This window comes from Salibaculum griseiflavum (assembly GCF_003129565.1).
GTDB lineage: Bacteria > Pseudomonadota > Alphaproteobacteria > Rhodobacterales > Rhodobacteraceae > Salibaculum > Salibaculum griseiflavum.
The window spans coordinates 167,969-222,987 of record NZ_QETF01000004.1 but is presented as its reverse complement, the minus strand read 5'-3'; the positions used below and the strand labels follow the sequence as shown (position 1 = coordinate 222,987).

Sequence of the window (55,019 nt, the reverse complement as noted above, 5' to 3'; positions counted from 1 at the left end):
AACATGCTGACCGTGGCCCTGACCTCCATACCGCCCCGTTTCGCGGGGCTTGGGCCGACGCTGGAAAGCCTGCTGGCGCAATCCGGCGTGGGCCGTGTGGTGCTGACCCTGCCGCGCGTATACGATCGGTTCCCCGGCCCGGTGACGCCCCCGCCCCTGCCATCCGGGGTCGATCTGCACTGGAGCGATACCGACCTCGGACCGGCCACCAAGGTTCTGCCGCTGGCCGCGACTCTGCCCGCTCACGCCCCGTTCCTGTTCTGCGACGATGACTGGGCATATGGCCCCGGCTGGGCGGCTGGCTTCGCGGCGGCCCATGCGGGCGACCCCGCCACGGCCCTCGCGGCACAACCCTTTGACGCTACCCGCATAGGCCGTTCGCATGGGACCATCGTGCAGGGATACGCGGGCGTGCTGGTGACGCCGGCGATGCTGGCGCCGCTCACACCCCCGCCTTCGCGATTTCGGCCGGTCGATGATATCTGGCTGTCGGCCCTGATCGCGGCCAATGGGGTGCCGGTTCGACCCCTGCCGGACCTGCGGGCGCTGGCGCGCCCCACGGGAAACGAGGCCGCCCCACTTCAGGAAAATGGAAGCCGCGCAACCCTCAACCGGGACTGCGCGGCTTATTGTGCCAAGCGCTTCGGAATCTGGCGCTAGGATCGGGTTTCAAAAACCGATGCGTCTAGTGCACCGTCACGGGTGTCATGTTGTGCTGGCGCGCCAACACGAAGGCCAGCGACCGGTTCGCCACCAGCGCCAATTGCTGGCCATCGCTGTCATGGACCGCATAGACCTGTTCGATCCCGCCCGATTGCTCGCGCACCTCTTCGGGAAGGTCCGCGACGGCCACCGGTTTGACATAGACGATCCGCTCGCCCGTGCCCTCGAAATCATACTTGGTGTTCATGGCTCAACTCCTCCGAATATTGATCGTTTGAACGACGCTTTCGGGCACGGACCGGGTCAGGTCCACGTGCAGCAGTCCGTTTTCCATCACGGCCTCGCCCACATCGACACCGTCCGCCAGCACGAACGACCGCTGAAACTGCCGCGCCGCGATGCCTCGATGCAGGAAGATGCGGCCCTCACCGTCATCCGATTGCTTGCCCCGGATCACCAGCTGGTTGTCCTCCAGCGTGATCGACAGGTCTTCCTCGGAGAACCCGGCCACGGCCAGAGTGATCCGATACGAAGTCTCGGAGGTCTGTTCGATATTATACGGGGGGTAGCCGTCATTGCCGGATTTGGCGGTGCGCTCCACCAGCCGTTCCAGCTGTTCAAATCCCAGAAGGAACGGATGCGTTCCCAAAGCCAGTTTCGTCATGCGTCATGCCCTTTTGCTAAGCGACATATTGTTGTGTGGACCCCGATAGCGGCGGTCCCTCGGGAAAAATATGGGGGGACGGCCCCGCCCATGCAAGGCCCTTGGCAACGGGTTTTGCTTTGAAAACGGGGGCTCAACGCGTATCTTGAGGCCAGTGAGTCACTCCAAGCATCGGAATCGCCCATGAACAGCTCTGCCCGCATGGAACAACGGGAAGTCCTGCGTGTCGAACTGGAAGTCCTGCGCCGCGAACACCGCGACCTGGACGAGGCGATTCATGCGCTTCAGGACAACGGCAAGGGTGACATGTTCACCATCAAGCGTCTGAAAAAGCAGAAACTTGTCCTCAAGGACAAGATCGCCCAGATCGAAGATCGGCTGTTTCCCGACATCATCGCCTGACCACCCGACCCGGCGATTGCACCACCAGCAGACATGGCTATAGTGCCGCTTTCCTTGGCAAGAGGGGCCAGAACATGACCCAAGCACGCGTCGGCATCATCATGGGCAGCCAGTCCGACTGGCCCACCATGCGCGAGGCTGCCGAAGTCCTGGACGAACTGGGCGTCGATTTCGAGAAAAAGATCGTCTCGGCCCATCGCACGCCCGACCGACTTTGGGATTACGGCAAGACGGCGGTTGATCGCGGCCTTCAGGTGATCATCGCGGGCGCCGGGGGTGCCGCGCACCTGCCGGGCATGATGGCCTCCAAGACCCGAGTGCCGGTGATCGGCGTTCCGGTCCAGACCAAGGCGCTGTCCGGTGTCGACAGCCTCTATTCCATCCTGCAGATGCCACGCGGTTTTCCCGTGGCGACCATGGCGATCGGCGCGGCGGGGGCGAAGAATGCCGGGCTTATGGCCGCGGGAATCCTCGCCCTGCAAGACCCGTCCCTCGCCACGCGGCTCGATGCCTGGCGCACCGCCCTGTCCAACTCCATTCCCGACGAGCCCAGCGATGACTGACCCCCTGCAAACCGGCGCGACCATCGGCATTCTCGGCGGCGGCCAACTGGGCCGCATGCTGTCGGTTGCGGCGTCACGTCTTGGTCTGAAGACCCACATTTACGAGCCCGGCGCCAACCCGCCCGCGGCCGATGTCGCCCATGCCTGCACCACCGCCAGCTACGACGACGAGGCCGCCTTGCGCGCCTTTGCCGAGGCGGTCGACGTGATCACCTATGAATTCGAGAACATCCCCACCTCGGCCCTGGACCTTCTGGAACCCCTGAAACCGATCCGCCCGGGCCGCCGGGCACTGGCCGTGTCCCAGGATCGGCTGGTGGAAAAGGCCTTCCTGAGCGAACAGGGCCTGGGCACAGCCCCCTTCGCCGCAGTCGACGACGAGGTCGACCTGGCCGAGGCCATCGAAGAGATCGGCACACCCGCGATCCTGAAGACCCGGCGTTTGGGCTATGATGGCAAGGGGCAAGCGCGCATCATGGCCCCCGAGGATGCCGAGGCCGCGCTGGCTGACATGGCCGGGGCACCTGCGATCCTCGAAGGATTCATCGAATTCACCCGCGAGGTTTCCGTGATCGGGGCCCGGGGCCTTGACGGGTCGGTCGCCTGTTTCGATCCGGGCGAGAACATCCATCGCGACGGCATCCTGCACAGCACGACGGTTCCGGCCACCCTGTCGCCCGCCCAGCGCAGCGACGCGGTGCTGATCGCCGCCAAGATTCTCAACGCCCTGGATTATGTCGGCGTCATGGGTGTTGAACTGTTCGTCACGCCCAAGGGCCTTCTGGTGAACGAGATCGCCCCGCGTGTGCATAATTCCGGCCATTGGACGCAGAATGGCTGTCTGATCGACCAGTTCGAACAGCATATCCGCGCCGTGGCGGGCTGGCCGCTGGGCGACGGATCACGCCATGCCAATGTGATGACGGAAAACCTGATCGGCGCAGACGTGGCCCGCGTGGGCGAACTGGCCGGGACCAACACGGCGATCCACCTCTATGGCAAGGCCGAGGTCAAGCCGGGTCGCAAGATGGGCCACATCAACCGCATCACGGGTCCCGCCAGCTGACGGCATTTTCTGGGTTTTCGTCTTCTCTGGGCGTTGCCGAATTCAGTCCCAGCCGAACAGCACCGACCGCAGCGTCAACTCGCGGTCGAACCGACCGGTTTCCAGAAAGGCCTGCACCTGGGCCATGACCAACGGATTGTTCATCATGAAGGTATGGGTGACAGGCAGCACGATATGATCGTCCATCCCCTCGATCCGGGTGGACGCGACAGAAACCTTGCCGTCATCGACCCCCTCGATCACGTTGGAATAGATCGGGTTCAGCGTGCGGCTGCCGGCGATGATCCCCAGCTCGAAATCCGGCAGCGGCAGCGCCTCGGGGACCCCGTCGGTCGCCAGTTCCAGCCCCGCCGGACCGTTGACCCAACGAAACGGCTCGAAATCGCCGAATACGTCCACCAGTTCGGAGCCATGGTTCGGCGGCCCCAGCATGACCACACGGCCAAGGTTCCCCGGCCTGTGGTCGGCCAGCCAGGCCCGCACCAGGATCCCCCCCATGGAATGGGTGACGAAATGCACCGTCTTTTCGCCGCATTGCGCAACCTGTTGCGGCAGGGTGGCCGAGACCAATTCACCGATGCTGGCCTTGGTCGAGGGGTATCCCTCGTTGATGACCTGATAGCCCTCGTCTTCAAGGATTTCCTGCAAGGCGAGAAATGAGGTTTCGGTCCGCGCCAGCCCGTGCAGCAGCACGACGCAATCCGCCGCCCGGGCAGGCAGCGGCGCCAACAGGACAAGGACACTCAGAATCGCGGCGCGCATACCGTTTCATATAGGCATCGTCGCGTTGCGCAACAGGTCGCGCTTGCCTTACCTTGGGTCCCTTGCCAGTCTCGCCGCCATGACACGCCCTGTCCGCCTTGCCGTTCGCGGCATCCTTCTGAAGGATGACAAGCTGCTTCTCGTCAATGCCTATGCCGGGCGAGGCGACCTGTGGTGCGCCCCCGGCGGGGGGGTTGATCCGCACCGGAGCCTGCCCGAGAACCTGGCCCGCGAGATTCACGAGGAGACCGGCCTGACGGTCGAGGTGGGTGCCCCTTGCCTGGTCAATGAGTTCCACGACCCCAACGGCAGCTTTCACCAAGTGGATATCTATTTCCGATGCAGGCTGCTTTCGGGCGAATTGCGCGCGGATTGGCACGACCCGGAAGGGGTGGTCAGCTTGCGCCGTTGGGTGACCCGGTCGGAACTGGCCGGACTGCGCGTCAAGCCCGATAGTCTCGCTGCAGTGGCCTGGGAAGACGCCGACGCCTCCACTTATGATCCGCTGGAGCCGATCCTTCGCTAGGTGGCACGAAGCACGCCCCCCTGCCGGATACGAGAAAAGGGCGCCCGAAAGGCGCCCTTTTCCATAATTCCGAAGTTGAATTCCTTGCGGAATTGACGACTTACATCATGCCGCCCATGCCGCCCATGTCGGGCATGCCACCGCCGGCACCCCCGGCGCCTTCCTTGGCCGGCTTGTCAGCGACCATGGCTTCGGTGGTGATCAGCAGACCGGCAACGGACGAGGCGTCCTGAAGCGCGGTGCGGGCGACCTTGGCAGGGTCGATCACGCCGAACTTGAACATGTCGCCATATTCGTCGGTCTGGGCGTTGTAGCCAAAGGCCTTGTCGTCGGATTCGCGGATCTTGCCAGCCACGACAGAGCCATCGACACCGGCGTTTTCAGCGATCTGGCGCAGCGGTGCCTCGAGCGCCTTGCGCACGATGTTGATGCCGTTGTTCTGATCGCTGTTGGCGCCTTCCAGCCCGTCGAGCGCCTTGGCGCCCTGAACCAGGGACACGCCGCCGCCGACAACGATGCCTTCCTGAACGGCCGCACGGGTCGCGTTCAGCGCGTCATCGACACGGTCCTTGCGCTCTTTCACTTCGACTTCGGTCATGCCACCGACGCGAATGACGGCAACACCGCCGGCCAGTTTGGCCACGCGTTCCTGCAGCTTCTCGCGGTCGTAGTCGCTGGTGGTTTCCTCGATCTGGTTGCGGATCTGGGCCACGCGGGCTTCGATCTCGGCCTTGTCGCCAGCGCCATCGACGATGGTGGTTTCGTCCTTGGAGATGTCGATCTTCTTGGCCGAACCCAGCATGTCCATGGTGACATTTTCCAGCTTCATGCCGAGGTCTTCGGAAATGACCTGGCCGCCCGTCAGGATGGCGATATCCTGCAGCATGGCCTTGCGGCGATCACCGAAGCCCGGAGCCTTGACGGCAGCGATCTTCAGGCCGCCACGCAGCTTGTTGACCACGAGGGTGGCCAGGGCTTCGCCCTCGACATCCTCGGCAATGATCAGCAGCGGCTTCTGCGACTGGATCACCTGCTCAAGCAGCGGAACCATCGGCTGAAGGCTGGACAGCTTCTTCTCGTGCAGCAGCACCAGGCAGTCTTCCAGCTCGGCAACCATCTTGTCGGAATTGGTCACGAAGTAGGGCGACAGGTAGCCACGGTCGAACTGCATGCCCTCGACCACCTCGGTCTCGGTCACGAGGCCCTTGTTTTCCTCGACGGTGATCACGCCGTCATTGCCGACCTTCTGCATCGCGTCCGCGATCATCTGGCCGATCTCGGCTTCGCCGTTGGCGGAAACGGTGCCGACCTGGGCGACTTCGTCTGAGTTCTCGACCTTGCGGGCCGCGGCCTTGATCGCTTCGACGACCTTGGTGGTGGCCAGGTCGATGCCGCGCTTGAGGTCCATCGGGTTCATGCCGGCCGCAACGGCCTTCATGCCTTCCTTGACGATGGCCTGGGCCAGAACGGTGGCGGTGGTGGTGCCGTCGCCGGCCTCGTCATTGGTGCGGCTGGCCACTTCCTTGACCATCTGGGCGCCCATGTTCTCGAACTTGTCTTCCAGTTCGATTTCCTTGGCGACCGAAACACCGTCCTTGGTGATGCGCGGAGCGCCGAAGGACTTTTCCAGAACCACGTTGCGGCCTTTGGGGCCAAGGGTCACTTTAACGGCATCGGCCAGCACGTTCACGCCGCGCAGCATGCCGTTGCGGGCTTCGGTGTCGAATTTGACGTCTTTTGCGGACATTGTCGCGTTCCTCGTCTTTCTTGGTTGTTATCGGGGGAAAGGGTCAGCCTCAGGCGATAACGCCGAGGATGTCGCTTTCCTTCATGATGAGCAGCTCTTCGCCGTCGACGGTGATCTCGGTGCCGGACCACTTGCCGAACAGGATGCGGTCGCCTTCGGCAACGTCCATCGCGATGCGGTCACCATCATCGTCGCGGGCACCCGCGCCAACGGCCACAACCTGGCCCTCGGCCGGCTTTTCCTTGGCGCTGTCGGGGATGATCAGGCCGCCGGCGGTTTTTTCGTCACTTTCCACGCGGCGCACCAGCACCCGGTCATGAAGCGGTTTGAAAGCCATTTCAGTAGCTCCTCAGCTTGACTTGTTCTCGTTCGACCCTGTTGGGGCCGTTAGCACTCACCCTTTGTGAGTGCTAACGGCGGAGAAGTAGGCAAGCGCAGCGGCGCTGTCAACGGGCGGGGCAGACAAAAATGCGCGGCGGCCGTGGCAGCGGGATAAGGCGATCATCCCGGGCGCGCGGGCGGTTCCCAGCCCCGTTTGGCTGCACTAAGGTGACCGGGAACCGCGTATCTATGGAAAGCCCGATGTTGCGTCCAGTCCTTGGTATGATTTTCGCGCTCCTGTCCGGCGCGGCCGCCGCAGAATGCGCCGGCCCCGGCCTTGAATCGCGGCTCGACCCGTCCGAGATCGCTCGAATCGAAACACTCGTCGCCGAGACCCCCTTCGCCGAGGGTTTGGTTTGGCACGCCGAACGGGACGGGGCCGAACTGACCCTCTTGGGCACGATCCACCTGCCCGACCCGCGCCTGGGCCTGGTTCTGCACGAGGTGCGTGGGCGGCTGGACCGCGCAGATCTGCTGCTGGTCGAGGCTACGGCCGAGGACCAGCTTGCGCTTCAGGCCCATATTGCCGGTGATCCGACGCAATTCACGATCACCGAAGGCCCCAACCTTATCGACCGCTTGGACCCTGAAACATGGCAGGCCGTATCCCGCGCCGCCGAGGCCCGTGGCGTGCCGCCCTTCATGGCGGCGCGGATGCAGCCGTGGTTTCTGTCCATGACCCTGGCCATGCCACCCTGCGCCGCCTTCGCGATGGCCGAAGGTCAGGCGGGGCTCGACAACCTGATCCTGTCCGAGCTGGACGACCGCATCGAAATCCGCGCGCTGGAGGATTGGCGCGTGGTGCTGGACCTCCTGCGCCAAGGCAGTTTCGAGGAGCAGCTCGAGGCCCTGCGCGTCGGTCTGATGGATCCCGCGGTGATGGATGCTCTGGTCGTGTCCATGCTGGAGGGCTATTTCGAGCGTCGTCCGGCCTATAGCTGGCACATCAACCGCGCCGCCGGCGGTTTTGCGCCGGGGCTCGGCGCCGAGGCCTTCGAGGCCCAGATGCAAGAGATGGAACAAACCCTGCTGTTCGACCGCAACCGCGACTGGATCCCGGTGATCGAGGCCGCGGCGCGCGAACATGACAAAGTCTTCGTGGCCTTCGGTGCCGCCCACCTGATCGGCGAGAAGGGGGTGCTTGCCCTGTTGCAGGACAACGGGTGGGCCCTGACGCGGCTGGACGACTGACCGGACGGCACCGGCAGGCCCGAACACGAAATCGTGGCTGGACGGTAACGCCTTGACCACGAGGCCTTTCGGGACGCCGCCGAGTCCCCCCGCCTTCAAGAGCCCGGCACAGATGACCACCTTGGTGACAGGAGGAACCAATACCCGGAGGTCGCACCATGCAACCCGTTTCCAGCCGCACAGTCCCGCATAATCCACGTCAGAGCGGCGCCCCGCGCGTTGATATGCTGATCAGCACCCGCGTCCGCAAATCCCCGTTCTGGCACAAATCCGTCGAACACGGTGTGCGTGCCGCGTCGATCTACAACCGCATGTATCATCCGCGCCTCTATTTCTCCCAGGAAGAGGGGGGCGTGCTGGGCGAATACGAGCACCTGACCCGGCATGTGACGCTCTGGAACGTGGCGGTTGAACGTCAGATCCGCATCAAGGGCCCGGACGCGACCGGTTTTGTCGATTACCTTGTGACCCGGTCGATGACCGGCGACAAGGAGCTCGCGCCGGGCAAGGCCCGCTATGTGGTGCTGTGCAACCGGCATGGCGGTATCGTCAACGACCCGGTCCTGCTGCGCCTCGCCGAGGATGAATACTGGATGTCGATCTCGGATTCCGACGTGGCGCTCTGGGCGCAGGGCGTGAATGTCGAGGGTCGCTTCGATGTCGAGGTGGGCGAGCTCGATGTCGCCCCGGTTCAGCTTCAGGGACCCGACAGCGCCGCCGTGCTGAAGGATGCCGGCGTCGAAACCGTGGACGAGATGAAATTCTTCAACCTGCTCGAGACGACGCTGTTCGGATGTGACGTCGTCATCTCGAAAACCGGCTTTTCCGGCGAAGAGGGGTTCGAGATATACCTGCGCAACGCCACCCGCGACGCTGATGCGCTTTGGGACGGGCTTGTCGCCGTGGGCGAGCCCTATTTCCTGCGCGTGATCGCCCCCAACCACATCAGCCGCATCGAGGCCGGCATCCTGTCCTACGGCCAGGACATGGACCTGGAAACCTCGCCGTTCGAGGTGGGGCTGGACTGGCAGGTGGATCTCGACAAGCCCGACTTCATCGGCAAGGCGGCGTTGCAACGGATCGCCACGCGCGGCGTGGAGCGCAAGTTGATCGGTCTGGTTTTCGGCGGGCGCCGGGTTGATTGGTACAACGCGGATTTCTGGCCGGTTCTGGACGCGGACAGCCAGGAACCGATCGGCCATGTCACATCGGCTTTCTACTCGCCCGGCCTGGGGGCGAACATCGCCTTTGCGCGGGTGCCCGCGGACCGTGCCGAACCGGGCCAGCCGCTGCTGGTCAAGGAACCCGCCTCGGTCGAACCGGTTTCAGCCGAGACCCGCGCCACTCCGTTTTCCATGCCCCGTCGGGGGTTGAACCGGCCGGTCGGCATGGGTGGAGTGCCCGGCGCCGAGACATGATCGGATTGGGCGGCGCTACTCAGCCCCCCAATCGGCCAGCCCTGCCCGACCGGCCGTGGTCAGGCCATAGACACCCCGCTCGACCCGCTCGAACCAGCCGTAATGGTTGTCGGCCATGATCCGGGTGGCGCCTGGCACCTCGGTCCATTCCGCGACCACGGCCCCGCGCGACGGGCCATGCACGGCCAGGAACCGGGCGCAGGCCAGGGCATCCTGCCGATAGCCCGTCACGATGCCATGCCGCGTCGCCCCGCCCGCATTGGGATCGCCCCGCAGCCGGTCGAAGTCGCGCAACAGCCGCGCCGCCTTCTTTTTGGATTTGCGCGGGCGGAACGGACCGGGATCGGCCATGACCTCTACAAATCCGTCACGAGGCCGCACGAAGATCACGCCCAGCCCCAGCATCCGCGCCAGTTTCACGTTTTCCTTCGCAGCCCGCTTGGGCTTTGGCACCGCGACATAGACAAGGTCCGATACGGCCTGTCGGGCAATCGCCTGGTGAAACAGCGCCAGAGAAAACCCCGTTTTCAACTCGACGATCACCGGTTCTTCGTCGCCGCGCCGCGCCACCACGTCCGCAGCCCCGACCTCGCCCTTGACCTCGTAGCCCTGCGCCTCGAGATGGGCCTTCACCGGGGGGTAAAGATCGCTCTCACGCATGGCCGGGCGGTCTTGTGCCATCCGCATGCCAGCCCTGACACTGTGTCACGTGACAGTCCAAACCATCCCCCCTATAAGGCCCGCAAATTCACCTGAACCACGGGCTTTCAATAATGACCACACTCGTTTTCGGCCACAAGGCCCCCGATACCGACTCCACAGGCTCGCCGCTGATCTGGGCCTGGTACCTGACGCAGGTCAAAGGCCAGGATGCCAAGGCCGTCCTGCTGGGCCAGCCCAACACCGAGGCCGCCTTTGTTCTGAACCGCTGGGGCTATGAGATGCCCGAGATCATCGAGGACGTGGCCGACGACCAACCCTGCGTCGTCGTCGATACCAACAACCCCGCCGAACTGCCCGCCAATATCAACGGCGCGGACGTGCAGGCGATCATCGACCATCACAAGCTGGTCGGCGGGCTGGAAACCAAAGGGCCGATCAACATCACCATCCGTCCGCTGGCCTGCACCGCCACCATCATGCACAACCTGATGGGGCCGAATGCAGACAAGCTGACCGACCCGGTCAAAGGGCTGATGCTGTCCTGCATCCTCTCCGACACGCTGGAATTCCGCAGCCCGACCACGACCGAGCAGGACAAGGCGCTGGCCGAACAGCTGGCCGCCGATCTGGGTCTGAACCTGACCGATTACGCCGCCGAGATGTTCGCGGCCAAGTCCGACGTTTCGGCCTTTTCCGACGCCGAGCTGATCCGCATGGACTCCAAGGAATACGAAGTCTCCGGCACCAAGTTCCGCGTCTCGGTTCTGGAAACCACTGCGCCCGAGATCCCGCTGGGCCGCAAGGACAGCCTGATGGCCTCCATGAAGGACGTGGCCGCCGAGGATGGCGTGGACGAGGTGCTGCTGTTCGTCGTCGACATCCTGCGCGAAGAGGCAACGCTGCTGGTGCCCAACGACACCGTCAAGACCGTGGCCGAGAAGAGCTTTGGCGCCAATGTCGACGGCGACACCGTCGTGCTGCCCGGCGTCATGTCGCGCAAGAAGCAGATCATCCCGAACCTGGCGCTGTAAACCGCGCCTGCCGGTTCAGCCCCCGTCGCGCCACCGCGCGGCGGGGGTTTTTCTTTTCTGCACGCCCGGGCATTGTCTATGCCTTGGAAAGGGTCCGTCATGCAGCATTCATCCGACTTCAAACCGCACGCCACAGCCATCGCCCAGATGTTCGAAGAAGCCTTCAGCACGTCCGAAGGCCCCGAAGAGGGCGCGCTGATCGGCAAGCTGGCGCGCGACATGCTGTCCGACACGCCGGATACCGATCTGCATGTCTACACCACCTGGGACGGCGCAACCCTGGCCGGCGCGATCATCTTTTCGCGCCTGCATGTGCCCAACGATCACCGGAGCGTTTTCCTGCTGGCCCCGGTGGCCGTGGCCCCGGATCAACAAGGCCAGGGTGTCGGGCAATCCCTGCTGCAATACGGCCTGTCCGAAATGCGGCGCGAGGGTGCAGACGTGGCCGTAACCTATGGCGACCCGGTCTATTACGGCAAGGTCGGCTTCAAGCCCGTCACGACCGAAACCGTTCCGGCCCACGGCCCCTGCAGATGCCCGAAGGTTGGCTGGCGCAATCCCTGAACGACGCGCCGCTGGATCCGATCAAGGGGCCGGCGCATTGCGCGGCGGCGATCGACGACCCCGCCTATTGGTGACGCGGCTCAGACCTCTTGCGCCCATTCGCCCTTGCGGAAGACCGGCACGCGGGTGCCGTCGGGCTTGATCCCGTCGATATCCGTCTCCGGCCCGCCGATCATCCAGTCCACATGGATCAGGCTCGCATTGCCGCCCCCCGCCTTGACCTTGTCGGGGTCGCTGGCGATCTCGTCCACGAAGCAATCGGAATAGCACTGGCCCTGCGCGATATGGCAGGCGGCATTCTCATCGTAGAGCGTGTTGAAGAACAGCAACCCCGATTGCGAAATGGGCGAACTGTGCGGCACCAGCGCCACCTCGCCCAGCCGCGCCGCGCCTTCGTCGGTGTCGATCAGCTTTTTCCAGGTCGCCTCACCCTCGCTGGCGCTTGCCTCGACGATGCGGCCATTTTCGAACCGGACCTCGATATTCTCGATGGGTGTGCCCTGATAGACCAGCGGCTTTGACGCGCGGGCAACGCCATCGACACGGTCCTTGTGCGGGGTCGTGAACACCTCTTCGGTGGGAATGTTCGGATTGCAGGTAATGCCGTTCTTGGCCTCGGACGCACCGCCCTTCCATTCATGGCCCTCGGCCAATCCGACGGTCAGGTCGGTGCCGCCGCCGGTAAAATGCAGCGCGCTGAAGCCTTCTGCGTTCAGCCATTCGGTGCGGGCACGCAGGCGGGCGTTGTGCGCCTGCCATTCCGCCACCGGATCGGCCCGGTCCACACGGGACGCGGCAAAGATCGCCTCGGCCAGCTTGGCCACGGCCTCATCCTCGGGCAGGTCGGGAAAGACCTGTTTCGCCCAGGCCCGCCCGGGGTAGCTGACGATGTTCCAGTTGATGTCGAAATTGGCGATCTTTTCCAGCGCCGGTTTGTAAGCAGTGGAATTGGCCTTTGACGCGCGCGATGTCTTGTCGGGGTCCTGCCCTTTCAGAAGCAGGGGGTTGTCCGCGGAAATCGCCAACCGCGCAGCGTTGTTAGCAAAGGCCTCGCCCATGCCCTTGTAAAGCCAGTCCGGCGCCGAGTCGAAAGCAACATCCGTTCCGTGTTCGAACCGGGCCAGCGTCACCGCCTCGTCCGACAGGATCGGCGTAACGTTCGCCGCCCCCGCGCGATAGGCCGCCGCCGCGATGCGCCGCACCAGCGGCAGCGCCTCGACAGGGGCCGTCAGCACAAGGTTCTGGCCGGGTTCCAGGCCCAGGCCGACCTGCACGGCCACCTCGGCCAGCTTGTCCAGCATCTTGGTATCGAAGGGCAGGTCTGCATCGGTCATTTCTGGGCCTCTTTTCCTTTGTGTTGCGCCATACTTATGAAGCCCACGCGCACAGTCCACCCCTGCCCCATTCACCCGGTGGCGAAAACGCGCTATCTGTCCGCGACCCTTGGCAGGAAAGCACCCCAATGACAGACATCATCCAGAGTTTCGCCGATATTTCCGACCGCTACGACGTGGCCTTCGTCGACCTGTGGGGCTGCATGCATAATGGCGTGCGGGCCTTTCCCGACGCGGTGGCGGCGATGCAAGGATTCCGCGCGCGCGGCGGCAAGGTCGTCCTGGTCACCAACGCCCCGCGCCCACGCGGCTCGGTCGAGGAACAGATCGGCAAGCTGGGCATTCCCGATGATGCCTGGGACAGCATCGCCACCAGCGGCGACAGCGCCCGCGCGGCCATGTTCCGGGGCGCGGTCGGCAACAAGGTGTGGTTCATGGGCGAGGGACGCGACCGGTCCTTCTTCGAGCCGCTGCACATCATCGAGAACCCGGAGGAGATCGAAGAGGTGCCGCTGGACCAGGCCGAGGGGATCGTCTGTTGCGGCCCCTTCGACCCGCATGCCGACCCGGCCGTGAACCGCCCACAATTCCTGTTTGCCAAGCAGAAAGGGCTGAAACTGCTTTGTGCCAATCCTGATATCGTGGTGGACCGGGGCGAAACCCGCGAATGGTGCGCAGGGGCGCTGGCCGCACTTTATACCGAGATGGGCGGCGAAAGCCTCTATTTCGGGAAGCCGCACCCACCGATCTATGACCTTGCCCGCCGGCGCTATGCCGCGCTGGACGGTGCAATCAGCGATCCGCGCATCATCGCCATCGGCGACGGGATTCGCACCGATATCCTCGGCGCCCAGCAAGAGGATATCGACAGCCTGTTCATCACCGGCGGCCTGGCAGCGGAAGAAACGAAAACCACCGTCGCACCGGATTCAGACGCCCTGAAGGCCCTTACGGAAAAGGAAATGGTGCATCCGACCCATGCAATGGGGTTTCTACGCTAGGGCAATTTGGCCCTTGATATTTCTGCGCTTGCGAAGTAACAAAATTTCACACCACGCCAAGTGGGAGATTTTTTGTTGCCCGAGGAACGCCAAATGCTCGACAACCTGCCGAAGGGAACGATCTGCATCGAGGATATCGAGATCGGCATGGTCCGGTCCCTGTCCAAGACGATCACCGACCAGGATATCGAGATGTTCGCCGAAGTCTCGACCGACCGGAACCCGGTGCACCTGGACGATGATTATGCCCGCGACACGATCTTCGAGGGGCGCATCGCCCATGGGATGCTGACGGCCGGGCTGGTGTCGGCTGTGATCGGCGAACAGCTGCCCGGCCACGGCACGGTCTACCTGGGGCAGACGATGAAATTCCTCGGCCCCGTGCGCCCCGGCGACCGCGTGACCGCCGAAGTCGAAGTGACCGAGATCGAACCGGCAAAGCGCCGGGTTACGATGGAAACCCGTTGCCTTGTCGACGGCAAGAAGGTCCTGATCGGCGAGGCCAAGGTGTTGGCCCCGTCCGCCAAGTTCGACTGACATACGGACGGCCCGTGCCGGAGTGCGGCGGGCGCTTGCCTCTGCCGTCACGCCGCGCTAGGCCATCGCCATGCGCATCACCCGTGACATAGATTTCGTGCCGACCGAGGACAAAGGCGCCTCTGTCGCCATCGGCAATTTCGACGGGGTGCACCTTGGCCACCAGGCGGTGATCGACCTGGCCCGTCGGGATGATGCGCCGCTCGGCGTTCTGACATTCGAGCCGCACCCGCGCGAAGTCTTTCACCCGGACGCGCCGCCCTTTCGCCTGATGAGCGCCGAGACCCGCGCGCATCGGCTGGAAAAGATCGGGGTGGAACGGCTGTACGAGCTGCCTTTCACGACCGCGATTTCCGAGCTGACGGATCGCGACTTCGCCGATCACATCCTGCGTGACTGTCTGGGCGTGAAACACGTGGTGGTCGGCAAGGATTTCCGGTTCGGCAAGGGGCGAACCGGCACGGCCGAGACCCTAGCCCAATACGGCAAGGAGATGGGATTCGAGGTGACAATTGCGCCGATGCTGCGCGTCGCCTCCGGCGAGGCCTCCTCGACCGCCATTCGGCAGGCTCTGAGCGAAGGCAACCCCCGCGCCGCAGCCGATATGCTGGGCCATTGGCACCGCATTGACGGCCCGGTGATCCAGGGCGACCAGCGGGGCCGCGACCTGGGCTACCCCACGGCGAACATGTCCATCGACGGGCTGCATCCGCCGAAATTCGGCGTCTACGCGGTGCTTGTCGATGTCCTGAGCGGGCCTCATGCGGGCCAGTACCAAGGCGCCGCCTCGATCGGGGTGCGCCCGACCTTCGGCGTCAATTCAGCCAATTGCGAAACCTATATCTTTGACTTTGCCGGCGATCTTTACGGCGCGCATCTGAGCGTCGCACTGGTGGACTATCTTCGGTCCGAGGAACAGTTCGACGGACTGGAGGCGCTGATCACACAGATGGACGCCGATTGCGCCAAGGCACGGGAAATCCTTGCCGATGTCTGATCCGATCAAGCGTGACGGGCTGCGGCGCGAATTCTGGACTCGCGTGCCGATGGCCAAGATGACCGAGGCCGAGTGGGAGGCGCTCTGCGACGGGTGCGGCAAGTGCTGCCTGAACAAGCTGGAGGACGCCGATACCGGCGAGGTCGCCCTCACCCGCGTTGCCTGCCGCCTGCTGGACGATGCCACCTGCCGCTGCACGCAATACGACATCCGCCATCAATTCGTGCCCGATTGTATCCGTCTGACCCCAGAGACGGTCGCGAAGCACATGTATTGGCTGCCCCGGACCTGCGCCTATCGGCTGGTCTACGAGGGGCGCGACCTGTTCGACTGGCATCCGCTGATCTCGGGCGACAGCCAGACGGTGCAGGAGGCCGGGGTTTCCGTGCAGGACCAGACGGTCAGCGAATTCGAAACCCCCGAGGACGAGTGGGAAGACCACATCATAGAGGAGCCGCTTTAGATGTTCTTTGCTTCCGACAATGGCGGACCGGCCCATCCTTCGGTGATCGAGGCCATCGCCAAGGCCAATGGGGGCTACACCAGCGCCTATGGGGCCGAGGCCGGCATGGACCGCGTCCGCAGCCGCCTGCGCGAGGTATTCGAGGCACCCGAGGCGGCGATTTACCTTGTCGCAACCGGAACGGCGGCCAATTCGATCGCGCTGGCCACCCTGTCGAATCCGTGGGACACCATCTTTTGCACGTCCATGGCCCATATCAACGAGGACGAGTGCAACGCGCCGGAGTTTTATTCCGGCGGGGCCAAGCTGACCCTTGTCGGGGACCAGGATGCCAAGATGTCGCCGGACGCCCTGCGCGCGGCCATCGCGGCCGAGGAAAGCCGTGGCGTGCATGGGGCGCAGCGCGGGCCTGTCTCGATCACCAATGCCACCGAGAAGGGCACGGTTTACAGCCCGTCCGAGATTTCCACGCTGACCGGCATCGCCCAAGACTTCGGGTTGAAGACTCATCTGGACGGCGCGCGCTTCGCCAATGCGCTGGTCAGCCAGGGCTGCACCCCGGCCGAGATGACCTGGAAGGCGGGCATCGACGTGGTCAGCTTCGGTGGCACCAAGAACGGTTTGATGGGCGTCGAGGCGGTGATCCTGTTCGACCCGGACAAGGCCTGGGAGTTCGAACTGCGCCGCAAGCGTGGCGCGCATCTCTTCTCCAAGCACCGCTTCCTGTCCGCCCAGATGGAGGCCTACCTAGCCGATGACCTGTGGCTCGATCTTGCCGCCCGCGCCAATGCCACCTGCGCGCGGCTCGCCGACGGGATGCGCGCGCATGACAGCGTCGAGTTCCTGCACGAACCGGCAGCAAACATCATCTTCGCCCGCTTCCCGCGCAAGCTGCACAAGAAACTGCTGGAGGCCGGGGCGCAGTATTACGTCTGGGATGGCGATGCCCACCAGGGCGACCCCGATGAACCCCTGACCGCGCGGCTGGTCTGCGACTGGTCCATCGGGACCGAAGGCGCAGAGGCCTTCCTGGCCGCGATGCGGGACTAGATCTTGCCGGCGAGATGCAGGTCGAGATCCTCCAGACGGTCCTGGCCCCAGAACAGCTCGTCGCCCACGACATAGGTTGGCGATCCGAAAACGCCGCGCGCCACGGCCTCTTCAAGGTTGGCGCCATAGGCCTCGGCCCCCATCAGGAGGCCACTGTCGGCGAGCCCCGGATCGAAACCGTTCTGTTCGAGTGCAGCACGGATCACCCCGTCGTCGGCCACGTCCTTTTCCTCGGCCCAGCAGGCGCGCAGGATCGCATGAACAAGCCCGCCGAGGTCACCGCCCCCGGCCTTCTGCGCGGCGATGATCGCATAGGATGATGGCGCGGGATTGGCCGGAAAGAACATCGGCTTGAGGTTCACGGGCAGATCCAGCCGCGCCGCGGTCCGCCGGATATCCTGCAGGCGATACGCCTGCCGGTTGGGGTGGCGTTCGCCCGGGGCCGTGCCGCCGGTGCGCGCGAAGAGGCCCATGATATCGAGCGGCTTGTAGGTGATCGTCGCGCCATGTTTTTCGGCGATCTGCTCCAACCGGTTGCCCGCCAGGTAGGTGAACGGCGAAATCGTGGTGAAGTAGTACTCAATCTGCGTCATTTGACCCTCCGGGCGGTCGGACATGTTTGCGGCACGGTAGACCCATGCTAAGCGGTGTCAACGTCACGAATCTGTCACCTCGGGGTCCTGCCACATGCCGAATATCGTCGAGCCGAAGCTCATCTCGGGCAATGCCAACATGCCGCTTGCCCAATCCGTCGCCCGCCGCATGTCCATGCATCGCGGCATCAATGTGGGTCTGGTCGACGCAAGGGTGGAACGGTTCAACGATGGCGAGATCTTCGTCGAGGTCTTCGAGAATGTGCGCGGCGAGGACATGTTCGTGATCCAGCCCACCTCGAACCCGGCCAACGACAACCTGATGGAACTGCTGATCATCTGCGACGCGCTGCGCCGGTCCTCGGCGGCGCGGATCACCGCCGTGATCCCCTATTTCGGCTATGCCCGCCAGGACCGCCGCACCAAGGCCCGCACGCCCATCAGTGCCAAGCTGGTGGCCAACATGCTGGTCGAGGCCGGGGTCGAGCGCATCCTGACGATGGACCTTCACGCCGCCCAGATCCAGGGCTTCTTCGATATCCCCGTCGACAACCTCTATGCCAGTCCGATCTTCGCGCTGGATATCCAGCACCATTTCAAGGGCGCCGATGACCTGATGGTTGTCAGCCCCGATGTCGGCGGCGTGGCGCGCGCCCGTGAACTGGCCCAGCGGGTGAACGCCCCCCTCTCGATCGTGGACAAGCGCCGCGAAAAGCCCGGCGAGGTGGCCGAGATGACCGTCATCGGCAACGTGAAGGGCAAGAAATGCATCATCGTCGATGACATCTGCGACACGGCCGGCACCCTTTGCAAGGCCGCCGAAGTGTTGCTGGAGCACGGGGCGACCGAGGTGCACTCCTATATCACCCACGGCGTGCTCTCGGGTCCGGCGGTCGAGCGGATCACCAATTCGGTGATGAAGTCGCTGGTCATCACAGATAGCATCCAGGCCACCAAAGCGGTGGTGGATTGCCCCAATATCCGCGTGGTGAAAACCGCCCCGATGTTCGCCCAGGCAATCCTGAACATCTGGAACGGCACCAGCGTGTCCTCGCTCTTCGATCACGAGACGCTGACGCCGATCTACGAGGGCATGTATTCCCACAGTTGATGCGTCAAGCCCGCCGCCACGGCGGTGTCAGTCAACGTCCCAGTCATCGGCATAGCGCAACTCTCCGATGGCCATCCAGTTGACGCGCATCCGGGCGATCTTGGTATCCCCCCAGGTGCTGCAGGTGATCATGAAGCCCTCCTCGGTGATCTCCTCGGCCTTTAGGTCGAGCCGCGCAAAGGCCTCGTTCGAGATGTCCCACATCGAGGGCGCCACCTGCACGGCGGGGGGCTGGCGGAAGCTCTCGGTGAAATCCACATGGGCGCGGGTGCGGCGCTCGCCCTCGCCGGCCCACATGACACCGTCGGTCTCGAAATCGGAAAACAGGACGAAATCCCCCTGTTCGACGCCGATCATATGATTGCGAAAGCGCTTCATGCCCTCCCCTTAGCCGCCGAATTTGGCAGGTTTACGCCGCAGTCCTGGCTTTTTCCGCCCGCCCCATGCGCCAAGCCAACGGCAGGATAGCGGCAATGAGCAGGGCCGCAAACAGGAAGGGGGCGCCCGGCAGATAGATGCCGGTCTCGGGCGCCACGAAAATCTGGAACAACAGGGTCATGAGGATCGGCGCGACGACAGCTGCGATCGAGCCGAGCGATGCGATGACCCCCTGGACCAGCCCCTGTCTGTCCTCGGCCACACGATTGGCGGCAATCGCCGTCAGGGTCGGCGGGGCGAGATCCGACAGCGACGCCAGCGCCAGGAAGATGACCAGCCCCAGGACCGATCCGGTAAACCCGAACCCGATGGCCCCCACTAGGGCCACGACCAGCGCCAGCATGATCGTGCCGTGTTCCCCGAAACGCCGGATCGCCTGTGGCATGATCACCCCCTGTACCAAAGCCACCAAAACCCCGTAGAGCGCCAGTGTCAGGCCTCGCAACAGGGCGTCCCACCCGAAGACCTCCTCGGTCCAGAAGGCCCAGAGCGCCGGGTAGACCATGTTGGCGAATTCGAAGACGAAGATGCAGATCAGCGGAATGGCCAGCCCCGGCACGCGGAAGGCGTCGCCGATGGCGCCAAAGGGGTTGATGTCGCGGCGCCCAAAGGGGCGACGGCGCTCCTTGGGCAGGGATTCGGGCAGGACGATCAGGCCGAAAACCACGTTGACGGCCGAGAGGGCCGCCGCCAGCCAGAACGGCGCGGTCACATGCACCGTTGCCGCCAGCCCCCCGATGGCCGGCCCCAGCACGAAGCCGATCCCGAAGGCCGCACCGATCAAGCCGAAACTGGCCGCCCGTTCGGTGGGCTTGGAGATGTCTGCGATATAGGCGGTCGCTGTGATATAAGTGGCCCCGGCCATGCCCGCCATGAGCCGCCCGATCAGCAACCAGGCGAAGGTGCCCGCCAGCGCCATGATCACGTAGTCCAGCGCCAGCAGGGCCATCGCGGCCAGCAGCACCGGCTTGCGCCCGATCGCATCCGACAGGCTGCCCACGGCGGGCGCGAACAGGAACTGCGCCCCGGCATAGGCGGCCATCAGCACCCCGCCCCAGACCGAGCCCTGCCCGGTATCGCCCGCGCCCACACGCATCATCAGGTCCGGCATGATCGGAAAGACCAGCCCGATGCCGATCGCGTCGATCAGCAGGGTCGCAAGGATGAAATAGAGCGCGGGCGTCTTCTGCATGGTTTTCTATCCGCCGGACTGCGCAGCAAGGCAAGTCCCCGCACACCCCTGCCGCACGAAAAAGGGCGCCCGAAGGCGCCCGATTTCTGAACCGTCAAACCCGGATTACAGGTTCGGCTGCTTCGGGCTCAACCCGATATGGCCCCCGATAGCGACCATGTCGGACAGAAGCTTGGCCGCATCGTCAACCGGGCCCGGCTCGTTCTTGAAGGTCTCTTTCGTCTTGTCGTAGGCGCTCTGGGCTTCCTCGACCAGACGCTCATAGACCTCCTGGGTCATCTCACCGCGCGGCAGGGCCTTTTCGGCCAATACCGTCACACCGCCGGGGGTGATCTCGGCGAAGCCGCCCGAGACCACGTAGTCATCCGTGCCGCCACCATGGGTGACGGTCAGGATGCCGGGGCGCAGCGTGGTGATGGTCGGGGCATGATCGGCCATGGCCGTCATGTCCCCGTCCGCACCCGGGATCTGGACCTCGGTTGCCTCAAGCTGCGCAAGGCGCCGCTCGGGGCTGACAAGGTCGAATTGAAGCGCGTTTGCCATGATGGCTGCTCCTTACGCCGCGTCCGCGGCCATTTTTTCGGCTTTGGCGATCACTTCGTCGATGCCGCCGACCATGTAGAAGGCGCCTTCGGGCAGGTGGTCGTATTCGCCGGCCACAACCGCCTTGAACGAGGCAATCGTGTCTTCCAGCGACACCTGGACACCGTCGGAACCGGTGAAGACCTTGGCCACGTCGAAAGGCTGCGAGAGGAAACGCTGGATCTTACGGGCACGGGCCACGGTCAGCTTGTCCTCTTCGCTCAGTTCATCCATGCCCAGAATCGCGATGATGTCCTGAAGCGACTTGTAACGCTGCAGGATACCCTGGACGTCACGGGCAACCTGGTAGTGCTCTTCCCCCACGATCTGCGGGTCCATCAGGCGCGAGTTCGAGTCGAGCGGGTCAACGGCCGGGTAGATGCCCAGCTCCGAGATCGCACGGTTCAGAACGGTGGTTGCGTCGAGGTGCGCAAAGGTCGTCGCCGGGGCCGGGTCGGTAAGGTCGTCCGCAGGCACGTAGACGGCCTGTATCGAGGTGATCGACCCGGACTTGGTGGAGGAAATGCGTTCCTGCATTGCGCCCATGTCGGTGGCCAGCGTCGGCTGGTAGCCCACGGCAGAGGGGATACGGCCGAGAAGCGCGGACACCTCGGAACCAGCCTGCGTGAAGCGGAAGATGTTGTCGACGAAGAACAGAACGTCGGTCCCGGAGGCATCGCGGAACTGTTCGGCCAGGGTCAGGCCGGTCAGCGCAACACGGGCACGGGCCCCCGGAGGCTCGTTCATCTGGCCGTAGACCAGGGCCACCTGCGACTCCTCGAGGTTGTCAGGCTTGATGACGTTGGATTCGATCATCTCGTGGTAGAGGTCGTTCCCCTCACGGGTCCGCTCACCAACACCGGCGAAAACCGAGTAGCCCGAGTGCACCTTGGCGATGTTGTTGATCAGTTCCATGATCAGAACCGTCTTGCCCACGCCGGCGCCGCCGAACAGGCCGATCTTGCCGCCCTTGGCGTAGGGGGCCAGCAGGTCGATGACCTTGATGCCGGTCACGAGGATTTCGGACTCGGTCGACTGTTCCTGGAATTCCGGGGCCGGCTGGTGGATGGCGCGGGTTTCCTTGGCCTTCACCGGACCTTTTTCGTCCACGGGCTCACCCACGACGTTCAGGATGCGGCCCAGGGTGGCGTCGCCCACGGGCACCGAGATCGGCGCGCCGGTGTCGGACACTTCCTGACCACGCACCAGACCTTCGGTCGCGTCCATCGCGATGGTCCGCACGGTGTTCTCACCGAGGTGCTGGGCGACCTCGAGAACCAGCGTCTTTCCGTTGTTGTCGGTGGTCAGCGAGTTCAGGATCGCCGGCAGGTGATCGTCGAACTGCACGTCCACGACGGCGCCAATCACCTGGGTGATCTTGCCTTTTGCATTTGCCATTGTCGTTTCTCCGGTTCTCTTAGAGCGCCTCGGCGCCCGAAATGATTTCAATCAGCTCATTGGTGATGACGGCCTGACGCGAGCGGTTGTACTCGATCGTCAGCTTGTCGATCATCTCGCCCGCGTTGCGGGTCGCGTTGTCCATGGCGCTCATCCGGGCGCCCTGTTCCGAGGCACCGTTTTCCAACAGCGCCGAGAAGATCGCGGTGGCCACACCCCGCGGCAGAAGATCGGCGAGGATCTCCTCTTCGCTGGGTTCGTAGTCGTACAGCGTACCGTCTTCGGCCTCGGTGCCCTCGGGCACCTCGAAGGGGATCACCTGCTGAGCAGTCGGCACCTGGGTGACGACGTTGACGAATTTCGAGAAGAAGATCGTCGCGACGTCGAACTCGCCCTCGTCGAAGCGGCCAAGGATGTCGCGGGCGATGTCCTGGGCGTTCTCATAGGCGACGTTCTTGACCTCGGTCAGGTCCACATGGCCGACGAAGAGATCGCCCAGGTCGCGCTTGAGCGCATCCCGGCCCTTCTTGCCGACGGTGAGGATCTTGACGGTCTTGCCCGCGGCCTTCAGCTCTTCGGCCTTGGACCGGGCCAGCTTGGCGATGTTGGCGTTGAAGCCACCACACAAGCCGCGCTCGGCGGTCATGACCACCAGAAGATGGGTCTGATCGCTGCCGGTGCCGCGCAGAAGGACGGGCGCGCTGTCGCTGTCGCCCACCCCGGCTGCCAGACCCGCCATCACCGAATTGAAACGCTCGGCATAGGGCCGCGACGCCTCGGCCGCATCCTGTGCCCGCCGCAGTTTCGCGGCGGCCACCATCTGCATGGCCTTGGTGATCTTGCGGGTCGACTTGACCGACTCGATCCTTGTTTTCAGGTCCTTGAGACTTGGCATAAGCCTTCGTCCTTTCCCTTTAGGTTCAAGTCAGATCAGGCGAAGTCCTTGGCGAACTCGTCGATCGCCGCCTTGACCTTCTCTTCGGCCTCGCCCTTGATCTTCTGGTCTTCGTTGGTGATGAAATCCAGAATGTCGGACCGCTTGGTGCGCAGGAAGTGCAGCAAGTCCTTTTCGAACCGGCCCACATCGGACACGTCCAGCTTGTCGAGGTAGCCGTTCACGCCGGCATAGATGACGCAGACGATTTCCGCGTTGGTCAGCGGCGAGTATTGCGGCTGCTTCATCAGTTCGGTCAGGCGGGCACCACGGTTCAGCAGCTGCTGGGTCGAGGCATCGAGGTCAGAACCGAACTGGGCGAAGGCCGCCATTTCACGGTACTGGGCCAGCGACAGCTTCACCGGGCCGGCAACCGAGGACATTGCCTTGGTCTGGGCCGAGGAGCCGACGCGCGACACCGAGAGGCCGGTGTTCACGGCGGGGCGGACGCCCTGGTAGAACAGTTCGGTTTCCAGGAAGATCTGGCCGTCGGTGATCGAGATCACGTTGGTCGGAATAAAGGCCGACACGTCGCCACCCTGGGTTTCGATGATCGGCAGCGCAGTGAGCGAGCCGGCGCCATTGTCCTCGTTCAGCTTGGCCGAACGCTCCAGCAGGCGCGAGTGAAGGTAGAACACGTCACCCGGGTAGGCTTCACGCCCCGGCGGGCGGCGCAGCAGCAGCGACATCTGGCGGTAGGCCACGGCCTGCTTGGACAGGTCATCGTAGATGATCAGCGCATGGCGGCCATTGTCGCGGAAATGCTCGGCCATGGCGGTGGCGGCATAGGGGGCCAGGAACTGCATCGGCGCGGGGTCGGAAGCGGTGGCGGCCACGACGATGGAGTATTCCAGCGCGTTGTTCTCTTCCAGCTTCTTCACCAGCTGGGCCACGGTGGACCGCTTCTGGCCGACAGCCACGTAGACGCAGTAGAGCTTCTTGCTCTCGTCGTCGCCGGCGGCGTCGTTATAGGCCTTCTGGTTCAGGATCGCGTCAAGCGCCACGGCGGTCTTGCCGGTCTGGCGGTCGCCGATGATCAGCTCTCGCTGGCCACGACCGATCGGGATCATAGAGTCGACGGCCTTGAGGCCGGTCGCCATCGGTTCGTGAACCGATTTACGCGGGATGATGCCCGGGGCCTTCACGTCGGCCTCGCTGCGGGTCTTGGTCTTGATCGGGCCCTTCCCGTCCAGCGGGTTGCCCAGACCGTCAACAACGCGACCCAGCAGCTCGTCACCGGTGGGCACGTCCACAATGGCGTTGGTCCGCTTGACGGTGTCGCCTTCCTTGATGGCCTGGTCCGAGCCGAAGATCACGACACCGACGTTGTCGTTTTCAAGGTTCAGGGCCATCCCGCGGATACCGCCGGGGAATTCGACCATTTCACCGGCCTGGATGTTGTCCAGACCATAGACACGGGCGATACCGTCACCCACCGAAAGCACGCGGCCAACTTCGGCCACTTCGGCCTCTTGGCCGAAATTCTTGATCTGGTCCTTGAGGATCGCAGAAATCTCTGCAGCTTGGATCGCCATTACCGGGCCTCTTTCATGGTGTTCTGAAGTGCAGCGAGCTTGGATTTGATCGAGGTGTCGATCATCTTCGAGCCCACTTTGACGACAAGACCGCCGATGAGGCTTTCATCGACGGTCGCATTAATCTTGACGTCCGAGCCGACACGCTCTTTCAGCGTCTTGGCCAGCTTGTCGGACTGGGTCTTGGTCAGCGCCTTGGCCGAAACGACATCGGCGGTCACCTCGCCCTTTTCCTCGGCCAGCATGGCGCGCAGGGCGACCAGCATCTGCGGCACGACGAACAGGCGGCGCTTGCTGGCCATAAGGGCCAAAGTGTTTGTCATGGTCGGCGACAACGACATCTTCTTGGCGACTGCGGTGATCGCCTTGCCCTGGTCGTCGCGCGAATGGATCGGCGAAGCGATCAGGTCGCGCAGGTCGTCACTGCCGGCAAGGGCGGCGGACAGGGCATCAATGTCGGTTTCGAGGGCCTTGAGCCCCTTGGCTTTGTCGTCCTTGCTCAGGTCAAAGACAGCGGTGGCATAGCGCGCGGCGATGCCGGATGAGATCGAAGCTGGTTCGGACACGTCCACCCTTCCGATTTCTTGGCCCGCACGGACCACCCGTCTTGACGTCGGGGGAAGTGAAGGCAGCGAGACTTGCCCAGGCGGGGTGCCGGGGCGCGAGATCAGGCCGGGATGTAGCAGAGGGTTTTTGGTGGGGCAACCTTCTTGCGCGGCTTTTCGAAGGCCTTGTCGCGCCCTTTTTCAAGGGCTTTGCCCCAGGTGCGACGCTTTGCACCATATCTAGGGGCCGGATTCGACCCCGATCCGGCACACAATTGTATACCGCACGAACGATTCCCTCCCTACCCGCCAGTGCGCCCGGACACACCCGCGGGCCGGGGCGCGCCTTCCAGGATGCGCAGGGGACGGCGCACGCGTTCCGCCAGGCCCGGCCCCGATGGCGCGATGACGTGTTTGCTGGCCTCGACCATCAAGACCCCGCCGGCCGCGAAGACCGGCAGATGCCGCCCGACACTCTCCATCACCTTGCCAAAGCGTCGCCAGGTCTTGCGCCGCGAGGGGGGCTGGTAGAGCGTGGACAACGACCGTTCCGGCACGAAGCCCTGGCCGCGCAACTGGCCTTCCAGCTGGCTGAGCGAATAGGGCCGCCCGTATCCGAACGGCGTCCGGTCCGACCGCGACCAGAGCCCGCCACGATTGGGCACGATGAAGACCACGCGCCCCCCCGGCCCCAGCACCCGGTAGCATTCGGCAAGCACCGCCGCCGGTTGATCCGAGGTTTCCAGTCCATGCAGCAGGACCAGCTTGTCGACGCTGCCGGTGGCCAACGGCCACAAATGATCCTCGCAAAGAACGCTGATATTGGGCTGCCCGGCAGGCCAGGGCATCACACCCTGCGGCCCCGGCATCAGGCCGATGACGCGGCGCGCCTCACCCAGGAAGGGCCGCAGCAGCGGAACCGCGAAGCCGAAGCCCACGACGTTCTGCCCCTTGGCCTCGGGCCAGAGGCGCTGCAACTCGCCGCGGATCACACCCTGCGCGGCGCGGCCCAGCGTGCTGCGGTAATAGAATTCCCGGATGTCATGCACGTCCAGATGCATTGCAGCGCCCGCTCGCCTCGGTCACACTCGCCCCGACCTTATCAATGAGCGGAGAAAAAGCCATGCCCCTGGAACTCGTCACCGTCCCGTGTCGGCAAGATAACTACGCCTTTCTCCTGCATGACGATGCCAGCGGCGAGACTCTCTTGGTGGACGCGCCCGAAACCGCCCCGATCCGCGCCGCGCTGACCAGTCGGGGCTGGACCCTGACCGATCTGCTGATCACCCATCACCATCATGACCATGTCGAAGGCGTCGCCGACCTGCGCGAGGGCGCCCGCGTCATCGGCGCAGCCGCCGATGCCCACCGCCTGCCGCCGCTGGATCTGGCCGTCGCCGAGGGCGACACCTTCACGACCTGCGGGGCCGGGGCGCATGTGTTCGACGTCTCAGGCCATACCGAGGGCCATATCGCGGTTCATGTGCCAGCGGCCACGGCGGTCTTCACCGCCGATAGCCTTATGGCCCTCGGCTGTGGCCGGCTGTTCGAGGGGACCGCGCCGCAGATGTGGGCCAGTCTGCTGAAACTGCGGGCGCTGCCCGATGACACCCTGGTCTGCTCGGGTCATGAATATACCGAAACGAACTACCGCTTCGCGCTGACCATCGACCCGGATAATCCTGCCTTGCAGGCCCGCGGCAAGGCCATCGCAGCGACCCGCGCAAAAGGGGAACCGACCGTGCCGTCGACCCTGGCCGAGGAAAAAGCGACCAATCCCTTTCTGCGCGCCGACGATCCCGGCCTGAAAACGACCCTCGGCATGGAGACTGCACCCGATGCGGATGTCTTTGCCGAAATCCGTGCCCGTCGGGACGTATTCCGGTGACGCAACGGCACGACAAGCCCGATTTGCGCCCATTCACGGCACAGGTGGCAGAAAGTGAAGGCGTCAAGGACACTTTTTGCTTGAAACCTGCGCCACGGAACCAAAACTTAACAACATGAGGCCACGGTCGGTAGCGGGGCCCTCCCCCGAACGACCCCCGACAGAGGAGCACGCAACGTGCCATCTTTTTCGACAACACTCGAGCAGTCCATCCATGCGGCGCTGGCGCTGGCCAATGCCCGGCGCCATGAACTGGCCACGCTGGAACATCTGCTGCTGGCCCTGATCGACGAACCGGATGCCGCGCGGGTCATGAAGGCCTGCTCGGTCGATCTGGACGAGCTGCGCAAGACACTCGAAGATTTCATCGAGGACGACCTGTCGACCCTCGTGACCGAGATCGAAGGGTCGGAGGCGGTGCCGACCGCCGCGTTCCAGCGCGTCATCCAGCGCGCCGCGATCCATGTGCAATCCTCTGGCCGGACCGAGGTGACGGGTGCCAACGTCCTGGTCGCGATCTTCGCCGAACGCGAATCCAACGCCGCCTATTTCCTGCAGGATCAGGACATGACCCGCTATGACGCGGTCAATTTCATCGCCCATGGCGTAGCCAAGGATCCGGCCTATGGCGAAAGCCGCCCGGTCACCGGCGCCGAACAGGTCGAGGAAGAGACCAGCCAGAGCACGACCGAGGACAACAAGGATGAATCGGCGCTGGCGAAATACTGCGTCGACCTGAACGCCAAGTCGCATGCCGGCGATGTCGATCCGCTGATCGGACGCGGCCACGAGGTTGAACGCTGCGTGCAGGTGCTGTGCCGCCGCCGCAAGAACAACCCGCTTCTTGTGGGCGATCCCGGCGTGGGCAAAACCGCCATCGCAGAGGGCCTGGCCCGCAAGATCGTCAACAAGGAAGTCCCCGAGGTTCTTCAGGGCGCCACGATCTATTCGCTCGACATGGGCGCATTGCTGGCGGGCACCCGCTATCGTGGCGATTTCGAAGAACGGCTGAAAGCCGTGGTATCGGAACTGGAAGAGCATCCCGACGCGGTGCTTTTCATCGACGAAATCCACACGGTGATCGGCGCCGGTGCCACGAGCGGTGGCGCCATGGATGCCTCGAACCTGCTCAAGCCCGCGCTGCAGGGCGGCAAGCTGCGCTGCATGGGCTCGACCACCTACAAGGAATTCCGCCAGCACTTCGAAAAGGACCGCGCGCTGTCGCGCCGGTTCCAGAAGATCGACGTCACCGAACCCTCGGTCGAGGACACGGTGAAAATTCTGCAGGGCCTGAAGCCCTATTTCGAGGATCACCATTCGATCCGCTATACCCATGACGCGATCAAGACCGCCGTGGAACTGTCCGCGCGCTACATCAACGACCGCAAACTGCCCGACAAGGCCATCGACGTGATCGACGAGGCCGGCGCGGCGCAGCATCTTGTGGCGGAAAGCAAGCGGCGCAAGACGATCGGCCCCAAGGAAATCGAAGCCGTCGTCGCCAAGATCGCCCGCATCCCACCCAAGAACGTGTCGAAATCCGATGCCGAAGTGCTCAAGGACCTCGAAAGCTCGCTCAAGCGGGTGGTCTTCGGGCAGGACAAGGCGATCGAGGCGCTGTCCAGCGCCATCAAGCTGGCCCGCGCGGGTCTGCGAGAACCGGAAAAGCCCATCGGCAATTACCTGTTTGCAGGCCCCACCGGTGTCGGCAAGACCGAGGTCGCCAAGCAACTGGCCGATACGCTGGGCGTGGAATTGCTGCGCTTCGACATGTCCGAATACATGGAGAAACACGCGGTCAGCCGCCTGATCGGCGCGCCTCCGGGCTATGTCGGCTTCGATCAGGGCGGTCTGCTGACCGACGGGGTCGACCAGAACCCGCATTGCGTGCTGCTGCTGGACGAGATCGAGAAGGCGCATCCGGATGTCTACAACATCCTGTTGCAGGTCATGGACCATGGCCAGTTGACCGACCATAACGGCCGCACCACGGATTTCCGCAACGTGATCCTGATCATGACCTCGAATGCCGGGGCCGCCGAACAGGCGAAAGAGGCGATCGGCTTCGGCCGCGACCGCCGCGAGGGCGAGGATCAGGCCGCGATCGAACGCACCTTCACGCCGGAATTCCGCAACCGGCTCGACTCGGTCATTTCCTTCGGCGCCCTGCCGAAAGAGGTGATCCTGCAAGTGGTCGAGAAGTTCGTGCTGCAGCTTGAGGCGCAGCTGATGGATCGCAACGTGTCCATCGAGCTGACGCCGAAAGCCGCCGAATGGCTGGCCGACAAGGGCTATGATGACAAGATGGGCGCGCGCCCGCTGGGCCGCGTGATCCAGGAACACATCAAGAAGCCGCTGGCCGAAGAGCTGCTGTTCGGCAAGCTGTCAAAGGGCGGGCTGGTCAAGGTCGGGGTCAAGAAAGGCGAACTGGACCTGCAATTCGAGCCGCCCCAGAACCCGCGCCTGAGCGGCAACAAGCCACCGCTGCTGACCGCGGACTAGGGCGCGACATACCAGATGCGAAACAGGGGGCGGCCATTCGGTCGCCCCGTGTCGTTTCACGGGATTTTCGTTTCGCTGGAGTGGTCGGCCTTGGCCGGATGACCCTGCCCCGTTCTAGGGGCGCAAACGTGGCGCCGGCCCCAACGGCAGCGGCCCCAGCCGCGCCCGGCCCTGTTCCATCACCAATGTGACGGTCAGCGTCTCGGGGATTTGCGGCGTCTCGTCCAGCTGTTCCCCCATATTGGCAAGCGTCACGTCGAACCCTTCCTCTACCAGGCCCGCCCGGGCCGCCATGTCCAGGGCCTCCCGCCAGCCGGTGATCGACAGGGTCAGGCTGCCCTGCGCGACCCCCGCCGCATCCGCCGTGACCTCGCCGATCCCGGAGAGCGCGATATCGCCCCACTGCGCGCCGAATTCCCGCAGGGTCAGCGCTTCGGCCGCCACGGGCGTTTCGGCCCCGGCGAACCGGTCCAACGGTTGGTCGAGCCGCGCGGTCGCATCCATCCGCACCTGCCCGATCAGCGGCGGCAGGTCTCCTTCCGGGTCCAGTTCCGCCCTGAGCGGTGCGGGCAGGGAAATGCTCTGCGCCTCGAAGAACAGATCGTATCCATTGGCAAGATCCGGGGCCGAGCGCATCGCGGCCAACAGACGCGCCGCCGCCAGTTCCGCCTCGTCCTGCGCCCAGCTCAGGCGAGGGGCGTCCACCTCCAGCGTGGCGCGATCGAAACTCAGCGCCGTATTGGGCCGGACCCGCGCGCTGGCCCGCATTCTTTCGCTCGCCAGACGCATCTCCTGCCCACCGGCGACAAGGGTCTGGCTGTCGGGCCAGACCGCGATCACCTCGTTGGGGCGATAGGACAGGGCAAACACCTGGAACCAAGGCGCCTGCCAGGCCAGGCCCGAAGCGCGGTCCTCGATGCGCAGGGCATCGAAAGTCGTGTCGAACCGCGAGGGAAAGCCGGTGGTCCTCCAGCCCTCATGACTGATCTCGACCCGACCGGCCGCCTCGGCCTGGGCCAGCGCCGTCGCGATTCCATCTTCCACCGCGCCACGCGTATAGAACCAGTAGCCCCCGTAGATCGCGGCCATGACCGCCACGATGATCGTCAGCCAGCGCATCGCCTCTGCCCTTTCACCTCGCCTCGGCTTGGTGTTTACAGGGGCGGGGCAACAAGGGCCAGAGACCAGATCATGTGGGTATTCGGATACGGATCGCTGCTGTGGAACCCGGGCTTTCAGCCGGTGGACCACGCCACCGCCGTGCTGGCGGATTACCATCGCAGCTTCTGCATGCTGTCGATCCACCATCGCGGCACCGAAGGCGACCCCGGCCTCGTGCTGGCACTGGATCATGCGCCCGGCGCGCAATGCACCGGCGTCGCACTCCAGGCCGCCGAACACGAGGCCGACGACGTGCTGGCCTACCTGCGCGAGCGCGAACTGGTCTCGGCCGCCTATGTCGAACGCCACGTGCCGCTGCGGCTTGCTGACGGGCGTGAGATCGAGGCGTTGGCCTATGTCATCGACCCCGACCACCGGCAATATGTGAACTTTCCCCTGGAAACACAGGCGCGCATGATTGCCCGTGCCGTCGGCGGGCGCGGCCCGAATACCGAATACCTGTTCAACACCCACGACCATCTGCGCGAAATGGGTATCCTTGACCCGGACATGGACTGGCTGGCCACCCGCGTGCGCGAGATCACCCAATAGCCCTTTTTCATTTGGGTTTTGCCGCCTGACCGCCTATGGTTCGGGCAATGAACAAGACCGGTGCTTTTGATGGCGACACGGGAAGCTGAGGCCGAGCCACATTTCTCTCAACCTGTGCGGCAGATCATCTCGATGCTGATCGTGCTCGGGCTGGTCGCTGCAGGGGCGGTATTCGCCTATCCGCGGGTCGCGGGCGTGTTCCTGGCCAACCCCTACCTCAACGGCTTCATCGGGCTGGTCTTCGTGATCGGCGTGCTGTCCTGCTTCGGGCAGGTCTACCAGCTGATCGGGTCGGTGCGCTGGATCGAGGGGTTCGCCCTGCAGCGCCCCGGTCATGAAATCATCCGCGCCCCGCAATTGCTTGCCCCTCTGGCGACGCTGCTGCGGTCGCGGGGGGCGCGCATGCAGTTGTCCTCGACTTCGGCCCGCTCGATCCTCGATTCCGTGGCGCAGCGTATCGACGAAGATCGCGAGATCACGCGCTATATCGTCAACACGCTGATCTTTCTGGGCCTTCTGGGCACCTTCTACGGGCTGGCCACCACGGTGCCGGCCCTCGTCGAAACGATCCGTTCGCTCAACCCCGAAGACGGCGAAAGCGGCGTCGACATCTTCACCCGCCTGCAGCGCGGGTTGGAAAGCCAGCTTGGCGGCATGGGCGTTGCCTTTGCATCGTCCCTGCTGGGTCTGGCGGGGTCTTTGGTTGTGGGCCTGCTGGAGCTTTTCGCCAGTCACGGACAGAACCGTTTCTACCGCGAGCTGGAGGAATGGGTGTCCTCGATCACCCGCGTCGGGCTGGCCGGCGACGAAGGTGGCGAGTCCGGCGCCATGGCACAGGTGGTCGACCAGATGGCTGAACAGATGGAAGGCTTGCAGGTGATGCTGGCCCGCACCGAGGAAGGCCGGGCGCAGGTGGACGACAGGTTGCAGATGCTTGCCGGGTCGGTCGAACGCCTGGCAGAGCGGCTGGACCAGGACGACACGGCCGGGCAGCTGGCCCGTATCGCCGAAAGCCAGCAGGCCCTTGTCGAGGCCCTGAAGGACACTGGCATGGAGGGCATAGATCCCGAAAGCCGGATGCGCCTGCGCTCGATCGACGTCGGGCTGATGCGCATCCTCGAAGAGATGTCCGCCGGCCGGCAGGAGGTCGTGCAGGATCTGCGCGCAGAGGTCGGCGCCCTGTCGAAGATCCTGCGCCAGGCTCAGAAACGCGCGGCGCGTCAGAACCAGACCGACGGAGGGTCCTGACCCATGGCCCTCAGCCGCAGGACCGGGGCCCGGTTCCAGGCGTCGATATGGCCCGGCTTCGTGGATGCCATGACCGGCCTGCTGCTGGTGCTGATGTTCGTTCTGACCATCTTCATGGTGATCCAGTTCGCCCTGCGCGAAACCATCTCCGGACAGGAAGATCGCCTGTCGGAACTGTCCGACGAGATCGCCTCGCTCACGGCCGCCCTGGGCACGGAACAGGATCGGTCGGCGGCTTTGGGGCGGCAGGTCGGGTCACTGTCCGGTGAATTGGGGCAGGTGCAAGTGCAGCTTTCCGATGCGCGCAGCGAAATCGCGGCACAAAACAGCCTGATCGCCGAACTGACGGAAGAGCGCGACGCCCAGTCCGACGCCCTCGCCGAGGCGCGATCCCGGATCACCGGGTTCGAGGCGCAGGTGGCAGGCCTTTTGGCCCAGCGGCGCGACAACGAGGCGACCATCGCCGAGCTGGAAGACACCCGCGACACGCTGGTCTCGGAAACCGAGGCGCTGAACCTTGCCATCGCACAGGCCCGCGACGAGATCGACGCGCAGGAGGAAGCCGCGCGTCTGGCCGCTGCCCGGCGCGAGGCGCTGGAGGCGCTGGTCGCCGATCTGGAAGACGAGGCCGAGGCCTCGGAGGCGCGCATCTCGGAACTCGAACAGGCCCGGCTGGCCGATGCCGCCGCCGCCGAAGCCCTGCGCGAGCGGCTGCAAAACGCCGATGCGGAGCTGACCGCGATGACGCTCGCCCTGGAAGAACAGCGCCGGAAGGCCGAGGAAACGCTGACGCTGCTGGCTGCCGCCGAGGCCGCGCGCGACGCGCTGGACCAGAACCTTGCCACCGCCCTTCTGGCGCGGCAACAGGCAGAGGCAGCCCTGGAAGAGGCCGAAGGTGAAAGCCTTGCCCTTGAAAACCGATTGGCCGCGGCCCTGTCACAGCTTGAAGGGGCCGAGACGGCGCTGGCGGAGACCGAGGCGCAACTGGCACAGGCTCAAGCCAGCCGCGAGGAGATCGCGGCGCGGCTGACTGCGGCCCTCGCCTCACAGGATCAGACCGAAGACGACCTCGACGCCGCACGGGCGGCACTGCAGAACGCGCTGGACCAGAAGGAAACCGACCTGGCCCGCATCGAGGAGCGGCTCGCCGCGGCCGTTCTGGCCCGTCAGCAGGCCGAGACCGACCGGCAGGATTTGCAGGACCGCCTGGCAGAGGCGCTGCTGGCGGCGCAGGAAGCAGAGGCCGAGGCGAGCGAGGTGCAAGCGGAACGCGCCAGCCTCGAAGACCGGCTGGCCGATGCAATGGCCGCGCTGGCCGAGGCGCAGGCCGAGGCCGGGCAGGAAGCGACCGAAGCAGAGCGGCAGGCCGCGCTTCTGGCGCAGGCCAATGCCGCCCTGGCCGAGGAAGAGGCCCTGTCGGCGGAAAGCCAACGCCGCGTTGCCGCGCTCAACGAACAGGTCGCCGCCCTGCGCAATGAGTTGGGCCGGCTTCAGAACCTGCTGAACATCGCCGAGGACGCCGATGCCGAGGCCAACCTGCAGATCGAGACCCTGACGCAAGACCTCAACAGCGCGGTCATCCGCGCCCTGGCTGCCGAGCGCCGCGCCCGCGCGCTGGAACAGGCAGAGGCCGAACGGCTGGCCGCCGAAGCCGAGGAACTGGAACGGTTCCGGTCCGATTTCTTCGGGCAGGTGCGGCAGGTCATCGAGGGGCGCGAGGGCGTGCGGATCGAGGGCGACCGCTTCGTGTTTTCCTCCGAGGTGCTGTTCGAGCCGGGCGAGGCCGACCTTTCCGAGGCCGGCCAGCGAGAGATCGCCGGGGTGGCGGGCCTGCTCAATGATATCGCCTCCGAGATCCCGCCCGAGATCGACTGGATCATCCGTGTGGACGGTCATACCGACAATGTGCCGCTGTCGGGCCAGGGCGAATATGCCGACAACTGGGAACTCAGCCAGGCCCGCGCCCTGTCGGTCGTGCGCTACATGACCAATTCCCTGGGCCTTTCACCCGCGCGGCTGGCCGCGAACGGGTTCGGCCAATACCAGCCCATCGCCGAGGGTGACAGTGATGAGGCCCGCGCCCAGAACCGCCGGATCGAGCTGAAACTGACCGAGCGCTAGCCCTTGCGCACCGGAACGCGCCCGAAATCCGGGGCCTCGGTATCCTGACCGGCTTCGATGATGCCGCGACGGATGGCACGGGTGCGCGTGAAGTAATCGTGCAGCATGTCCCCGTCGCCCTGCCGGATCGCCCGTTGCAGGGCAAACAGTTCCTCGGTGAACCGCCCGAGGATTTCCAACGTCGCATCCTTGTTGGTCAGGAACACATCGCGCCACATGGTCGGGTCGCTGGCCGCGATGCGGGTGAAATCCCGGAACCCGGCGGCGGAATACTTGATGACCTCGCTGTCGGTGACGCGGCGCAGGTCGTCGGCCACACCCACCATCGTGTAAGCGATCAGGTGCGGGGTATGCGAGGTGACCGCCAAGACAAGGTCATGATGATCGGCGTCCATCTCGTCCGTGTTCGACCCCAAGCCCTGCCAGAACCGGTGAAGCCGCGCCGTTGCCTCGGCTTCGGCTCCGTCGGGGACGAGAATGCACCAGCGGTTGTCGAAAAGTTCGGCAAAGCCGGATCGCGGCCCGGATTGTTCGGTGCCCGCCAGTGGGTGGGCGGGCACGAAATGCACGCCCCCGGGCAGGTGGGGCGTGACGGCCTCGATCACCGCCCGCTTGACCGAGCCGACATCGCTGACCGTGGCCCCGGGTTTCAAGACCGGGCCGATCTCTTCCATGACGGCCGCCATGGCGCCCACCGGCACGCAAAGCACGACAAGATCGGCATCTTCGACCGCCTCGGCGGCGCTGTCGCAAACCCTGTCACAAAGGCCGATCTCTCGTGCCGTTTCCCGCGTCTCGGCGGACCGCGCATAGCCTGTCACCTCGACCGCCAACCCGGCCCGCTTGATTCCCCAGAACATCGACGAGGCGATCAGCCCCAGCCCGATCAGCGCGACTTTCTGGTATTCCTGCGCCATCACTCGCCCTTTCGCCAATCGGTCAGCGCCGCGATCACACGGCCGGTCTGGTCTTCGTCGCCCACGGTAATCCGCAGCCCTTCCGGAAAGCCATAGCCGGTGACACGGCGCACGATGATACCCGCGTCCAGCAGCGCCTGATGGGCCCGGCCAGCCTCGGCCTCGTCCGCGAAACGGGCCAGCACGAAATTCGTGTGGCTGTCGTCACAGGCAATCCCAAGCTGTCGCAAGGCACCGGCCAGCCGCGCGCGCTGATCCGCGTTCAGCGCAACGCAGCGCGCCGCCCAGTCAGGATCGCGCAACGCCGCCTCGGCGGCGGCCAGTTGCACACCGGACAGGTTGAAGGGCTGACGGATGCGGGTCATCACGTCGATCAGGGCTTTGGGGCCGTAGCCAAAGCCGATCCGCAGACCGCCCAGCCCGTAGAGCTTGGAAAAGGTTCGTGTCATGATCACATTGTCCCGCGCCCGCACGAGCGCTTCGCCCCCGTCGTGATCCCCGGCATATTCGATATAGGCGCAGTCAAGAACAAGGATCACATGACCCGGCAGCCCGTCCGCCAGCCGGGTCAGATCCTCGGTGGGCAGGATCGTGCCCGTGGGGTTGCCGGGATTGGTCAGCATCACCACGCGGGTCCGGTCGGTCACAGCCGCCAGAATGGCGTCGATATCAACGACCCGGTCCCGCTCGGCCACCTTTACCGGCGTCGCCCCGGCCATGTGCGCCAGGATCGGATACATCGAGAAACCGTGTTCGGTATGGATGATCTCGTCGCCCGGGCCGGTGAAGGCCTGGCAGATGAATTGCAGCACCTCGTCCGATCCGACACCGCAGATCACGCGCTCGGCGTCCAGCCCATGCACATCGGCGATGGCGGCGCGCAGGGCGGCATGATCGGTCGGCGGGTAGAGATGCGCCGCGCGGGCGGCTTCGGTGATGGCCTCGATGGCGGCCGGCGGCGGGCCGAGCGGGTTCTCGTTCGAGGACAGCTTGAGCACATCCTTGCGCCCGGCAATGGCAGATTGCCCCCCGACATAGAGGTCGATCTCCATGATCCCTGGCTGCGGCGATATCTGGGTCATCCCGTGTCTCCTTGCCGGGTGTTCTAGCGCCGGGGCACGGCGGCGACCACCCGCAAATGAAAAGGGCTGCGGCGGTTCCCCGTCGCAGCCCCTGGCACATATCCTGATCGGATCAGTTCTGTGCGTAGTATTCGATGACGAGGTTCGGTTCCATCATGACCGGATAGGGCACGTCCGACAGGCCGGGGGTGCGCACAAAGGTCGCGGTCAGCTTGGAATGGTCCGCGTCGATATAGTCCGGAACGTCACGTTCAGGCAGCTGCGTGGCCTCAAGGACAAAGGCCAGCTGCTTGGACCGGTCCCGCACCTCGATCACGTCGCCTTCCTTGACGCGGTAGGATGGGATGTTGACCTTCTTGCCATTCACGCGGACATGGCCGTGGTTCACGAACTGGCGGGCCGCGAAGATGGTCGCAACGAACTTGGCGCGGTAAACGACCGCGTCCAGGCGGCGTTCCAGCAGACCGATCAGCTGTTCGCCGGTGTCGCCACGCAGGCGCTCGGCCTCGGCAAAGATGCGGCGAAACTGCTTTTCGGTCAGGTCGCCGTAGTAGCCCTTCAGCTTCTGCTTGGCGCGCAGCTGCAGGCCGAAGTCGGACATCTTGCCCTTGCGGCGCTGGCCGTGCTGGCCGGGGCCATATTCGCGACGGTTGACGGGGGATTTCGGACGGCCCCAGATGTTTTCGCCCATCCGGCGGTCGATTTTGTACTTGGCAGACGTGCGTTTGGTCACGGCTGATCTCCTTCGTTCAGGTTTCGAAGGGCGTTGTCCTCCTTCCCGGTATTTGCCGGGACGACAGGTTTCCCCTTGCGGGGTCCACCAACACCAATGAGCGCGCCGGATACGCGGGCACGGGGATGCTGTCAACACCTATTGCGTTGGATCAGGCGACCAGGTCGTGCCGCAGGATCGCCGCCTCGGTCCGCGACACGACACGGCGCGCATAGGGCCCGTAGGCATTCACGTCGCGCGCCAGTTCCGGCACCTGCGCCAAGAGGCGCGAACGGTCGTCGTCGCCAAGGGTTTCCAACCCGGCCGAGGCGGGATGAAAGCTCTCGTTCTCGACACCGTTTGCAAAAACGATCTCGTGACCGGGCAGCAGCATATGGTGATACACCACCTCGCGCACGCTGCGATCCACGATGATACTGTGATCATTGACCAGATCGCGCGCCGCGACCAGCACTTCGTCGGTGGCAAAAAGGCTGCGTGCCGCGGCGCCCTTGACCATCACACGGTGGTCCGGCGACACGAGCAGCCCCGGATCGGGGACATCGGCGCCAAGTGCCCCCCGCTGCAACCGGATCGGCGCGAGGTCCGGCATCACGTAGAGCCGCGCGCCGGTGATCCGGCGTTGGCCGGTCCAAAGCACCTCCTGGCAGCCATTGTCCTTGGTCTGCACCTTGCAGCCTTCGCCGATCTGCTCGATCGGCAGGGGACCGTTCTCGGTCTGGATCATCGTGCCGGGGGTAAAGCAGATGACGCCGCCCGGCGCTTCGGCCTGGTCGCGTGCGTCGAGGTCGAGCGTGTGGTTGACCACCCAAAGATCCGTATGACGTGGGGGCGGATCGCCGAGGAACATGCACCAAAGGGCCGAGCGGGTCTCGCCCTCGATCAATGTGACGGTCCAGGTCTCGCGACCGTCGGTGACGGTGAACGCGCGGTCCGCCGTCGTCGGGGTCACCTCGACCTGGTCGAGTTTACTCGTGTTGATTTCAACCGCCTTCAGCAACCGACGCACGCTCATAGCCGCGCGCCGGCGCAGGTCCGCCTCTCCCTCGGCCTCGCCAAGGGGCAGGATATCCGCCGGTCCATCGACCCGTACCGCTTCGCCCGTCCAGGACCAGGTCGTGCCCACGCCAAGCTGTTCAAGCGGGGCGGACCAGAACCCATCCAGTTCCGTCTGCGACCAGGAAATGACGAACGCGCCACGCAAGCCCGTTTTCATGCCTGTCTTCTGCCTCTTGTTTCGCCCCGCCTCTGCGTGCGGGTTCTGTGGACAGGGTTAACAGAGCTGATTCGCGTGGATCAAGACACTTCAAGGGTGGCGAGCAACTATTTCGGAAAGCGTTGAAAATCGGACTCGGTGTCAGAATTTGAAATTCAGCTTGATGGAGCCAACGACCTGCCCTTCGGGCTGGCCGACATATTCCTCCGACAGGTAGGTGGCGCCGTAGAAAAAAGTGACATCCTTGCCGCCCTGCCAATGGCTACCGAGCCGCAGGCGCCACCGGCTGTCGCGGGTCTGTGTGCCGAAACCGGCGGGGAACAGCATGCTGTCCCCGACCAAGGCGACATCCGCCCCGGCAACCCATTCCCAGCCGCCACGGTCCTGGGTGACCGCCCGGTAGCGCTGTCCAGTGGTGGGATCGCGCAGGTCCAGCGCCCCGTCGCCCAGTTCGCCGAGCCGAAAATCGACACCGACGCGCACCAGGTCTTCGAGGCCGTATTGCGCCTCGATGAAGGGGCGCGCCTCGGTTCGGGCGGAAAGGGCCACCGGATAGCCCAGTTCGACTGTTGCCGTGGGATGGATGCCATCCGGCACCTGGTTGGCGATGACGGACGGTGACGGGCGCGGCTGGTTCACCAGGTCGTGGAACCAGTCCTGCGCGTCCGTCCATCCCGTCTGCGGACCGGTCGCGATAATATCGACACCCATGCTGGCCTCGACACCGTGCCGCGCCCAATGGGTATGCAGCCCGACACTCAGCATCCCGGCATAGGCGCGGTCGTCCGATTGCGGCCCGTTCAGGGCGCGCGGCGCGATAATCTCGCCGCGCAGCCGGTATTCGAGGATCTGCCCGGCCCGGCCCGGCAAATCCCCTGACCAACCCGGCCCCCGCACCAGCGACACACCGTAGGACGAACTGCGCCAGCGGTCTTTGCCGTCGCCCAGAAAGTCATTGTTCAGGATGCGGCCCCAGCCGAGCGTCTCTCGCTCCTGCGCGGCGGCAGGAAGGGACAGCGCAAGCAAAAGCGCAGCGGAAACAAGAAACTCGCGTGGCGTCATTGTCAGGTCGATTCCCCAAAATGTGCGCCCCCACGCCGGTCTTCTATACGACTGAACCGTCCCGGCATGCGACCCCCCATACGCAAAAAACCCCGGTGGTGCCGACACGGCACACCGGGGGCTGCTGTGTCAGAGTCGCATGCGGACAAGCAAAGGTTACTCGGCCTCGTCCATCTTGACGGCATTGACCTGGATGTAACCGGCTTCGCCCAACCGGTCATAGAGCTCGATCTGTGTTTCAAGGAAGTCGATATGGCCCTCTTCATCAGCCATGAGTTCCTCGAAAAGTTTCATGGTCACGTAATCGCCCACGGAATTGCAGTGATCCCGCGCCTCTTTGTAGAGCGCGCGCCTCGTGTTCGGCGGCCAGGTCACAATCCAGCGTCTCTCGCGGGGACTGGCCAATGCGCAGCGGGTCGAGTTTCTGCAGGTTCGGATGGCCGCCGAGGAAGATGATCCGGTCGATCAGCTTGTCCGCATGGTGCATTTCCTCGATGCTTTCCTCGCGGCTTTTCGCGGCCATGTGCGACAGGCCCCAGTCTTCCTGCATGCGGTAGTGCAGCCAATACTGGCTGACAGCGGTCAGTTCGCTGCGCAATGCACGGTTGAGGTATTCAATGACCTTTTCGTCGCCTTTCATGGGGTGTCCTTCTCTTGCTGTTCGGGCGAGGAATCGCCCGCCTTGGGATAGAGACTAAGGCAGATACGGAGTGACTCAATCCCGACCGGTCGCGGCAGCGCCCTTGCGCAGACCGGTCAGTTCTGCCGGAATTTCCAGCGCGGCGCTGCTGCGCATGGTTGCAAGGAACAACGGCATGCAGCTGCCACAGTCCGCTGCCTTGCCAAGGGCCCGATAGATTTTGCCCGGTGTGATCAGGGTATCCGTGTCCGAGCGCCGCATCCAGTCGATAGCGGCATGGATGTCGCTGTCCGTGATGTTCTGGCAGTGGCAGATGATCATGATTTCAGGCCGTCCCGGTCATTGCCCGGCCACCGCTCTTCGGCGAGCCGCCAGGCGAGTTGGTTGATGATCTGTTCGTCTTCGCAGGCAACCAGCCCCCATCTTCACCAAGCAGAACCATTGCCTCCATACGGCGCCATGCGAGGTGTTTCTTTTGCAAGCTGACCTTGTCGGTCATCGGGGCCTCCTGCCATGCCGCCCCCCGATCGAAGGAGCGAAATTAGACAAAGCATTTCACTCAGGATTTAATCTGACTGATTGTGTCGGAAATGTCGAGTCCGGAATGTGGCCAAGACTGCGACAGGCGCGCGCAGTGGGGCAAAGCGTGCCAGGGGCCAAGTTCCGTCGATGTGGTGGACAGGCATTTCTCCGACTGGACAGGGCGCATGAATCCTGCGATCAATTTCATGATGGTGTCCGGGTCGAGAAGCCCGGACTGAAAAGGGAACACGGTGCGGGCGACCCGCCCCATTCCGTGACTGCCCCCGCAACTGTGAGCGGCGAGCGACCCCGATGAACGCCACTGGGCCCCGAGAGGCCCGGGAAGGTTCGGGAAAGCAGCGACCCGCAAGTCAGGAGACCTGCCATCTCCGGCGCGCGAACCGCGTGCCGCAGTCACCTTGAACCCGGGCGGGGTGCCCTGGGAACGGAGAGACGACAGATGGACCGATCCGGCCCTGAGACATCGCCGTTGCCCCTGACGCCCGCTCCCTTGCGCGGAGGGCGCGATGCTACTGGACCACACGATTTCCCAACTCGATACCGGCCCGATGCCGCCCGACAGGGCGCGCCAGATGGGCCAGCTTGGCTACATGCAATGGATCGCCGGCCTGCCCGGTGAGGCCGACTACACACGTGCGGCCCGGCACGCGCTGGCCCGGGCGGCCGATTTCCGAACCTGTTCCCCCGCGGTCGAGGCCTTTTGCCAACTGGTCGAGGCCTCGCTGACCACGCCCCTTGCGCCGTTGCCCCTGTCCATGCCGCCCGCCCGGCGGCGCGGCGGCGCGCGGGCGCGGCGCGTTGACCGGCTCTGGACCTGCCCCGCACCGCCGGACCGAAAGGGCCGTCGATGAGGACCTTTCCCCCCGAACGCATCGTCTGCCTGACAGAGGAAACGGTCGAAACGCTGTATCTTCTGGGTGAAGAGGCGCGGATCGTCGGGGTGACGGGCTATGCCGTGCGCCCCAAAAGGGTGCGGCGCGAAAAACCGCGCGTCGCTGCCTTCACCTCGGCCGATATTCCGAAAATCCTCGCCCTGGACCCGGATCTGGTGCTCACCTTCTCGGACCTGCAGGCCGATATCGCCGCGGCCTTGCTGCGCGAGGGCGTGGCCGTGATGGGCTACAACCAACGCGATATCGACGGGATTTTCGCCATGATCCGGCACCTCGGCGCGACCGTCGGCCAGCCCCGCAAGGCGGCCCGGCTGGTCGATCATTACCAGCGGCGGCTGGCGCAAGTGGCCGCGCGGGCCGAGGGCCGCCCGCGCCCGAGGGTCTATTTCGAGGAATGGGACGAGCCGATGATCACGGGGATCGGGTGGGTTTCGGAACTGATCGAGATTGCCGGCGGGCAAGAGGCCTTCCCCGAACTTGCCGGCAAGGACAAGGCCCGCGACCGGATCGTCAGCGACGCCGATGTGATCGCGGCCGAACCTGACGTGATCCTCGCCTCATGGTGCGGCAAGAAGGTGCGCCCCGAAAAGATCGCCGCCCGCCCCGGCTGGAACAGAATACCGGCCGTGAGCACGGGCCGCATCCACGAGATCAAGTCGCCGCTGATCCTGCAACCTGGGCCGGCCGCCCTGACCGACGGCCTTGACGCGATCGTCGCGGCCCTGTCAGCCGGCGACACAGGCCGCCGAACGGACTAGCCGCACTTGGAATAGCCGCAGGCGGCGCAGGTCATGCAGCCTTCGATCATGCGCATGTCGTAGCTGCCGCAGGACGAACAGGCCTTCTTGGGCGTCATGTTGACCGCCTCCGCCTGCGGATCGGATTTCAGGCCCATGCCTTCGCCTGCGAGGAAGCCGATGGCGACCATGTGCTTTTCGATCACCCCGCCGATGGCCGCAAGGATCGAGGGCACGTAGCGGCCCCGCATCCAGGCCCCGCCGCGCGGATCGAAAACCGCCTTGAGTTCCTCGACCACGAAGGACACGTCCCCGCCGCGCCGGAACACCGCCGAGATCATGCGCGTCAGTGCAACGGTCCAGGCGAAATGCTCCATGTTCTTGGAATTGATGAACACTTCGAAGGGGCGGCGCTGCCCGCCATGCACGATATCGTTGATCGTGATGTAGATGGCATGTTCGCTGTCAGGCCATTTCAACTTGTAGGTCGCACCCTCCAACTCGGTCGGCCGTTCCAGCGGCTCGGTCATGTAGATCACGTCACCGGCATTGGCATCGGCCAGAACCTCTGGCTTGTCCTCGGACTTCTTGTCCTCGTCCACGGACAACACGGACCCGGTCACGTCATTGGGCCGATAGGTGGTGCAGCCTTTGCACCCCGTGTCCCACGCTTCCATGTAGACATCCTTGAAATCATCAAACGAGATATCTTCAGGCACGTTGATGGTCTTGGAGATGGAACTGTCGACCCATTTCTGCGCAGCGGCCTGCATCCGCACGTGATCCATGGGCGCCAGCGTCTGGGCGTTCACGAAATACTCTGGCAGGTCAGCGTCCTCGCCGAACTTCTCGCGATACATCTGCACTGCGTAATCCACGACCTCTTCCTCGGTGCGGCTGCCGTCTTTCTGCAGCACCTTGCGGGTGTAGCTATAGGCAAAGACCGGTTCGATCCCGCTGGACACGTTCCCGGCATAGAGGCTGATCGTGCCCGTGGGCGCGACCGAGGTGAGCAGCGCGTTGCGGATCCCGTGTTCGGCAATCTCGGCGCGCACGTCCTCGTCCATCTGCTGCATGGCACCACTTGCCAGGTAGCCGTCCGCATCGAACAGCGGAAAGGCGCCCTTTTCCTTGGCCAATTGCACCGAGGCCCGATAGGCGGCGCGGGCAATCGCGTGCAACCAGCGCTCGGTCTGGCGCGCCGCCTCCTCGGAGCCATAGCGCAGCCCGACCATCAGCAGCGCATCGGCCAGCCCCGTCACGCCCAGCCCGATCCGGCGCTTGGCACGGGCTTCCTGTGCCTGCGCTTCCAGCGGGAAGCGCGACGCATCGACGACGTTGTCCATCATCCGCACGGCGGTCGCGACCAGCTCGTCCAGTTCCCCCTCGTCGATTGCCGCGCCCTTCTCGAAGGCGTCGCGCACCAGACGCGCCAGGTTGATCGACCCGAGAAGACAGGCACCATAAGGCGGCAGGGGTTGTTCGCCGCAGGGGTTGGTGGCCGCGATGGTCTCGCAATAGTTGAGGTTGTTCATCGCATTGATGCGGTCGATGAAGATCACGCCCGGCTCGGCGTAATCATAGGTCGATTGCATGATCTTGTCCCACAGGTCGCGGGCCTTGACCGTGCGCACCACGGCGCCCTCCCAGACCAGATCCCAGGCATGGTCGGCCTTGACCGCCTCCATGAACGGGTCGGTCACCAGAACCGACATGTTGAACATGCGCAGCCGGGCGGCGTCGGACTTGGCGGTTATGAAATCCTCGATATCAGGGTGGTCGCAGCGCATGGTGGCCATCATCGCGCCCCGGCGGCTGCCAGCGGACATGATGGTGCGGCACATGGCATCCCAGACATCCATGAAGCTGAGCGGCCCCGAGGCATCGGCGGCCACGCCCTTCACAACGGCACCGCGCGGACGGATCGTGCTGAAATCATAGCCGATGCCGCCGCCCTGCTGCATGGTCAGCGCGGCCTCTTTCAGGCTGTCGAAGATCCCTGCCATCGTGTCCGGGATCGTGCCCATGACGAAGCAGTTGAACAGGGTCACGCTGCGGTCCGTGCCCGCCCCGGCGGTGATGCGGCCCGCGGGCAGGAACCGAAAATCGTCCAGCGCGGCGCGGAATCTCGGCGCCCATTCTGCCGGATCGTCCTCGACCGCGGCCAGCGCATCGGCGATCCGGTCCCAGCTGTCCTCGACCGTGGCATCGATGGGTGATCCGTCGCCATTCTTCAGGCGGTATTTCATATCCCAGATCTGTTCGGCGATCGGCGCGGCGAAACGGGTCATGGTCCCTCCCAGGGGTCAAAGGAGCAGCGGGTGGCAGAATCGGCGGAAGACCCCTACCCTACCAGATATAGCGCGCTATGTGAACATCACGCGAACATCTGGGGTGGCGGACGTGACCGCGAAACTGCATCTGCAAAAACTGTCAGTGGGCACCGAAACTGTCGAAAGCCTGTCCCGGTGGCAATCCCAAAAACGCGCACAGACGGTCGATGGATATCCGCGCCATGTCACGCGCATGTGGCCCAAGCGCGAGGACGAGCTGCTGCAGGGCGGGTCGATCTTCTGGGTATTCAAGGGCCTGATCCAGTGCCGCCAGCAGATCCTGCGGCTGGACGAGGTGCAGGGCGGCGACGGCATCCGCCGCTGCGCCATCGTGCTGGACCCGCAGATCATCCGCGTGACACCAGCCCCAAAACGCCCGTTCCAGGGCTGGCGCTACCTCAAGCCCGAGGACGCCCCGCGCGACCTGCCCGAGGGCCGCGCGCAGGAAGAGGACCTGCCCGCCGAGCTGAGCGCGGCCCTGGCGGAAATTGGTGTGATCTGAGCGGTTCGCAGGATGTCTCGGACATTCTGCCCCGCTACAGGCCCAGTTGCGCCTCCAGCGCCTTCAACGTGGCGCGCTGCGCATCGGTCCATCCTCGGCGGCGTCCCCGGAACAGGGTCGCCTGGCTGGAATGGATCAGCCCATCGGACAGGATCTTCAACCCGTTGGCCCGCAGCGTTTCCCCGGTCGAGGTGATGTCGGCAATGGCCTCGGCGGTTTCATTGCGGATAGTGCCCTCGGTCGCGCCCTGGCTGTCCACAAGCTGGTAATCGGCGACGCCGTGATGGCGCAGGAAATCGCGGACCAGCCGGTGATACTTGGTGGCGATGCGCAAACGGTGGCCATGGGCGGCTCGGAACGCCGCCGCCACCGCATCCAGATCGTCGAGCGTGTCCACGTCGATCCAGGCCTGCGGCACCGCAATGATCAGGTCGGCCCCGCCGAACCCCATCTGCGCCAGCTCCACCACGCGGCTGTCCCAATTGGCCAGTCGTTCGCGCACCAGATCGGACCCGGTTACACCGAGATGGATGCGCCCCGCCGCCAGTTCACGCGGGATTTCCCCGGCCGAAAGCAGCACCAGTTCGACCCCGTCGATCCCGTCGACCGCACCGGCATATTCACGTTCGCCGCCCGATTTGCGCAGCGTCACGCCGCGATCGGCGAACCAGTCAAAGGTCTTGTCCATCAGCCGCCCCTTGGACGGCACACCCAGTTTCAGCGTCATGCGCCCGCCTCCAGTTCGGCCAGCACTTCGGGGCGGATGACACCACCCACCGCCGGCACACCGGTGCCGCCGCCCAGCACGGCGGTCAGCGCATCATAACGCCCGCCGGTGGCCACAGGCGGCAGGTCCGGGCGGCTTTCGGCGTAGAACCCGAAAACGAAGCCGTCGTAATATTCCATCGAGGTGCGGCCATAGCTGCCCTCGAAGGGCAGCGCATCGACATCCACGCCCCGCGCGCCCAGCGCATCGAGCCGCGCCGACAACCCGTCCACCGCCGCGCCGATGGCGGGCAGGTCGACGCTGAGGTCGCGCAATGCCACCAACACGTTCGGGCAGGTTTCCGACAGGGCCAGCAGCGCGTCGATCAGGTCCAACTCGGTGGTGGAAATCGGATCTGCGGCGGCATCCTCTTTCAGGGCGGCAACACGAATGGCGATCTCGCTTTCGCTGCGCAGGCCCATCACCGGGGGCAGATCGGCCATCGGATCGGCCTGTTCCAGCAGCGCGGCGCGGGCGGCTGGCACCGGGCTGCGGCCACCGAACCTGTCGAGCAATTGCCGGAACCGGCGCGGCCGCCACAGGTGGCGCAACAGGGCCGCCTTGCGCCGTTCGGTGGTGTTCAGCCCCAGGACGGCGGCCCGCAGGATACCGATATCGCCGGTCGCCGCCCGCAAGGGCGCGTCGCCCAGAAGCCCGGCGATGGTGGCAAAGACCTCGGCATCGGCGCTGGGGGTGTCGCGGTCGAAGAGCTCATAGCCGACCTGAAGCGATTCCGTGGCGCGGCTTTCGTCGAAATCCTGCTGGCGAAAGACCGCGCCCAGATAGGTATAGCGGGCCGGTTCCGCCCCGTTTTCCATGTGCCGGCGCACGATGGGCACGGTGAAATCCGGGCGCAGCATCTGTTCGCCGCGCAGCGGGTCGGCGGTGACATAGGCCCGACCCCTTATATCCTCGCCGTAAAGGTCCAGCAGGACACTGGCCGGTTGCAGGATGTCGGCATCCACCTGTTCGGCCCCCGCATCGCGCAAGGCGGCAAGACAGCGCTCGCCTATGGCGCGGCCTTCGGCGCGGTAGGCGGACCGTGTCACTGGCCCTGCCCTTTCAGGATGTCCTGCACCTTGGCCACCATCTGGTCGCGCGGCACTTCGAACTGGCTGGGCCGGTCCTTCCATTCCTCAAGGCTGGCGGTCTCGGCGATCTTGGCACCTAGGACCAGGTCCTTGATCTGGACGATGCCCTTTTCCTTTTCGTCGCCGCCCTCGATGATGGCGACGGGGGAATTGCGCTTGTCCGCATATTTCAGCTGGTTGCCGAAATTCTTGGGGTTGCCCAGGTAGACCTCGGCGCGGATGCCCGCATTGCGCAGCTCCGCCACCATGGCCTGGTAATCGGCCATGCGGTCGCGATCCATGACCGTGACGACGACGGGGCCTTGGGTTTCGGCCTGCATCCGCCCCTTGGCATGCAGCGCGGCCAGCAGGCGGTCGACCCCGATGGACACCCCCGTGGCCGGGACCTCCTGCCCGGTGAACCGCTTGACGAGATCGTCATAGCGCCCGCCCCCCGCCACGCTACCGAACTGGCGCGGGCGGCCCTTTTCGTCGGTGATCTCGAAGGTCAGCTCGGCCTCGAAGACAGGGCCGGTGTAATAGCCAAGACCCCGGACGACCGAGGGGTCGATGACGATCCGGTCGGGGCCGTAGCCTTGGGCGGCCAGAAGGTTGGCGATTTGCATGAGTTCTTCGACGCCTTTCATCCCCTCGCCTGTGGCAGGAACCAATTGGGAAAGTGTGTTCAGAACAACAGTATTATAGCTGATCGCCGGGTCTTGATCCGGCCCTATTTCGTTAAGCCGAGTGCGTGCCGTCAGCAAGGCAATTACCGGCTCCGCCTGCTCCTCGGTTAGTCCAACACCATCGATATACGCCCCCGAGGCGTCCAGTCGGCCCTTGCCAAGCAACTCCCGCACGCCCGCCTCACCGACCTTGTCGAACTTGTCGATGGTGCGCATCACGGCGGCGCTGCGTTCCTCGTCTTCGGCGAGGCCCATGGCCTCCAACACCCCGTTCAGAACCTTCCGGTTGTTCACGCGGACCACGTAGTACCCGCGCGGGATGCCGACGGCCTCCAGCGTGTCGGCCAGCATGGCGCAGATCTCGGCATCGGCGGCGACGGACCCGCTGCCCACCGTATCCGCATCGCATTGATAGAACTGGCGGAACCGACCGGGGCCGGGTTTCTCGTTGCGCCAGACCGGGCCCATCGCGTAGCGGCGATAGGGGGTCGGCAACTCGTTGCGGTGCTGGGCATAGACGCGCGCGAGCGGCGCGGTCAGGTCATAGCGCAGGGCCAGCCAGTCGCCCGCCCCACCGCCGGGCACATCGGCCTCTTGCCAGGCAAAGACGCCTTCGTTCGGGCGGTCCACATCCGGAAGGAACTTGCCCAGCGCCTCGACCGTTTCCACCGCGCTGCTTTCCAGCGCCTCGAAGCCATAGCGATGATAGACCCCGGCGATCGTGCGCAGCATCTCGGCGCGCTGGGTGACTTCTGCGCCGAAATAGTCGCGGAACCCCTTGGGCGTGACGGCCTTGGGGCGCGGGGCTTTCTTCTGCTTGGCCATGTCGGGATCCTTCGCATGGGCGATCTTGGGCGTTTCGAGCGCGCGTTTAACCCGGCCCGCGCCGGGGCGCAACGTATCGCCCCTTGGCAAGCCCGTGGTTTCACGCCTATGTCACGGACATGGCTGACCAGACCGCACTCGAAGAAAAGATCGCCCACCTGCTGCGCAGCGTCGACGACCTGTCGGACATCATCGCCCGGCAGGAAGGCGAGATCGACCGGCTGAACCGCCGGGTCGCCATGCTCATGCAGCGCGAGGCCGAACGGGAATACGACGCGGGTGACAGCGTGCCGCTGGCCGACCAGAGGCCGCCGCACTGGTAGGGCGCTACTCGGTGCCGATATCCATCGCCAGCACCGCCCCGTCATGCAACAGGATCTCGGCCCAGGGCGAGGTTTCGGATTCGAACCGTTCATAGATCGTCAGGAACTCGGTCTGGCGCGTCAGCTGCTCGATCCGGTCCCCACAGGGACGACCCCGGCCGACCCGGCAGACCGAGGCCTTGAGCGCCTCGTAGGCGTCGTCCACCTCGCTGTAGGGCCGATCCGGCCGCGCGGTGTAGCGGATGAATTCATGGGTTTCGGCATCGGCAGGCACGACCACGGCGGCGGTGAAGGTGCGCGCGCAGCCATCGGCAAAGCCGGTGATGTAATGCGGGCGCGCGGCGGTGGAGTTGGGGATCGAGTCGTAGACGCCATGGCCCGACAGGCGCGCCACGCGCGTCCCGCGCCGGTCCCGCGGCAGGTCGCAAACCCGTGCATATGCGCCGAAGGGAAGCATGGTCCCGGCCTCGACCGCGTCATTCGAGGGCGCCTCTGGCTCGGGCGTGGTGGTGCGGCCACGAAACAGGCCGAACAGCCCGCCCCGCCGTGGGGCGGCCTCGGGCTCGCGGGCGGTTTCCACTGGCGCGGCGCCGCCGATGCCCGCCGCCTCGCTCACAGCAGCCTCGATGATCGCTGCATCGGGGTTTTCGGCGCGCCGGTTGAAGAGGCCCGACAGGAACCCGCCGCCACCACCGGTGTCGCGCGCAGCCAGGTTCGCCTGGGCCTCGTCGGTCTGCACATCGGACAGGCGTGGCACATCGCGCCCGGCGCCGCAGGCACTCAGGACGCCCAGCAGCGCGATGATAGGAATGATGCGGCCCATTTATGGCCCTCGTCCGGTTGCTCCTCCCCGGGTCTAACGCAGGGGGCCGTTGGCGTCCACTTGCACGAAACGGCAAGCAGGCTCAGACCTCCTGCACCTCGATCACGCCGGGCAGGGATCGCAGCGCGCCCTTGATCTGGGGATTGACCGGGAACTCGCCGGGCAATTCCACGTCCACCTCGCCCTGATCGCCGCGCGTGTCGATGGTGAAGGTGATCGGCCCGCGCCCCCCCTTGACGCCACTGGTCCGGGCATCTTCGAGAATGTTGGCGATGGCGGCCAGCGGTTCGTCCTCGGCCAGGAAAACCCGCAGCCCCGCGGCCGCGACATCGGCCACCGCGGCGTCGATTGGGGCCACGCTGCGCCCCAGCAATTTGAGCTGATCGGCCTCCAGCGTCGCCTCGACGGTAACGACGACCTGCGCGCCGGTTTCCAGATGGTCGCGCGCCACTTCCAGCGTGTCCGAGAACATCGTGACCTCGTAACTGCCCGTCGGGTCCGACAGCTGTACGAAGGCAAAGCGGTTTCCGCGCGCCGACTTGCGTTCCTGCCTCCCGGATACGGTGCCCGCCATCTTGGCCACATGCGCGCCCCGCTCGGCCTTGGCGGCGACCTCGTCCAGCGTCATGACCTTCTGACGGCGAAGGGCGACCATGTAATCGTCCAGCGGATGACCCGACAGGTAAAAGCCGACGGCCTTGAATTCCTCGGCCAGCCGTTCGGCCGGAAGCCAATCCTGCGCCGCCGACAGGCGCGGTTCGGGCAGGTCGTCGCCGGCCTCCCCAAAGAGCGACACCTGGCTTGAGGATTTCTGGTCGTGCACGGCTGCGGAATAGCCCATCAGCGCCTCAAGGCTTTCGAAGACCCGGCGACGGTTCGGGTCCAGCACGTCGAAGGCCCCGGACCGCGCCAGCATTTCCAGCGGCCGCTTGCCGATCCGTTTCAAATCCACCCGGCGGGCGAAATCGAACAGCGTGGCAAAGGGTTTGTCGCGCCCCTCGTCCTGACGCCCCTCGACGATCAGCTTCATCGCCTCGACGCCGACATTCTTGAGCGCCCCCAGCCCGTAGATCAGCGCCCCGTCCTGCACGTCGAACATGGCCATCGAGCGGTTCACACAGGGCGGCGCCCAGGGCAGGCCGAGGCCCTTCTTCACCTCCTGGAAATAGACGCCCAGCTTGTCGGTCAGGTGGATGTCGCAATTCATGACACCCGCCATGAACTCGACCGGATGGTTCGCCTTCAGCCAGGCCGTCTGGTAACTGACCACCGCATAGGCCGCCGCGTGGGACTTGTTGAAGCCGTAATTGGCGAACTTGTCGAGAAGGTTCCAGACCTCCAGCGCCTTCTTGTCATCGACCCCGTTTTCCTTGGCCCCGGCAATGAATTTCGGGCGTTCGGCGTCCATCGCCTCTTGAATCTTCTTGCCCATGGCGCGGCGCAGCAGGTCGGCGCCACCTAGGCTGTAGCCGGCCATCTCCTGGGCGATCTGCATCACCTGTTCCTGGTAGACGATGATGCCCTGTGTCTCGTCCAGGATATGGTCGATCGAGGGGTGCAGGTAATCGCGTTCGGACTGGCCGTTCTTGACCTCGCAGAACTTGGGAATGTTCTCCATCGGGCCGGGACGATAAAGCGCGACCAGCGCGATGATATCCTCGATACAGTCCGGTTTCATCCGGCGCAGCGCGTCCATCATGCCCGAGCTTTCCACCTGGAACACCGCCACGGTCTTGGCTGCGGCGTAAAGCTCGTAGGATTTCGCGTCATCCAGCGGGATCGCGTTGATCTGGTTCTCGGTCCCCGGTTCGGGGTCATAGAGCTGCGTGCCATCGGCGGCCACATGCAGCGAGCGGCCCGATTTCAGGATCAGGTCCACCGCGTTCTGGATCACCGTCAGGGTCTTGAGACCCAGGAAGTCGAACTTGACCAGCCCGGCCTGTTCCACCCATTTCATGTTGAACTGGGTCGCGGGCATGTCCGAGCGCGGGTCCTGGTAGAGCGGCACCAGCTCATCCAGCGGGCGGTCACCGATCACCACCCCGGCGGCGTGGGTCGAGGCATTCCTCAGCAGCCCCTCGATCTGCTGACCATAGGTCAGCAGCCGGTCCACCACTTCTTCTTCCTTGGCGGCCTCGCGCAGGCGTGGCTCATCCGCCAATGCCTTTTCGATGGAAACCGGTTTGACGCCCTCGACAGGGATCATCTTGGACAGTTTGTCGACCTGCCCGTAGGGCATCTGCAGCACCCGGCCCACGTCGCGCACCGCCGCCTTGGACAGAAGCGCGCCAAAGGTGATGATCTGCCCCACCCTGTCGCGGCCATATTTCTCCTGAACGTAGCGGATGGTTTCCTCGCGCCGGTCCATGCAGAAGTCGATATCGAAGTCCGGCATCGAAACCCGTTCGGGGTTCAGGAAGCGCTCGAACAGCAGCGAATAGCGCAGCGGGTCCAGGTCGGTGATGGTCAGCGCATAGGCCACAAGGCTGCCCGCGCCCGAGCCACGCCCCGGCCCGACCGGAATGTTCTGCTCCTTCGACCACTTGATGAAATCGGCAACGATCAGAAAGTAGCCGGGAAACCCCATCCCTTCGATGATCTCCAGCTCGAAATCGAGCCGTTTCTGGTAGTCCTCCACGCTGGCCGCATGGGGGATGACGGCCAGTCGCGCCTGAAGCCCCTCGTTGGCCTGGCGGCGCAGTTCCTCGACTTCGTCATCGGCGAATTTCGGCAGGATCGGGTCGCGCGTGTAGGCGCGAAAGGCGCAGCGGCGGGCAATTTCGACGGTGTTTTCAAGGGCCTCGGGCAGGTCGGCGAACAGCGTCGCCATCTCGTCCTGGCTTTTGAAATAATGCTGCGGCGTCAGCCGGCGGCGCGGCTCGTTCTGGTCCACATAGGCGCCTTCCGCGATGCAGATCAGGGCATCATGGGCCTCGTAGATTTCCGGTTTCGGGAAATAGACGTCGTTGGTCGCGACCAAGGGCAGCCCCATGGCATAGGCCATTTCGACATGCCCGCGTTCGCTCAGCTGTTCGGCCTCTGGCAGGCCGTCCTCGCCCGGATGGCGCTGCAGTTCGACATAGAGCCTGTCGCCGAACACCGCCGCCAGCCTTTGCATCAACGCCTCGGCCGCGGGGCGCTGACCGGCTCGCAGCAGGCGCCCCACCGGCCCGTCAGGCCCGCCCGTCAGGCAGATCACGTCCTCGCAATGGGTGGCCAGTTCGTCCAGTGTCACATGGGCCAACTCCCCGTCCCCGCGCAGGTAGAGACAGGAATTGAGCTTCATCAGATGCTCGTAGCCGCGCTCGGATTGCGCCAGCAGGACCAGGGGCGCGGGCGGTTCGGCGCGTTTGCCCGGTTCGGGGTCGATATAGCGCAAATCGACCTGGCAGCCGATGATCGGCTGAACGCCCGCCTTGGCGGCGGTCTCGGAAAATTCCAGCGCACAGAACATGTTGTCGGTATCTGTCACGGCAACGGCGGGCATTCCCGCCGCCGCCGCCATACCGGCCAGCTTCTTGACCGGAACCGCGCCTTCAAGCAGCGAATACTCGGTATGGGTGCGCAAATGGATGAATCGGGGGCTGCTCATATGCCCACGATAGGCCCGCCGCGCGTCGGGGTGAAGATCGGCCCCGGGAATTTGTCGCGGAATATTGCTTAGCCCGGAAGCCAACTGTCTTGACCGCGCAGCCAATGCGCCATTACGTGGCGAAATGGCCGACGATTTCGACACCCTGTTCGCTGCCCTGTCCGACCCGACGCGCCGCGCCGTGATCGAACGGCTTGCGCTAGGCCCGGCCACGGTCAGCGACCTGGCCGCGCCCCACCCAATGGCCTTGCCGACCTTCATGCGCCATCTCAAGGTGCTCGAGCGCGGCGGGCTGGTGCGATCCGTCAAGAAAGGCCGGGTGCGCACCTGTCATATCGAGGCCGCGCCGCTGATGCGGCTTCAGGGCTGGCTGGAATGGCAACGCCGGAACTGGGAAGACCGCATGGACCAGGAAGGCGCGCTGTCCGCAGCCCTGCACGCCTCCACCGGCGTCTGATCGGTGCCTGACCTTTCCGCCAGGCTGGACACAGTTTCAAAATTCTCCGAACAGTCCTTTCGGTATCGAAAAGACTTGTCAAAACGCCGCCCCGTCGTTTTCATGCTGTCACCTACAGGAGGGAGGCCCCGTCTACGCCGCATCGACGGAGCGCCATAGGAACCCATAACGAAGAAGTACCGCGGCGGGTCAAATTCATGAACATCACGTTTCTTCTCAACGGAGAGACCGTGCAAACAGAAGCCCCGGCCACGCGCACGCTTCTTGACTGGCTGCGGGACACCCGTGGCCTCACCGGAACCAAAGAAGGATGCAACGAAGGCGATTGCGGCGCCTGCACCGTGATGGTCACCGATGAAACCGGCCCCCGTGCCCTGAACGCCTGCATCCTGTTCCTGCCGCAACTGCACGGCAAATCCGTGCGCACGGTCGAGGGGCTGGCCGCCCCCGACGGCACCCTGCACCCGGTTCAACAGGCGATGATCGACCAGCATGGGTCGCAATGCGGGTTCTGCACACCCGGCTTCGTCGTTTCCATGGCCACCGCCCATGCCACGGGCCGCACCGATCACGACGACGTGCTGGCCGGCAACCTGTGCCGCTGCACCGGCTACGCCCCGATCATCCGCGCCGCCCGCGCCGCCGAAGGCACGCCCGTCCCCGCCCATCTCGCTGCCGATCACTCTCATCTCGCCGAAAATACTCCGGGGGAGTCGCCGCAGGCGACGGGGGCAGAGCCCCCGTTCCTGCCCGAAACCACGGATGCCCTGGCCGAATGGTACGCGGCCAACCCCGACGCCACGCTGATCGCCGGGGCCACGGATGTGGGGCTCTGGGTCACCAAGGGGCTGCGCGACCTTGCCCCGGTGGCCTTCCTCAACCGCTGTGCCGACCTCAAAGGCATCAGCGAGACAGACGACGCCCTGCGCATCGGCGCCGCGACTTCGATGACGGATGTTCTGGCCGCCTTGCGCCCGCTCTATCCGTCCTATGCCG

Annotated in this window: 56 protein-coding genes, 1 pseudogene and 1 riboswitch (1 of these 58 cut by a window edge); of the genes and pseudogenes, 26 read left to right on the top strand and 31 right to left on the bottom strand. The window is 64.7% G+C overall.

All coding sequences use genetic code 11. The features are described from left to right. The first annotated feature begins 3 nt into the window (after positions 1-3). A complete protein-coding gene (locus DFK10_RS05845) occupies positions 4-660 on the top strand; it encodes a hypothetical protein (RefSeq protein WP_109387554.1) in 657 nt (218 codons plus the stop codon). Between the two features lie 25 nt (positions 661-685). Here the strand turns inward: DFK10_RS05845 and DFK10_RS05840 are convergent, their stop codons facing one another. Together DFK10_RS05840 and DFK10_RS05835 are read right to left on the bottom strand one after the other, a co-directional pair. Further along, positions 686-910: a DUF1150 family protein gene (locus DFK10_RS05840; RefSeq protein ID WP_109387552.1), complete on the bottom strand. Its 225-nt coding sequence runs from the start codon at positions 908-910 to the stop codon at positions 686-688. A 3-nt stretch (positions 911-913) separates the two neighbouring features. After that, on the bottom strand, positions 914-1,327 hold the full coding sequence (locus DFK10_RS05835) for an Hsp20 family protein (protein WP_109387550.1): 414 nt from the start codon (positions 1,325-1,327) through the stop codon (positions 914-916). 183 nt (positions 1,328-1,510) lie between these two features. Here DFK10_RS05835 and DFK10_RS05830 point away from each other — a divergent pair, with 183 nt between their 5' ends. The 3 genes from DFK10_RS05830 to DFK10_RS05820 all read left to right on the top strand — a co-directional run bounded on the left by DFK10_RS05830 (position 1,511) and on the right by DFK10_RS05820 (position 3,358). Beyond that, entirely contained in the window at positions 1,511-1,729 is a 219-nt protein-coding gene (locus tag DFK10_RS05830) for a YdcH family protein (RefSeq protein ID WP_109387548.1), read from the top strand. Between the two features lie 74 nt (positions 1,730-1,803). Beyond that, entirely contained in the window at positions 1,804-2,292 is a 489-nt protein-coding gene (gene purE, locus DFK10_RS05825) for a 5-(carboxyamino)imidazole ribonucleotide mutase (protein WP_109387546.1), read from the top strand. After that, the gene (locus DFK10_RS05820; protein WP_109387544.1) at positions 2,285-3,358 is read left to right on the top strand and encodes a 5-(carboxyamino)imidazole ribonucleotide synthase; all 1,074 of its coding nucleotides are present in this window, start codon (positions 2,285-2,287) and stop codon (positions 3,356-3,358) included. The genes purE and DFK10_RS05820 overlap by 8 nt, the downstream gene beginning before the upstream one ends. A gap of 42 nt (positions 3,359-3,400) precedes the next feature. On the opposite strand, the gene DFK10_RS05815 is transcribed toward DFK10_RS05820, so the two are convergent. After that, complete coding sequence (locus DFK10_RS05815) at positions 3,401-4,120, bottom strand: alpha/beta fold hydrolase (RefSeq protein WP_109387542.1); 720 nt, start codon at positions 4,118-4,120, stop codon at positions 3,401-3,403. Between the two features lie 79 nt (positions 4,121-4,199). Between DFK10_RS05815 and DFK10_RS05810 the strand changes: the two genes are divergently transcribed. Beyond that, the gene (locus DFK10_RS05810) at positions 4,200-4,646 is read left to right on the top strand and encodes an NUDIX domain-containing protein (protein ID WP_109387655.1); all 447 of its coding nucleotides are present in this window, start codon (positions 4,200-4,202) and stop codon (positions 4,644-4,646) included. A 100-nt stretch (positions 4,647-4,746) separates the two neighbouring features. On the opposite strand, the gene groL is transcribed toward DFK10_RS05810, so the two are convergent. Both groL and groES read right to left on the bottom strand, forming a co-directional pair. Then, entirely contained in the window at positions 4,747-6,393 is a 1,647-nt protein-coding gene (gene groL, locus DFK10_RS05805; RefSeq protein ID WP_109387540.1) for a chaperonin GroEL, read from the bottom strand. A 49-nt stretch (positions 6,394-6,442) separates the two neighbouring features. After that, a complete protein-coding gene (groES, locus tag DFK10_RS05800) occupies positions 6,443-6,730 on the bottom strand; it encodes a co-chaperone GroES (RefSeq protein ID WP_109387538.1) in 288 nt (95 codons plus the stop codon). 245 nt (positions 6,731-6,975) lie between these two features. Between groES and DFK10_RS05795 the strand changes: the two genes are divergently transcribed. Then, entirely contained in the window at positions 6,976-7,965 is a 990-nt protein-coding gene (locus DFK10_RS05795; protein WP_217810071.1) for a TraB/GumN family protein, read from the top strand. 224 nt (positions 7,966-8,189) lie between these two features. Further along, the gene (locus tag DFK10_RS05790) at positions 8,190-9,383 is read left to right on the top strand and encodes a glycine cleavage T C-terminal barrel domain-containing protein (protein WP_217810070.1); all 1,194 of its coding nucleotides are present in this window, start codon (positions 8,190-8,192) and stop codon (positions 9,381-9,383) included. A 15-nt stretch (positions 9,384-9,398) separates the two neighbouring features. Here the strand turns inward: DFK10_RS05790 and DFK10_RS05785 are convergent, their stop codons facing one another. Further along, positions 9,399-10,064, bottom strand: a complete 666-nt coding sequence (locus DFK10_RS05785; RefSeq protein WP_235866770.1) for a DUF2161 domain-containing phosphodiesterase — start codon at positions 10,062-10,064, stop codon at positions 9,399-9,401. A gap of 92 nt (positions 10,065-10,156) precedes the next feature. Between DFK10_RS05785 and DFK10_RS05780 the strand changes: the two genes are divergently transcribed. Together DFK10_RS05780 and DFK10_RS05775 are read left to right on the top strand one after the other, a co-directional pair. Then, a complete protein-coding gene (locus DFK10_RS05780) occupies positions 10,157-11,077 on the top strand; it encodes a manganese-dependent inorganic pyrophosphatase (protein WP_109387530.1) in 921 nt (306 codons plus the stop codon). Positions 11,078-11,176: 99 nt separating this feature from the next. Then, positions 11,177-11,641, top strand: coding sequence for a GNAT family N-acetyltransferase (locus tag DFK10_RS05775; RefSeq protein ID WP_217810069.1), 465 nt, complete (start codon positions 11,177-11,179; stop codon positions 11,639-11,641). Between the two features lie 80 nt (positions 11,642-11,721). Here DFK10_RS05775 and DFK10_RS05770 read toward each other — a convergent pair whose 3' ends face one another. Further along, positions 11,722-12,975, bottom strand: coding sequence for an aminopeptidase (locus tag DFK10_RS05770; RefSeq protein ID WP_109387528.1), 1,254 nt, complete (start codon positions 12,973-12,975; stop codon positions 11,722-11,724). 128 nt (positions 12,976-13,103) lie between these two features. On the opposite strand from DFK10_RS05770, the gene DFK10_RS05765 reads away from it, so the two are divergent. The 5 genes from DFK10_RS05765 to DFK10_RS05745 all read left to right on the top strand — a co-directional run bounded on the left by DFK10_RS05765 (position 13,104) and on the right by DFK10_RS05745 (position 17,023). After that, positions 13,104-13,976: a TIGR01459 family HAD-type hydrolase gene (locus DFK10_RS05765; RefSeq protein ID WP_109387526.1), complete on the top strand. Its 873-nt coding sequence runs from the start codon at positions 13,104-13,106 to the stop codon at positions 13,974-13,976. 93 nt (positions 13,977-14,069) lie between these two features. After that, positions 14,070-14,513: a MaoC family dehydratase gene (locus DFK10_RS05760; protein ID WP_109387524.1), complete on the top strand. Its 444-nt coding sequence runs from the start codon at positions 14,070-14,072 to the stop codon at positions 14,511-14,513. A 70-nt stretch (positions 14,514-14,583) separates the two neighbouring features. Continuing rightward, positions 14,584-15,510 carry a bifunctional riboflavin kinase/FAD synthetase gene (locus DFK10_RS05755; protein WP_109387522.1) on the top strand — a complete coding sequence of 309 codons (927 nt, stop codon included), beginning with the start codon at positions 14,584-14,586 and terminating at the stop codon, positions 15,508-15,510. After that, positions 15,503-15,973, top strand: coding sequence for a YcgN family cysteine cluster protein (locus DFK10_RS05750; protein ID WP_109387520.1), 471 nt, complete (start codon positions 15,503-15,505; stop codon positions 15,971-15,973). The genes DFK10_RS05755 and DFK10_RS05750 overlap by 8 nt, the downstream gene beginning before the upstream one ends. Further along, the gene (locus DFK10_RS05745; protein WP_109387518.1) at positions 15,974-17,023 is read left to right on the top strand and encodes a threonine aldolase family protein; all 1,050 of its coding nucleotides are present in this window, start codon (positions 15,974-15,976) and stop codon (positions 17,021-17,023) included. It begins immediately after the preceding gene. Here DFK10_RS05745 and DFK10_RS05740 read toward each other — a convergent pair. Beyond that, positions 17,020-17,616 (bottom strand): 2-hydroxychromene-2-carboxylate isomerase, encoded by a 597-nt coding sequence (locus DFK10_RS05740; protein WP_109387516.1) that lies wholly within the window; start codon positions 17,614-17,616, stop codon positions 17,020-17,022. The genes DFK10_RS05745 and DFK10_RS05740 overlap by 4 nt on opposite strands. A gap of 94 nt (positions 17,617-17,710) precedes the next feature. Between DFK10_RS05740 and DFK10_RS05735 the strand changes: the two genes are divergently transcribed. Continuing rightward, positions 17,711-18,727 (top strand): ribose-phosphate pyrophosphokinase, encoded by a 1,017-nt coding sequence (locus tag DFK10_RS05735; protein ID WP_109387514.1) that lies wholly within the window; start codon positions 17,711-17,713, stop codon positions 18,725-18,727. Between the two features lie 27 nt (positions 18,728-18,754). Here the strand turns inward: DFK10_RS05735 and DFK10_RS05730 are convergent, their stop codons facing one another. From DFK10_RS05730 to DFK10_RS05695, 8 genes are all read right to left on the bottom strand, one after another. Beyond that, positions 18,755-19,105, bottom strand: coding sequence for an H-type lectin domain-containing protein (locus DFK10_RS05730; protein WP_109387512.1), 351 nt, complete (start codon positions 19,103-19,105; stop codon positions 18,755-18,757). A gap of 31 nt (positions 19,106-19,136) precedes the next feature. Beyond that, positions 19,137-20,357 (bottom strand): MFS transporter, encoded by a 1,221-nt coding sequence (locus tag DFK10_RS05725; protein WP_109387510.1) that lies wholly within the window; start codon positions 20,355-20,357, stop codon positions 19,137-19,139. A gap of 105 nt (positions 20,358-20,462) precedes the next feature. Next, positions 20,463-20,900, bottom strand: a complete 438-nt coding sequence (locus tag DFK10_RS05720; RefSeq protein WP_109387503.1) for a F0F1 ATP synthase subunit epsilon — start codon at positions 20,898-20,900, stop codon at positions 20,463-20,465. 12 nt (positions 20,901-20,912) lie between these two features. Continuing rightward, on the bottom strand, positions 20,913-22,337 hold the full coding sequence (gene atpD, locus DFK10_RS05715) for a F0F1 ATP synthase subunit beta (RefSeq protein ID WP_109387501.1): 1,425 nt from the start codon (positions 22,335-22,337) through the stop codon (positions 20,913-20,915). A 19-nt stretch (positions 22,338-22,356) separates the two neighbouring features. Further along, entirely contained in the window at positions 22,357-23,232 is an 876-nt protein-coding gene (locus DFK10_RS05710; protein WP_109387500.1) for a F0F1 ATP synthase subunit gamma, read from the bottom strand. Positions 23,233-23,267: 35 nt separating this feature from the next. Further along, on the bottom strand, positions 23,268-24,806 hold the full coding sequence (gene atpA / locus DFK10_RS05705; RefSeq protein WP_109387498.1) for a F0F1 ATP synthase subunit alpha: 1,539 nt from the start codon (positions 24,804-24,806) through the stop codon (positions 23,268-23,270). Continuing rightward, positions 24,806-25,378 carry a F0F1 ATP synthase subunit delta gene (locus DFK10_RS05700; RefSeq protein WP_217810068.1) on the bottom strand — a complete coding sequence of 191 codons (573 nt, stop codon included), beginning with the start codon at positions 25,376-25,378 and terminating at the stop codon, positions 24,806-24,808. The genes atpA and DFK10_RS05700 overlap by 1 nt, the downstream gene beginning before the upstream one ends. A gap of 275 nt (positions 25,379-25,653) precedes the next feature. Continuing rightward, the gene (locus DFK10_RS05695; RefSeq protein WP_109387496.1) at positions 25,654-26,412 is read right to left on the bottom strand and encodes a class I SAM-dependent methyltransferase; all 759 of its coding nucleotides are present in this window, start codon (positions 26,410-26,412) and stop codon (positions 25,654-25,656) included. Between the two features lie 62 nt (positions 26,413-26,474). Here DFK10_RS05695 and gloB point away from each other — a divergent pair, with 62 nt between their 5' ends. Both gloB and clpA read left to right on the top strand, forming a co-directional pair. After that, positions 26,475-27,239 (top strand): hydroxyacylglutathione hydrolase, encoded by a 765-nt coding sequence (gloB, locus tag DFK10_RS05690; protein ID WP_217810067.1) that lies wholly within the window; start codon positions 26,475-26,477, stop codon positions 27,237-27,239. 177 nt (positions 27,240-27,416) lie between these two features. Further along, positions 27,417-29,741, top strand: coding sequence for an ATP-dependent Clp protease ATP-binding subunit ClpA (gene clpA, locus DFK10_RS05685; protein WP_109387492.1), 2,325 nt, complete (start codon positions 27,417-27,419; stop codon positions 29,739-29,741). 114 nt (positions 29,742-29,855) lie between these two features. On the opposite strand, the gene DFK10_RS05680 is transcribed toward clpA, so the two are convergent. Beyond that, complete coding sequence (locus DFK10_RS05680) at positions 29,856-30,860, bottom strand: DUF2125 domain-containing protein (RefSeq protein WP_217810066.1); 1,005 nt, start codon at positions 30,858-30,860, stop codon at positions 29,856-29,858. A 72-nt stretch (positions 30,861-30,932) separates the two neighbouring features. Here DFK10_RS05680 and DFK10_RS16205 point away from each other — a divergent pair, with 72 nt between their 5' ends. The 3 genes from DFK10_RS16205 (at position 30,933) to DFK10_RS05670 (ending at position 34,823) form a co-directional block, all read left to right on the top strand. Beyond that, a complete protein-coding gene (locus DFK10_RS16205) occupies positions 30,933-31,454 on the top strand; it encodes a gamma-glutamylcyclotransferase (RefSeq protein ID WP_146193230.1) in 522 nt (173 codons plus the stop codon). 69 nt (positions 31,455-31,523) lie between these two features. Then, the gene (locus DFK10_RS05675; RefSeq protein ID WP_109387488.1) at positions 31,524-32,702 is read left to right on the top strand and encodes a biopolymer transporter ExbB; all 1,179 of its coding nucleotides are present in this window, start codon (positions 31,524-31,526) and stop codon (positions 32,700-32,702) included. Positions 32,703-32,705: 3 nt separating this feature from the next. Next, the gene (locus DFK10_RS05670; protein ID WP_109387486.1) at positions 32,706-34,823 is read left to right on the top strand and encodes a peptidoglycan -binding protein; all 2,118 of its coding nucleotides are present in this window, start codon (positions 32,706-32,708) and stop codon (positions 34,821-34,823) included. Here the strand turns inward: DFK10_RS05670 and DFK10_RS05665 are convergent. The 8 genes and pseudogenes from DFK10_RS05665 to DFK10_RS16425 all read right to left on the bottom strand — a co-directional run bounded on the left by DFK10_RS05665 (position 34,820) and on the right by DFK10_RS16425 (position 40,972). After that, positions 34,820-35,740 (bottom strand): prephenate/arogenate dehydrogenase family protein, encoded by a 921-nt coding sequence (locus tag DFK10_RS05665; protein ID WP_109387485.1) that lies wholly within the window; start codon positions 35,738-35,740, stop codon positions 34,820-34,822. The two genes, DFK10_RS05670 and DFK10_RS05665, sit on opposite strands and share 4 nt — an antisense overlap. Next, complete coding sequence (gene hisC, locus DFK10_RS05660; RefSeq protein ID WP_109387483.1) at positions 35,740-36,822, bottom strand: histidinol-phosphate transaminase; 1,083 nt, start codon at positions 36,820-36,822, stop codon at positions 35,740-35,742. The genes DFK10_RS05665 and hisC overlap by 1 nt, the downstream gene beginning before the upstream one ends. 112 nt (positions 36,823-36,934) lie before the next feature. After that, complete coding sequence (rpsD, locus tag DFK10_RS05655) at positions 36,935-37,555, bottom strand: 30S ribosomal protein S4 (protein ID WP_109387481.1); 621 nt, start codon at positions 37,553-37,555, stop codon at positions 36,935-36,937. Between the two features lie 151 nt (positions 37,556-37,706). Next, on the bottom strand, positions 37,707-38,771 hold the full coding sequence (locus DFK10_RS05650) for a Hint domain-containing protein (protein WP_109387479.1): 1,065 nt from the start codon (positions 38,769-38,771) through the stop codon (positions 37,707-37,709). A gap of 141 nt (positions 38,772-38,912) precedes the next feature. Beyond that, positions 38,913-39,833, bottom strand: a complete 921-nt coding sequence (locus DFK10_RS05645) for a lipid A-modifier LpxR family protein (RefSeq protein WP_109387477.1) — start codon at positions 39,831-39,833, stop codon at positions 38,913-38,915. A 156-nt stretch (positions 39,834-39,989) separates the two neighbouring features. Continuing rightward, positions 39,990-40,473: pseudogene (gene bfr / locus DFK10_RS05640) on the bottom strand (bacterioferritin). A 75-nt stretch (positions 40,474-40,548) separates the two neighbouring features. Continuing rightward, positions 40,549-40,794, bottom strand: a complete 246-nt coding sequence (locus DFK10_RS05635) for a (2Fe-2S)-binding protein (RefSeq protein WP_109387475.1) — start codon at positions 40,792-40,794, stop codon at positions 40,549-40,551. A 4-nt stretch (positions 40,795-40,798) separates the two neighbouring features. Then, positions 40,799-40,972 carry a hypothetical protein gene (locus tag DFK10_RS16425; RefSeq protein ID WP_217810065.1) on the bottom strand — a complete coding sequence of 58 codons (174 nt, stop codon included), beginning with the start codon at positions 40,970-40,972 and terminating at the stop codon, positions 40,799-40,801. Positions 40,973-41,188: 216 nt separating this feature from the next. Next, a riboswitch (cobalamin riboswitch) is annotated at positions 41,189-41,397 on the top strand. Between the two features lie 125 nt (positions 41,398-41,522). On the opposite strand from DFK10_RS16425, the gene DFK10_RS05630 reads away from it, so the two are divergent. Both DFK10_RS05630 and DFK10_RS05625 read left to right on the top strand, forming a co-directional pair. Then, complete coding sequence (locus DFK10_RS05630) at positions 41,523-41,867, top strand: hypothetical protein (protein ID WP_146193229.1); 345 nt, start codon at positions 41,523-41,525, stop codon at positions 41,865-41,867. Next, a complete protein-coding gene (locus DFK10_RS05625) occupies positions 41,864-42,667 on the top strand; it encodes a cobalamin-binding protein (RefSeq protein ID WP_109387471.1) in 804 nt (267 codons plus the stop codon). The genes DFK10_RS05630 and DFK10_RS05625 overlap by 4 nt, the downstream gene beginning before the upstream one ends. Here the strand turns inward: DFK10_RS05625 and DFK10_RS05620 are convergent. After that, positions 42,664-44,937, bottom strand: a complete 2,274-nt coding sequence (locus DFK10_RS05620) for an adenosylcobalamin-dependent ribonucleoside-diphosphate reductase (RefSeq protein ID WP_109387469.1) — start codon at positions 44,935-44,937, stop codon at positions 42,664-42,666. The two genes, DFK10_RS05625 and DFK10_RS05620, sit on opposite strands and share 4 nt — an antisense overlap. A gap of 112 nt (positions 44,938-45,049) precedes the next feature. Here DFK10_RS05620 and DFK10_RS05615 point away from each other — a divergent pair, with 112 nt between their 5' ends. Next, the gene (locus tag DFK10_RS05615) at positions 45,050-45,481 is read left to right on the top strand and encodes a DUF1489 family protein (RefSeq protein WP_109387651.1); all 432 of its coding nucleotides are present in this window, start codon (positions 45,050-45,052) and stop codon (positions 45,479-45,481) included. Positions 45,482-45,515: 34 nt separating this feature from the next. Here DFK10_RS05615 and hisG read toward each other — a convergent pair whose 3' ends face one another. The 3 genes from hisG to hisS are packed head-to-tail and all read right to left on the bottom strand — an operon-like array spanning position 45,516 to position 48,828. Beyond that, a complete protein-coding gene (gene hisG, locus DFK10_RS05610; RefSeq protein ID WP_109387467.1) occupies positions 45,516-46,208 on the bottom strand; it encodes an ATP phosphoribosyltransferase in 693 nt (230 codons plus the stop codon). After that, positions 46,205-47,296 (bottom strand): ATP phosphoribosyltransferase regulatory subunit, encoded by a 1,092-nt coding sequence (locus tag DFK10_RS05605; protein WP_268952204.1) that lies wholly within the window; start codon positions 47,294-47,296, stop codon positions 46,205-46,207. The genes hisG and DFK10_RS05605 overlap by 4 nt, the downstream gene beginning before the upstream one ends. Continuing rightward, positions 47,293-48,828, bottom strand: a complete 1,536-nt coding sequence (gene hisS / locus DFK10_RS05600; RefSeq protein WP_109387647.1) for a histidine--tRNA ligase — start codon at positions 48,826-48,828, stop codon at positions 47,293-47,295. Before hisS ends, DFK10_RS05605 begins: the two co-directional genes overlap by 4 nt. 119 nt (positions 48,829-48,947) lie before the next feature. Between hisS and DFK10_RS05595 the strand changes: the two genes are divergently transcribed. After that, the gene (locus tag DFK10_RS05595; protein WP_109387465.1) at positions 48,948-49,151 is read left to right on the top strand and encodes a SlyX family protein; all 204 of its coding nucleotides are present in this window, start codon (positions 48,948-48,950) and stop codon (positions 49,149-49,151) included. Between the two features lie 4 nt (positions 49,152-49,155). Here DFK10_RS05595 and DFK10_RS05590 read toward each other — a convergent pair whose 3' ends face one another. Further along, on the bottom strand, positions 49,156-49,974 hold the full coding sequence (locus tag DFK10_RS05590) for a hypothetical protein (protein ID WP_109387463.1): 819 nt from the start codon (positions 49,972-49,974) through the stop codon (positions 49,156-49,158). An 82-nt stretch (positions 49,975-50,056) separates the two neighbouring features. Further along, positions 50,057-53,566 carry a DNA polymerase III subunit alpha gene (gene dnaE, locus DFK10_RS05585; RefSeq protein WP_109387461.1) on the bottom strand — a complete coding sequence of 1,170 codons (3,510 nt, stop codon included), beginning with the start codon at positions 53,564-53,566 and terminating at the stop codon, positions 50,057-50,059. Between the two features lie 124 nt (positions 53,567-53,690). On the opposite strand from dnaE, the gene DFK10_RS05580 reads away from it, so the two are divergent. Further along, positions 53,691-54,023: an ArsR/SmtB family transcription factor gene (locus tag DFK10_RS05580; RefSeq protein ID WP_109387459.1), complete on the top strand. Its 333-nt coding sequence runs from the start codon at positions 53,691-53,693 to the stop codon at positions 54,021-54,023. A gap of 197 nt (positions 54,024-54,220) precedes the next feature. Continuing rightward, on the top strand, positions 54,221-55,019 hold the 5' portion of the coding sequence (gene xdhA, locus DFK10_RS05575; RefSeq protein ID WP_109387457.1) for a xanthine dehydrogenase small subunit. 596 nt of this gene lie beyond the right edge of the window; 799 of the gene's 1,395 nt are visible here — the first part of the coding sequence; its start codon is at positions 54,221-54,223; the stop codon falls past the right edge of the window.

Excerpts from the sequence above, each read along its gene's own strand:
- hisS (WP_109387647.1), bottom strand. The coding sequence starts at position 48,828 with ATGGCCAAGCAGAAGAAAGCCCCGCGCCCCAAGGCCGTCACGCCCAAG.
- purE (WP_109387546.1), top strand. The coding sequence starts at position 1,804 with ATGACCCAAGCACGCGTCGGCATCATCATGGGCAGCCAGTCCGACTGG.
- DFK10_RS05745 (WP_109387518.1), top strand. The coding sequence starts at position 15,974 with ATGTTCTTTGCTTCCGACAATGGCGGACCGGCCCATCCTTCGGTGATC.
- DFK10_RS05670 (WP_109387486.1), top strand. The coding sequence starts at position 32,706 with ATGGCCCTCAGCCGCAGGACCGGGGCCCGGTTCCAGGCGTCGATATGG.
- DFK10_RS05630 (WP_146193229.1), top strand. The coding sequence starts at position 41,523 with ATGCTACTGGACCACACGATTTCCCAACTCGATACCGGCCCGATGCCG.
- DFK10_RS05840 (WP_109387552.1), bottom strand. The coding sequence starts at position 910 with ATGAACACCAAGTATGATTTCGAGGGCACGGGCGAGCGGATCGTCTAT.
- DFK10_RS05750 (WP_109387520.1), top strand. The coding sequence starts at position 15,503 with ATGTCTGATCCGATCAAGCGTGACGGGCTGCGGCGCGAATTCTGGACT.
- DFK10_RS05695 (WP_109387496.1), bottom strand. The coding sequence starts at position 26,412 with ATGCATCTGGACGTGCATGACATCCGGGAATTCTATTACCGCAGCACG.
- DFK10_RS05740 (WP_109387516.1), bottom strand. The coding sequence starts at position 17,616 with ATGACGCAGATTGAGTACTACTTCACCACGATTTCGCCGTTCACCTAC.
- DFK10_RS05790 (WP_217810070.1), top strand. The coding sequence starts at position 8,190 with ATGCTGATCAGCACCCGCGTCCGCAAATCCCCGTTCTGGCACAAATCC.
- DFK10_RS05780 (WP_109387530.1), top strand. The coding sequence starts at position 10,157 with ATGACCACACTCGTTTTCGGCCACAAGGCCCCCGATACCGACTCCACA.
- DFK10_RS05635 (WP_109387475.1), bottom strand. The coding sequence starts at position 40,794 with ATGATCATCTGCCACTGCCAGAACATCACGGACAGCGACATCCATGCC.
- DFK10_RS16205 (WP_146193230.1), top strand. The coding sequence starts at position 30,933 with ATGTGGGTATTCGGATACGGATCGCTGCTGTGGAACCCGGGCTTTCAG.
- DFK10_RS05830 (WP_109387548.1), top strand. The coding sequence starts at position 1,511 with ATGAACAGCTCTGCCCGCATGGAACAACGGGAAGTCCTGCGTGTCGAA.
- DFK10_RS05785 (WP_235866770.1), bottom strand. The coding sequence starts at position 10,064 with ATGGCACAAGACCGCCCGGCCATGCGTGAGAGCGATCTTTACCCCCCG.
- DFK10_RS05625 (WP_109387471.1), top strand. The coding sequence starts at position 41,864 with ATGAGGACCTTTCCCCCCGAACGCATCGTCTGCCTGACAGAGGAAACG.
- DFK10_RS05845 (WP_109387554.1), top strand. The coding sequence starts at position 4 with ATGCTGACCGTGGCCCTGACCTCCATACCGCCCCGTTTCGCGGGGCTT.
- DFK10_RS05815 (WP_109387542.1), bottom strand. The coding sequence starts at position 4,120 with ATGCGCGCCGCGATTCTGAGTGTCCTTGTCCTGTTGGCGCCGCTGCCT.
- DFK10_RS05755 (WP_109387522.1), top strand. The coding sequence starts at position 14,584 with ATGCGCATCACCCGTGACATAGATTTCGTGCCGACCGAGGACAAAGGC.
- groES (WP_109387538.1), bottom strand. The coding sequence starts at position 6,730 with ATGGCTTTCAAACCGCTTCATGACCGGGTGCTGGTGCGCCGCGTGGAA.
- DFK10_RS05770 (WP_109387528.1), bottom strand. The coding sequence starts at position 12,975 with ATGACCGATGCAGACCTGCCCTTCGATACCAAGATGCTGGACAAGCTG.
- atpD (WP_109387501.1), bottom strand. The coding sequence starts at position 22,337 with ATGGCAAATGCAAAAGGCAAGATCACCCAGGTGATTGGCGCCGTCGTG.
- DFK10_RS05650 (WP_109387479.1), bottom strand. The coding sequence starts at position 38,771 with ATGAAAACGGGCTTGCGTGGCGCGTTCGTCATTTCCTGGTCGCAGACG.
- DFK10_RS05665 (WP_109387485.1), bottom strand. The coding sequence starts at position 35,740 with ATGGCGCAGGAATACCAGAAAGTCGCGCTGATCGGGCTGGGGCTGATC.
- hisG (WP_109387467.1), bottom strand. The coding sequence starts at position 46,208 with ATGACGCTGAAACTGGGTGTGCCGTCCAAGGGGCGGCTGATGGACAAG.
- hisC (WP_109387483.1), bottom strand. The coding sequence starts at position 36,822 with ATGACCCAGATATCGCCGCAGCCAGGGATCATGGAGATCGACCTCTAT.
- DFK10_RS05820 (WP_109387544.1), top strand. The coding sequence starts at position 2,285 with ATGACTGACCCCCTGCAAACCGGCGCGACCATCGGCATTCTCGGCGGC.
- DFK10_RS05735 (WP_109387514.1), top strand. The coding sequence starts at position 17,711 with ATGCCGAATATCGTCGAGCCGAAGCTCATCTCGGGCAATGCCAACATG.
- DFK10_RS05730 (WP_109387512.1), bottom strand. The coding sequence starts at position 19,105 with ATGAAGCGCTTTCGCAATCATATGATCGGCGTCGAACAGGGGGATTTC.
- DFK10_RS05795 (WP_217810071.1), top strand. The coding sequence starts at position 6,976 with ATGTTGCGTCCAGTCCTTGGTATGATTTTCGCGCTCCTGTCCGGCGCG.
- DFK10_RS05710 (WP_109387500.1), bottom strand. The coding sequence starts at position 23,232 with ATGCCAAGTCTCAAGGACCTGAAAACAAGGATCGAGTCGGTCAAGTCG.
- DFK10_RS05835 (WP_109387550.1), bottom strand. The coding sequence starts at position 1,327 with ATGACGAAACTGGCTTTGGGAACGCATCCGTTCCTTCTGGGATTTGAA.
- gloB (WP_217810067.1), top strand. The coding sequence starts at position 26,475 with ATGCCCCTGGAACTCGTCACCGTCCCGTGTCGGCAAGATAACTACGCC.
- DFK10_RS16425 (WP_217810065.1), bottom strand. The coding sequence starts at position 40,972 with ATGACCGACAAGGTCAGCTTGCAAAAGAAACACCTCGCATGGCGCCGT.
- DFK10_RS05810 (WP_109387655.1), top strand. The coding sequence starts at position 4,200 with ATGACACGCCCTGTCCGCCTTGCCGTTCGCGGCATCCTTCTGAAGGAT.
- DFK10_RS05590 (WP_109387463.1), bottom strand. The coding sequence starts at position 49,974 with ATGGGCCGCATCATTCCTATCATCGCGCTGCTGGGCGTCCTGAGTGCC.
- DFK10_RS05645 (WP_109387477.1), bottom strand. The coding sequence starts at position 39,833 with ATGACGCCACGCGAGTTTCTTGTTTCCGCTGCGCTTTTGCTTGCGCTG.
- DFK10_RS05620 (WP_109387469.1), bottom strand. The coding sequence starts at position 44,937 with ATGACCCGTTTCGCCGCGCCGATCGCCGAACAGATCTGGGATATGAAA.
- DFK10_RS05775 (WP_217810069.1), top strand. The coding sequence starts at position 11,177 with ATGCAGCATTCATCCGACTTCAAACCGCACGCCACAGCCATCGCCCAG.
- groL (WP_109387540.1), bottom strand. The coding sequence starts at position 6,393 with ATGTCCGCAAAAGACGTCAAATTCGACACCGAAGCCCGCAACGGCATG.
- DFK10_RS05680 (WP_217810066.1), bottom strand. The coding sequence starts at position 30,860 with ATGCGCTGGCTGACGATCATCGTGGCGGTCATGGCCGCGATCTACGGG.
- DFK10_RS05760 (WP_109387524.1), top strand. The coding sequence starts at position 14,070 with ATGCTCGACAACCTGCCGAAGGGAACGATCTGCATCGAGGATATCGAG.
- atpA (WP_109387498.1), bottom strand. The coding sequence starts at position 24,806 with ATGGCGATCCAAGCTGCAGAGATTTCTGCGATCCTCAAGGACCAGATC.
- DFK10_RS05580 (WP_109387459.1), top strand. The coding sequence starts at position 53,691 with ATGGCCGACGATTTCGACACCCTGTTCGCTGCCCTGTCCGACCCGACG.
- DFK10_RS05725 (WP_109387510.1), bottom strand. The coding sequence starts at position 20,357 with ATGCAGAAGACGCCCGCGCTCTATTTCATCCTTGCGACCCTGCTGATC.
- DFK10_RS05765 (WP_109387526.1), top strand. The coding sequence starts at position 13,104 with ATGACAGACATCATCCAGAGTTTCGCCGATATTTCCGACCGCTACGAC.
- dnaE (WP_109387461.1), bottom strand. The coding sequence starts at position 53,566 with ATGAGCAGCCCCCGATTCATCCATTTGCGCACCCATACCGAGTATTCG.
- DFK10_RS05675 (WP_109387488.1), top strand. The coding sequence starts at position 31,524 with ATGGCGACACGGGAAGCTGAGGCCGAGCCACATTTCTCTCAACCTGTG.
- DFK10_RS05720 (WP_109387503.1), bottom strand. The coding sequence starts at position 20,900 with ATGGCAAACGCGCTTCAATTCGACCTTGTCAGCCCCGAGCGGCGCCTT.
- DFK10_RS05595 (WP_109387465.1), top strand. The coding sequence starts at position 48,948 with ATGGCTGACCAGACCGCACTCGAAGAAAAGATCGCCCACCTGCTGCGC.